The organism is Achromobacter sp. UBA4530 (assembly GCF_002388205.1).
Classification (GTDB): Bacteria; Pseudomonadota; Gammaproteobacteria; order Burkholderiales; family Burkholderiaceae_B; genus Achromobacter; species Achromobacter animicus.
Genome location: NZ_DGMA01000011.1, coordinates 111,883 through 167,839, shown reverse-complemented (window position 1 = coordinate 167,839; position 55,957 = coordinate 111,883). Strand labels below are relative to the sequence as shown.

General features: G+C 64.5%; 57 protein-coding genes (2 of these 57 running past the window's edge). 40 read left to right on the top strand and 17 right to left on the bottom strand.

The genetic code is table 11. The features are described from left to right. On the bottom strand, nt 1-337 hold the 5' end (the start) of the coding sequence (locus B2W22_RS12645; RefSeq protein WP_175124755.1) for a malate synthase G. 1,838 nt of this gene lie to the left of the window's left edge; only the first 337 of its 2,175 coding nucleotides appear in the window; it begins with the start codon at nt 335-337; the stop codon falls past the left edge of the window. Between the two features lie 238 nt (nt 338-575). On the opposite strand from B2W22_RS12645, the gene glcC reads away from it, so the two are divergent. After that, nucleotides 576-1,340, top strand: a complete 765-nt coding sequence (gene glcC / locus B2W22_RS12640; protein ID WP_175124754.1) for a transcriptional regulator GlcC — start codon at nt 576-578, stop codon at nt 1,338-1,340. A 54-nt stretch (nt 1,341-1,394) separates the two neighbouring features. Here glcC and B2W22_RS12635 read toward each other — a convergent pair whose 3' ends face one another. From B2W22_RS12635 to B2W22_RS12615, 5 genes are all read right to left on the bottom strand, one after another. Further along, nucleotides 1,395-2,513, bottom strand: coding sequence for a saccharopine dehydrogenase family protein (locus B2W22_RS12635; protein WP_175124753.1), 1,119 nt, complete (start codon nt 2,511-2,513; stop codon nt 1,395-1,397). Between the two features lie 203 nt (nt 2,514-2,716). Next, complete coding sequence (locus tag B2W22_RS12630; protein ID WP_286937956.1) at nt 2,717-3,112, bottom strand: DUF4148 domain-containing protein; 396 nt, start codon at nt 3,110-3,112, stop codon at nt 2,717-2,719. A gap of 399 nt (nt 3,113-3,511) precedes the next feature. Beyond that, the gene (locus B2W22_RS12625; RefSeq protein WP_175124751.1) at nt 3,512-3,916 is read right to left on the bottom strand and encodes a DUF1090 domain-containing protein; all 405 of its coding nucleotides are present in this window, start codon (nt 3,914-3,916) and stop codon (nt 3,512-3,514) included. A 212-nt stretch (nt 3,917-4,128) separates the two neighbouring features. Continuing rightward, nucleotides 4,129-5,055 (bottom strand): 4-hydroxybenzoate octaprenyltransferase, encoded by a 927-nt coding sequence (ubiA, locus tag B2W22_RS12620; RefSeq protein ID WP_175136903.1) that lies wholly within the window; start codon nt 5,053-5,055, stop codon nt 4,129-4,131. A 120-nt stretch (nt 5,056-5,175) separates the two neighbouring features. Then, nucleotides 5,176-6,372, bottom strand: coding sequence for a PLP-dependent aminotransferase family protein (locus B2W22_RS12615; RefSeq protein WP_286937955.1), 1,197 nt, complete (start codon nt 6,370-6,372; stop codon nt 5,176-5,178). Nucleotides 6,373-6,516: 144 nt separating this feature from the next. Here B2W22_RS12615 and B2W22_RS12610 point away from each other — a divergent pair, with 144 nt between their 5' ends. The 15 genes from B2W22_RS12610 (at nt 6,517) to rfbC (ending at nt 22,360) form a co-directional block, all read left to right on the top strand. Further along, the gene (locus B2W22_RS12610) at nt 6,517-7,002 is read left to right on the top strand and encodes a GAF domain-containing protein (protein ID WP_175124748.1); all 486 of its coding nucleotides are present in this window, start codon (nt 6,517-6,519) and stop codon (nt 7,000-7,002) included. A 328-nt stretch (nt 7,003-7,330) separates the two neighbouring features. After that, the gene (gene dapA / locus B2W22_RS12605) at nt 7,331-8,245 is read left to right on the top strand and encodes a 4-hydroxy-tetrahydrodipicolinate synthase (protein WP_286937953.1); all 915 of its coding nucleotides are present in this window, start codon (nt 7,331-7,333) and stop codon (nt 8,243-8,245) included. A 100-nt stretch (nt 8,246-8,345) separates the two neighbouring features. Further along, on the top strand, nt 8,346-9,131 hold the full coding sequence (locus B2W22_RS12600) for a sterol desaturase family protein (protein WP_286937952.1): 786 nt from the start codon (nt 8,346-8,348) through the stop codon (nt 9,129-9,131). After that, complete coding sequence (locus B2W22_RS12595) at nt 9,131-10,057, top strand: fatty acid desaturase (protein ID WP_246282819.1); 927 nt, start codon at nt 9,131-9,133, stop codon at nt 10,055-10,057. The genes B2W22_RS12600 and B2W22_RS12595 overlap by 1 nt, the downstream gene beginning before the upstream one ends. Nucleotides 10,058-10,093: 36 nt before the next feature. Next, a complete protein-coding gene (locus B2W22_RS12590; RefSeq protein WP_286937950.1) occupies nt 10,094-12,064 on the top strand; it encodes an iron-containing redox enzyme family protein in 1,971 nt (656 codons plus the stop codon). After that, nucleotides 12,061-12,957 carry a DUF6999 family protein gene (locus B2W22_RS12585; protein ID WP_175124744.1) on the top strand — a complete coding sequence of 299 codons (897 nt, stop codon included), beginning with the start codon at nt 12,061-12,063 and terminating at the stop codon, nt 12,955-12,957. Before B2W22_RS12590 ends, B2W22_RS12585 begins: the two co-directional genes overlap by 4 nt. A 124-nt stretch (nt 12,958-13,081) precedes the next feature. After that, entirely contained in the window at nt 13,082-14,365 is a 1,284-nt protein-coding gene (locus tag B2W22_RS12580) for a putative Na+/H+ antiporter (protein ID WP_218342519.1), read from the top strand. Between the two features lie 205 nt (nt 14,366-14,570). Next, on the top strand, nt 14,571-14,906 hold the full coding sequence (locus B2W22_RS12575; protein ID WP_218342520.1) for an FmdB family zinc ribbon protein: 336 nt from the start codon (nt 14,571-14,573) through the stop codon (nt 14,904-14,906). 17 nt (nt 14,907-14,923) lie between these two features. Then, entirely contained in the window at nt 14,924-15,589 is a 666-nt protein-coding gene (locus B2W22_RS12570) for a DUF502 domain-containing protein (protein WP_370632979.1), read from the top strand. A 36-nt stretch (nt 15,590-15,625) separates the two neighbouring features. Continuing rightward, nucleotides 15,626-17,413: an aspartate--tRNA ligase gene (aspS, locus tag B2W22_RS12565; protein ID WP_175124740.1), complete on the top strand. Its 1,788-nt coding sequence runs from the start codon at nt 15,626-15,628 to the stop codon at nt 17,411-17,413. Between the two features lie 307 nt (nt 17,414-17,720). Further along, a complete protein-coding gene (locus tag B2W22_RS12560) occupies nt 17,721-18,587 on the top strand; it encodes an endonuclease/exonuclease/phosphatase family protein (RefSeq protein WP_175124739.1) in 867 nt (288 codons plus the stop codon). After that, nucleotides 18,584-19,795: a cardiolipin synthase ClsB gene (clsB, locus tag B2W22_RS12555; protein WP_218342521.1), complete on the top strand. Its 1,212-nt coding sequence runs from the start codon at nt 18,584-18,586 to the stop codon at nt 19,793-19,795. The genes B2W22_RS12560 and clsB overlap by 4 nt, the downstream gene beginning before the upstream one ends. A gap of 71 nt (nt 19,796-19,866) precedes the next feature. Next, a complete protein-coding gene (gene rfbB, locus B2W22_RS12550) occupies nt 19,867-20,919 on the top strand; it encodes a dTDP-glucose 4,6-dehydratase (RefSeq protein ID WP_286937947.1) in 1,053 nt (350 codons plus the stop codon). Further along, nucleotides 20,916-21,809 (top strand): glucose-1-phosphate thymidylyltransferase RfbA, encoded by an 894-nt coding sequence (gene rfbA / locus B2W22_RS12545; protein ID WP_286937945.1) that lies wholly within the window; start codon nt 20,916-20,918, stop codon nt 21,807-21,809. The genes rfbB and rfbA overlap by 4 nt, the downstream gene beginning before the upstream one ends. Beyond that, nucleotides 21,809-22,360, top strand: coding sequence for a dTDP-4-dehydrorhamnose 3,5-epimerase (gene rfbC, locus B2W22_RS12540; RefSeq protein WP_286937944.1), 552 nt, complete (start codon nt 21,809-21,811; stop codon nt 22,358-22,360). Before rfbA ends, rfbC begins: the two co-directional genes overlap by 1 nt. 6 nt (nt 22,361-22,366) lie before the next feature. On the opposite strand, the gene B2W22_RS12535 is transcribed toward rfbC, so the two are convergent. From B2W22_RS12535 to B2W22_RS12525, 3 genes are read right to left on the bottom strand one after another with little or no spacing between them, the layout of a single operon-like run. Further along, nucleotides 22,367-23,242: a DMT family transporter gene (locus tag B2W22_RS12535; protein ID WP_286937943.1), complete on the bottom strand. Its 876-nt coding sequence runs from the start codon at nt 23,240-23,242 to the stop codon at nt 22,367-22,369. Between the two features lie 13 nt (nt 23,243-23,255). Continuing rightward, nucleotides 23,256-24,680: an MFS transporter gene (locus B2W22_RS12530; protein ID WP_414631958.1), complete on the bottom strand. Its 1,425-nt coding sequence runs from the start codon at nt 24,678-24,680 to the stop codon at nt 23,256-23,258. Between the two features lie 33 nt (nt 24,681-24,713). Next, nucleotides 24,714-25,283 (bottom strand): SRPBCC family protein, encoded by a 570-nt coding sequence (locus tag B2W22_RS12525; protein ID WP_286937939.1) that lies wholly within the window; start codon nt 25,281-25,283, stop codon nt 24,714-24,716. Nucleotides 25,284-25,882: 599 nt separating this feature from the next. Here B2W22_RS12525 and B2W22_RS12520 point away from each other — a divergent pair. The 10 genes from B2W22_RS12520 to galE all read left to right on the top strand — a co-directional run bounded on the left by B2W22_RS12520 (nt 25,883) and on the right by galE (nt 37,287). Beyond that, complete coding sequence (locus B2W22_RS12520; RefSeq protein ID WP_286937937.1) at nt 25,883-27,010, top strand: MraY family glycosyltransferase; 1,128 nt, start codon at nt 25,883-25,885, stop codon at nt 27,008-27,010. Then, on the top strand, nt 27,007-28,131 hold the full coding sequence (locus B2W22_RS12515) for a glycosyltransferase (protein WP_286937935.1): 1,125 nt from the start codon (nt 27,007-27,009) through the stop codon (nt 28,129-28,131). Before B2W22_RS12520 ends, B2W22_RS12515 begins: the two co-directional genes overlap by 4 nt. Then, a complete protein-coding gene (locus tag B2W22_RS12510) occupies nt 28,121-28,903 on the top strand; it encodes a glycosyltransferase family 2 protein (protein ID WP_286937933.1) in 783 nt (260 codons plus the stop codon). The genes B2W22_RS12515 and B2W22_RS12510 overlap by 11 nt, the downstream gene beginning before the upstream one ends. Before the next feature lie 23 nt (nt 28,904-28,926). Next, nucleotides 28,927-29,754 carry an ABC transporter permease gene (locus B2W22_RS12505; RefSeq protein WP_286937931.1) on the top strand — a complete coding sequence of 276 codons (828 nt, stop codon included), beginning with the start codon at nt 28,927-28,929 and terminating at the stop codon, nt 29,752-29,754. Beyond that, complete coding sequence (locus tag B2W22_RS12500; RefSeq protein ID WP_286937929.1) at nt 29,744-31,045, top strand: ABC transporter ATP-binding protein; 1,302 nt, start codon at nt 29,744-29,746, stop codon at nt 31,043-31,045. Before B2W22_RS12505 ends, B2W22_RS12500 begins: the two co-directional genes overlap by 11 nt. Further along, nucleotides 31,042-32,628, top strand: a complete 1,587-nt coding sequence (locus B2W22_RS12495; RefSeq protein WP_286937918.1) for a glycosyltransferase — start codon at nt 31,042-31,044, stop codon at nt 32,626-32,628. Before B2W22_RS12500 ends, B2W22_RS12495 begins: the two co-directional genes overlap by 4 nt. Nucleotides 32,629-32,759: 131 nt before the next feature. Then, a complete protein-coding gene (locus B2W22_RS12490; RefSeq protein WP_286937915.1) occupies nt 32,760-33,947 on the top strand; it encodes a hypothetical protein in 1,188 nt (395 codons plus the stop codon). A 1-nt stretch (nt 33,948) separates the two neighbouring features. Continuing rightward, nucleotides 33,949-35,127, top strand: a complete 1,179-nt coding sequence (glf, locus tag B2W22_RS12485; RefSeq protein WP_286937914.1) for a UDP-galactopyranose mutase — start codon at nt 33,949-33,951, stop codon at nt 35,125-35,127. Further along, nucleotides 35,124-36,215 carry a glycosyltransferase family 2 protein gene (locus B2W22_RS12480; RefSeq protein WP_286937911.1) on the top strand — a complete coding sequence of 364 codons (1,092 nt, stop codon included), beginning with the start codon at nt 35,124-35,126 and terminating at the stop codon, nt 36,213-36,215. The genes glf and B2W22_RS12480 overlap by 4 nt, the downstream gene beginning before the upstream one ends. Nucleotides 36,216-36,237: 22 nt before the next feature. After that, entirely contained in the window at nt 36,238-37,287 is a 1,050-nt protein-coding gene (gene galE / locus B2W22_RS12475; protein WP_286937909.1) for a UDP-glucose 4-epimerase GalE, read from the top strand. Nucleotides 37,288-37,322: 35 nt separating this feature from the next. On the opposite strand, the gene wecB is transcribed toward galE, so the two are convergent. Next, nucleotides 37,323-38,456: a non-hydrolyzing UDP-N-acetylglucosamine 2-epimerase gene (wecB, locus tag B2W22_RS12470; RefSeq protein ID WP_286937907.1), complete on the bottom strand. Its 1,134-nt coding sequence runs from the start codon at nt 38,454-38,456 to the stop codon at nt 37,323-37,325. A 194-nt stretch (nt 38,457-38,650) separates the two neighbouring features. Between wecB and waaC the strand changes: the two genes are divergently transcribed. Together waaC and B2W22_RS12460 are read left to right on the top strand one after the other, a co-directional pair. Next, nucleotides 38,651-39,688 carry a lipopolysaccharide heptosyltransferase I gene (waaC, locus tag B2W22_RS12465; protein WP_191577567.1) on the top strand — a complete coding sequence of 346 codons (1,038 nt, stop codon included), beginning with the start codon at nt 38,651-38,653 and terminating at the stop codon, nt 39,686-39,688. Between the two features lies 1 nt (nt 39,689). Then, entirely contained in the window at nt 39,690-40,979 is a 1,290-nt protein-coding gene (locus tag B2W22_RS12460) for a 3-deoxy-D-manno-octulosonic acid transferase (protein WP_286937905.1), read from the top strand. Here B2W22_RS12460 and B2W22_RS12455 read toward each other — a convergent pair. From B2W22_RS12455 to B2W22_RS12445, 3 genes are read right to left on the bottom strand one after another with little or no spacing between them, the layout of a single operon-like run. Next, the gene (locus B2W22_RS12455) at nt 40,976-41,140 is read right to left on the bottom strand and encodes a hypothetical protein (protein ID WP_175124874.1); all 165 of its coding nucleotides are present in this window, start codon (nt 41,138-41,140) and stop codon (nt 40,976-40,978) included. The genes B2W22_RS12460 and B2W22_RS12455 overlap by 4 nt on opposite strands. Nucleotides 41,141-41,152: 12 nt before the next feature. After that, nucleotides 41,153-41,959 carry a type III pantothenate kinase gene (locus B2W22_RS12450; RefSeq protein ID WP_218342526.1) on the bottom strand — a complete coding sequence of 269 codons (807 nt, stop codon included), beginning with the start codon at nt 41,957-41,959 and terminating at the stop codon, nt 41,153-41,155. After that, entirely contained in the window at nt 41,956-42,807 is an 852-nt protein-coding gene (locus B2W22_RS12445; protein WP_175185894.1) for a biotin--[acetyl-CoA-carboxylase] ligase, read from the bottom strand. Before B2W22_RS12445 ends, B2W22_RS12450 begins: the two co-directional genes overlap by 4 nt. 94 nt (nt 42,808-42,901) lie before the next feature. Here B2W22_RS12445 and B2W22_RS12440 point away from each other — a divergent pair, with 94 nt between their 5' ends. The 10 genes from B2W22_RS12440 to B2W22_RS12395 all read left to right on the top strand — a co-directional run bounded on the left by B2W22_RS12440 (nt 42,902) and on the right by B2W22_RS12395 (nt 51,365). Further along, the gene (locus tag B2W22_RS12440) at nt 42,902-44,032 is read left to right on the top strand and encodes an MlaE family ABC transporter permease (protein WP_175185921.1); all 1,131 of its coding nucleotides are present in this window, start codon (nt 42,902-42,904) and stop codon (nt 44,030-44,032) included. Beyond that, complete coding sequence (locus B2W22_RS12435) at nt 44,032-44,871, top strand: ABC transporter ATP-binding protein (RefSeq protein ID WP_286937902.1); 840 nt, start codon at nt 44,032-44,034, stop codon at nt 44,869-44,871. Before B2W22_RS12440 ends, B2W22_RS12435 begins: the two co-directional genes overlap by 1 nt. Beyond that, nucleotides 44,858-45,805, top strand: coding sequence for an MlaD family protein (locus B2W22_RS12430; RefSeq protein WP_286937899.1), 948 nt, complete (start codon nt 44,858-44,860; stop codon nt 45,803-45,805). Before B2W22_RS12435 ends, B2W22_RS12430 begins: the two co-directional genes overlap by 14 nt. 5 nt (nt 45,806-45,810) lie before the next feature. Further along, nucleotides 45,811-46,419, top strand: coding sequence for an ABC-type transport auxiliary lipoprotein family protein (locus tag B2W22_RS12425; RefSeq protein WP_175185895.1), 609 nt, complete (start codon nt 45,811-45,813; stop codon nt 46,417-46,419). A gap of 102 nt (nt 46,420-46,521) precedes the next feature. Then, a complete protein-coding gene (locus B2W22_RS12420) occupies nt 46,522-47,175 on the top strand; it encodes an alpha/beta hydrolase (protein ID WP_286937896.1) in 654 nt (217 codons plus the stop codon). A 152-nt stretch (nt 47,176-47,327) separates the two neighbouring features. Next, the gene (locus B2W22_RS12415; RefSeq protein WP_175124881.1) at nt 47,328-48,590 is read left to right on the top strand and encodes a D-alanyl-D-alanine carboxypeptidase family protein; all 1,263 of its coding nucleotides are present in this window, start codon (nt 47,328-47,330) and stop codon (nt 48,588-48,590) included. Between the two features lie 133 nt (nt 48,591-48,723). Further along, nucleotides 48,724-49,590: a D-amino acid aminotransferase gene (locus B2W22_RS12410; RefSeq protein WP_286937894.1), complete on the top strand. Its 867-nt coding sequence runs from the start codon at nt 48,724-48,726 to the stop codon at nt 49,588-49,590. Between the two features lie 129 nt (nt 49,591-49,719). Beyond that, entirely contained in the window at nt 49,720-49,995 is a 276-nt protein-coding gene (locus B2W22_RS12405; protein WP_175124995.1) for a YbeD family protein, read from the top strand. A gap of 12 nt (nt 49,996-50,007) precedes the next feature. Then, on the top strand, nt 50,008-50,646 hold the full coding sequence (gene lipB, locus B2W22_RS12400; RefSeq protein WP_286937893.1) for a lipoyl(octanoyl) transferase LipB: 639 nt from the start codon (nt 50,008-50,010) through the stop codon (nt 50,644-50,646). Beyond that, the gene (locus tag B2W22_RS12395) at nt 50,643-51,365 is read left to right on the top strand and encodes a tetratricopeptide repeat protein (protein ID WP_286937891.1); all 723 of its coding nucleotides are present in this window, start codon (nt 50,643-50,645) and stop codon (nt 51,363-51,365) included. The genes lipB and B2W22_RS12395 overlap by 4 nt, the downstream gene beginning before the upstream one ends. Nucleotides 51,366-51,390: 25 nt before the next feature. Here B2W22_RS12395 and B2W22_RS12390 read toward each other — a convergent pair whose 3' ends face one another. Next, complete coding sequence (locus B2W22_RS12390) at nt 51,391-52,203, bottom strand: substrate-binding domain-containing protein (protein ID WP_286937889.1); 813 nt, start codon at nt 52,201-52,203, stop codon at nt 51,391-51,393. Nucleotides 52,204-52,381: 178 nt separating this feature from the next. Between B2W22_RS12390 and lipA the strand changes: the two genes are divergently transcribed. Continuing rightward, nucleotides 52,382-53,386, top strand: coding sequence for a lipoyl synthase (gene lipA, locus B2W22_RS12385; protein ID WP_175124886.1), 1,005 nt, complete (start codon nt 52,382-52,384; stop codon nt 53,384-53,386). Nucleotides 53,387-53,432: 46 nt separating this feature from the next. Here lipA and rfbD read toward each other — a convergent pair whose 3' ends face one another. Together rfbD and B2W22_RS12375 are read right to left on the bottom strand one after the other, a co-directional pair. Next, nucleotides 53,433-54,350, bottom strand: a complete 918-nt coding sequence (rfbD, locus tag B2W22_RS12380; RefSeq protein ID WP_286937888.1) for a dTDP-4-dehydrorhamnose reductase — start codon at nt 54,348-54,350, stop codon at nt 53,433-53,435. A 29-nt stretch (nt 54,351-54,379) separates the two neighbouring features. Beyond that, a complete protein-coding gene (locus B2W22_RS12375; RefSeq protein WP_286937886.1) occupies nt 54,380-54,934 on the bottom strand; it encodes a cob(I)yrinic acid a,c-diamide adenosyltransferase in 555 nt (184 codons plus the stop codon). Nucleotides 54,935-55,137: 203 nt separating this feature from the next. Here B2W22_RS12375 and B2W22_RS12370 point away from each other — a divergent pair, with 203 nt between their 5' ends. Continuing rightward, on the top strand, nt 55,138-55,443 hold the full coding sequence (locus tag B2W22_RS12370) for a copper-binding protein (RefSeq protein WP_175124908.1): 306 nt from the start codon (nt 55,138-55,140) through the stop codon (nt 55,441-55,443). An 83-nt stretch (nt 55,444-55,526) separates the two neighbouring features. On the opposite strand, the gene hslU is transcribed toward B2W22_RS12370, so the two are convergent. Further along, nucleotides 55,527-55,957, bottom strand: the final stretch of a protein-coding gene (gene hslU, locus B2W22_RS12365) for an ATP-dependent protease ATPase subunit HslU (protein WP_175124909.1). Its footprint extends 904 nt past the window's final position; the window shows 431 of its 1,335 coding nt (coding positions 905-1,335); its start codon lies beyond the right edge, outside the window — the gene reads right to left on this strand; the stop codon is at nt 55,527-55,529.

Genomic DNA, 55,957 nt, shown 5'->3' with positions numbered 1-55,957 from the left:
CCTGCTGCGAGATCTCGGTGTCCACGTTGTCGGTGGTGGCGCGCACGGTGGCAGGCTGCGGCAGCAGGTAGCCGATGCCTTCGAGGAACTTGCGGTAGGCGGCGGGATCCGTGATGGGACCGGGATGGGCGCGATGCCAGGCATCGAGTTCTGCCTGCAGGCGATCGCGTTCGGCGAGCAAGGCCCGGTTCTTCGGCGCCAGATCGTGCACCAGGGCCGCGAAGCCTTGCCAGAAGTCGTCGGCCTCCAGGCCGGAACCGGGCAGCGCTTCCTGTTCAATGAATTGACTGAGATTGGCCGCCACTTGCAGGCCGTGGTGCTGGATGCGTTGAGTCATGCGGTTCTCTGGCGTTGAGTCAGGCTGACCGGCGCGGCGCGCCGGGTGAGGGGTGCTGACATCATCGTCCGCGACCGCGCCGATGTCCATACGGAAACCCGCTGGTCATACCAGTTTGTGCGGTGCACCCCGGGCGGATCATCAATTTTTATGGTTTGATATCAGCCACTTACCAAGGCAAGGCCGATCCGCGAGAGCGCCGACGGCGCATGGTCATACCACTGGTCGCGGAGAATGCATGCACGCGGAAACTGAAGAAAAGCCCCGTCAGGTGGCCGATGAAGTCGCCGAACGGATCGAGCGTCTGATTCTGGACGGCGTCCTCAAGGCGGGCCAGGCCCTGCCGTCCGAGCGGCGCCTGACCGAAAAGCTGGGCGTATCGCGCACGGCGTTACGCGAGGGCCTGAAGCTGCTGCGCGCCCGCGAGATCATTCACACGGCGCAGGGCAAGGGCTCGTTCGTCGCGCGCATCTCGAACGTGGACGCCGGGCCGCTGATGCACCTGTTCAATTCGCAGCCGCGCACGCTGTATGACCTGCTTGAAGTGCGGTCGCTGCTGGAGGCCGAATCGGCGCGGCTGGCAGCCATCCGCGGGACCGAAGCGGATTTCATCATGATCCGGCGCCGGTATGACGAGATGGTGTCCGCGCAGGGCGTCGCCACTGACACCGCCACCCACGCGCATCTGGACCACGCCTTTCATCTGGCGATCTGCGAGGCCTCGCACAACCCTGTGCTGGTGCATACGCTGCAATCGCTGACGGATCTGCTGCTGGGATCGGTGTTCGCGTGCGTGAACAACCTGTACCACCGCGAGCCCGAGAAGCGCCAGATCGACCGCCAGCACACGCGGCTGTTCAATGCGGTGATCGGGCGCCAGCCAGAGCAGGCGCGCAAAGCCGCGGCCGATCATGTGGACAGCGTGCGCCAGAGCCTGTCGGATATCGAGCAGGAAGAGCAGCGCCTGGTGCGCGCGACGCTGCGTCTGGAAGGCTGGACGTAGCGCCGCGCGCTGGCAGCGACGATGCCGGCTGTGATGACGGCGGTGATGACGGCCTCAGCGATCGGCCACCGCGCACCCGGCCAGCGCCAGCGGTTTGCCCGCGTAAATGCGGCCGAATCGGTTGTTGAGCAATGCCTCAAGGCCAATCGCCTCTTGCCCCACGAAGCCCTGCTGCGGCAGAACGCCGTGCGCCACCAGATCCAGGGCCGCGCAAATGCCTGCGGCCGTGGACAACTGGATTGCGCTCAGGCGGTGGCCGTCGACTTCCGCGCCGAAGACACGAATCGGATACGACTCTTCTTCCAGACGGCCGTGGCGGTAGCCGGACGCCGATGCCTGGATCACGATTACGTCCTGTTCGGTAGTGGGAATGGCCGATTCGAAGATGTCCTTGAGCAGGTCGCGGCGGTCGCGCAGGCGCAGGTCATTGAGCAGCAGCTTCATGATGTTGCAATGGCCGGGATAGCGCACTGACTTGTAATCGACGTTGCGCGCGCGGCCCAGCAGCGTCGCGGGCAAGGTGCCCAGGCCGCCGGAGGTGTTGAAGGCTTCGTACTCCACGCCGTCCAGCGCAAAGGTTTCGTAGCCTTCCAGTGCGGGCACGCTGGACAGTTGGCCGTCCACGATCGCCTCGCACGGATTGCAGTATTCGTTGATCAGCCCTTCGGTGCTCCACGTCAGGTTGTAGCGCAGGCTGTTGGACGGATAGCGCGGCAGTGCGCCGACGCGCATGCGCAGATCGAGCAAGGTGTCGAAGCGGCGCGCCAGCGCGTTGCCGACGATGCCGATGAAGCCGGGCGCCAGACCGCATTGCGGCATCAGCACGCCGCCGGTGTCATGGGCCAGCGCCTGGATCGCGTGCGTGCTGGCCACGTCTTCGGTCAGGTCGAAATAATGTACGCCGGCCTTGGCGCACAAGCCCGCCACCGCAATCGCGCGATGAAAGGGCAACGCATTGACCACCGCGTAGGCGCCTTCGATGCAGCGGGCCACGCCGGCATCGTCGCTGACCTGGCGCGTCTCGCAGCCCAGTTCGGCAAGCACGGCCAGCCTGCTGGCGTCCTGGTCCGCGACGAGGACGGAATAATCGCCGCTGCGTTCCAGCATCAGCGCGATCGCAAAACCGATTTTTCCGGCGCCCAGCAGAACGATGGGCTTGGTGTGCGTGGACATGGTGCGGCTCCTGCAATGAGAGGGAAGGGAAGTGGCCCCATCCTATGCGGGAGTGCTGTCGATTTGTAGCGGCTAAACCGTCGAATCGGCTTCAAGTCACGTCGATATGACCGTTGAAGTGGTCGAAGCGTCAAAGAAAAAGCCCTCTGGCTTGTGGCCAGAGGGCTGCCTGGTAGCGATTCACGGCCGGCGTGGCCCGTGGATCAGCTGCCCAGGTGGGGGGGATAGTCCAGGTTGCCGAAGGTCACCAGGCCTTCGGTCTTGGCTTGTGCCAGTTGCGATTCGACTTGGGCGCGGCTCAGCGACGTGGCGGAGGCCGAGACGGCGACGGGCGGGTAGTCCATGTTGCCGAAGGTCACTTGGCCGGCGTTCTTGGCCTGGGCCAGATCGGCTTGAACTTGCTGCGAGGTCAGGCTGGAGTGTTGAGCGATGGGGGCGGGGTAGCCTTCTTCGCCGAACGTGTATTGGCCCGAAACCTTGGCTTGTTGCAGCTCGGCTTGGACCTGAGCGCGGGTGGGGGCTTGGTCGGCTTCGGCGGCTTGAGCGCCGGCAGCCAGAACGGACATGGACAGCATCAGTGCGGTAGCAAGGGTTTTCATGGCAGACCTCCGAGTCTTGTGAGCTTGGGATTCGAGCCCCAGGCCTGACTGCCTGGGGCTCGCTTGCTGTGTCCCGATGAGAGGCATTCTGTGCCTAAACAACCCTGGGATAAACCCTTATTACCTGAAAACATCTTTCCAAAATCATGGCTAATCGGTTTGGATTGTCCATGTTGGCGCCATGGGTGGCGATATTTCCATTGCATGACGCGTCAGATATCCGGGCCTTGGAGGTCGGCTCGACGGTGAATGGGAGGGCGACTGGAGGAGTGGGCGCGCGGCCGGCTCGGGGCAGGCAGAGGCGGACATCGGAGGGGCGCGGCGAGGGGGCGGCCGCAGGAGAGTGGGAGATAAGCGGCGGCCAGCGCGCGCGACGCCCTGGCTCGCGGGCACGTCAGGTCAGCGGTTCAGGTCGGCCAACGCGTCGTTGTATTCGGCCTGCGCTTCTTCAAGCTTGCGTTGGGCCTTGTCGATCTTGTCCTGCTTGCCCTTGGCTTTCGCCTCTGTCAGCTCTTGCTGGCGTTCGGCCACCTTGGATTGCTTTTCGCGCACGTCGGCCTCGCGCTGCGATTGCAGGCGGCTGTCGGTGCAGCTTGCCTTGGCTTCGGACAGCGCCTTGCGCAGGCCCGCCTCGCGGCGCGAGTTGTTCTGCGCCTGCGCGGCGGCAATGTCGTTTTCGATGTGGCAGAACTTGGCCGCGCAACCGCGCAGCGGCGCGCAATCGGTGGCGGCTTGTGCGGGCAGCGTGGCGAAGAGGGCGCACACGGCGGCGGCGGTGGTCAGGGATTTGATCATTGCAGGCATGCGGTGACTCCGTGACGTGGGGCGGAAGGCCCATCATCGCCTGAGGCCGTCAATCCCGCAAATGCACGGCCTGAAAGTACCGCCCGAAAATACCGCTCGAAAGTGCCGCCCGGAAGTGCGGCCCAAAGGTGCGGCCCAAAAGCGCGGCTCGAAAGCGCGGGACGCGCAGACGTCGCCATGTCGCGCTTCCGCGCCGCTTCAACCGCGCCGCATCAGCGGATCAACGTGCCCGCCAATGCCGCGGCAACCAGCAATGCGCCCAGCCAAAGGTTGGCGCGGAACAGCATGAAATTGCGGTGCGGATGCTGGATGTCGAACACCTTCAACTGCCAGGCCAGATGCGCGGCCACAGCGACCATGCCGACCTGATAGGCCCACGACAGGCCGATGGCATAACCGCCCCAGGCCCACAGCAACACGGTGCCCAGATAGAACCCGCCGATCCAGAGCTTGCCCTGATCGCCGAAACGCATGGCGGTCGAGTGCAGGCCGACGCTGCGGTCGTCGCGCACGTCGACGTAGGCATAGATGCTGTCGTAGCCCACCTGCCACAGCACCGCGCCCAGCCACATGGCGATGGCGGCGAGCGGCACGTGGTTCTGCGTGTCCGACCAGGCCATCAGCATGCCCCAGTTGAAGCAGATGCCCAGCACGACCTGCGGCCAGTAAGTGACGCGCTTGCACAGCGGATAGATGAAGACGAAGGGCAGCACGGCCACGGCCAGCCAGCGGCTCATGTCGTTCAGAAAGAACAGCAGCGACCCGCACACCAGCAACTGGCCCAGCAGGAACCACACGGCGTTCTTCATCGACAACTGGCCGCTGGTCAGCGGACGGAAGCGCGTGCGCTCGACGTGCTTGTCGAAGTCGCGGTCGCACATGTCGTTGACGGTGCAGCCGATGCCGCGCATCAGCAGGGCGCCCAGCGAGAAGACGATAAGGCGTTGCAAGTCAGGCAGGCCGCCCGCGGCCTGGACCAGCGCGGCAATGGCCGGCAGCAGGGTCAGCCAGGTGCCGATGGGGCGATCCAGGCGGCACAGCCGCGCGTAGGGCCGCCACGACTTCGGCAGCCAGCGTTCGACCCAGTCGGTGAAGACGATGTCACTGAGATCGGCGGGGGATTGTTGCGAAGCGCTCACTGTCACGGTCACAAGTGGTCGGGAAAGCCGACAGCATAAAACAACGGCCGGGCATCGCGCCCGGCCGATCGGTCATCAAGGCATCCGCGCCGCCCCTTCAAGGGACGACGGCGGACGTTATCATTCCGCCTTCAGCAGCTTGCCCAGGATGGCGATGCCGGTGCGGATCTTGTCTTCCGGCACGGTGGCGAAACTGAGGCGCAGCGTATTGCGCATGCCTTCGCCGCTGTAGAACGGCGCGCCGGGCACGAAGGCCACGTTCTGCGCGATGGCCTTTTCGAGCAGCTTGGTGCTGTCGATGTGCTCGGGCAGCGTCAGCCAGATGAACATGCCGCCTTCCGGCTTGGTCCAGGTGACGGTGGATGGGAATTCCTTCTGGATGGCGTCCAGCATGCAGCTGCCCTGGGCGCGGTAGATCTCGCGCACGTTCGGCAGGTGCTCGGCCAGGAAGCCGTCCTTGACGATCTCGTACACGGCCATCTGGGTCAGCGTGGGCGTGTGCAGGTCGGTTGCCTGCTTGGCCTGCACCAGCTTGTTGATGAGCGCGCGGCCGCCAGCGATGTAGCCCAGGCGCAGGCCCGGGGCCAGCACCTTCGAGAACGTGCCCAGACGCACGACGTTCGCGCCGTATTCCTTGGCCAGCGCGATCAGGCCGGGCTGCGGCTCGCCGGCGTAGCGCAGTTCGCCGTAGGGATCGTCCTCGACGATGGTCAGGCCCAGTTCGGCGGCGCGCTTGACCAGCGCGATGCGGCGCTCCAGGTTGAGCGTGCGGCCGGTCGGGTTCTGGAAGTTGGGCAGGGCGTACAGGAAGCGGGCGCCGTCAGCCAGTTCGGGCGTGATGGCTTCGGGGATCAGGCCGCCTTCGTCGGTGGGCACCGGCACGAAGTTCGGCTGGTACAGGCTGAACGATTGCAGCGCGCCCAGGTAGCTGGGGTCTTCGACCAGCACCTTGCTGTCCTTGTCGATCAGCACCTTGCCCAGCAGATCCAGCGCCTGCTGCGAGCCGGACACGATCAGGACCTGGTCCGGGGCGATGTCGGCGCCGGCCGCGGTCAGGTCATCGGCGACCCATTTGCGCAGCGGCGCGTAGCCCTCGGTGGGACCATATTGCAGGGCCGCGCGGCCGTTGGTGGACAGGACCTTGTCGAATGCCGCACGCACCACTTCTACCGGGAAGCCGCCGGGCGCGGGCAGGCCGCCTGCGAACGAAATGACTTCGGGGCGCTCGGTTACCTTGAGAATCTCGCGGATGGCGGAGCTGGTGAGTTGCAGGGCGCGTTCCGAAAAGGAAAACGCAGGTTCGAGGGGCTTGTCCATGGAGTGCTTCTTGATCAAGAAGGGTGGGTCGGTTGATGCGTTTGACAACAAAGTATTGTCCCACACGGTAACAGCCCGGCCCTTTTATCGGGTGGAACCCCTAAAATCACCTGCATCGATAACCGCCAGTACAGTTACATTTTCATGTTCGAAGCCGCTCCCATCGTCGCCGATTCCAAGGCCGCCCTGTATGCCGAACTGACCATGCAGGCGCGCGCGCTGCTGGAAGGCGAACCCGACCGCATCGCCAACGCCGCCAACCTGAGCGCGCTGGCGTTCCAGGCACTGCCCGACCTGAATTGGGTGGGCTTTTATTTCTTCGACGGCACGGAACTGGTCCTGGGCCCGTTCCAGGGCAAGCCCGCGTGCGTGCGCATTCCGCTCAATCGCGGCGTGTGCGGCGCGGCCGCCAGCCAGCGTCAGACGCAGCTTGTGCCGGACGTGCATGCCTTTCCCGGCCACATCGCCTGCGACGCGGCCTCGCGATCCGAAATCGTGGTGCCGCTGGTGCACAAGGGCGAACTGATCGGCGTGTGGGACGTGGACAGCCCCGTGCCGGACCGGTTCGACGAAGACGACCGCAAGGGCATGGAAGCGCTGTGCGCGGTGTTCCTGGCGACCTTGGGCTGAACGCCAGCCCGCGTCCGCCTTGCCGCCGCGTTGACACCGCCGCGCCCGCCCGGTAGATTTCTGCATCCGCCGCATATCGCGTCCCGCTCATCCATGATTCATCAGGCCCACCAGACTGCTAGCCACCTCCGCGCCCTTGGCGTGGTGCTGGCTGCCGCCGGCCTGAAATCCAAAAAACAGCCGCTCATCTGACCGGAGCATGCTGTTCCGTCAGATGGGCGACGGAACAGCGGCCTCCTGGCGGCGCTTTGGCGCCTCCGCGCGCACCCCCTGACCTCCCGAGCACTTCTGTACGGTCCCCCAACGGTCCATACGAAGGAGTGTTCTCATGCAATCTCAACAATCTCTGTTCCAGGGCGTCTGGGTGCCGCTGGTCACGCCGTTTTCCGGCGGCCATGTCGACGGCGGGGCGCTGCGCCGCCTGGTGCGCCACTACGTGGCCGCGGGTGTGGACGGACTGGTCGTTTGCGGCAGCACGGGCGAGGCCGCGGCGCTGGACGATGCCGAACAGCTTGCCGTGCTGGATACGGTGCTGACCGAAGCGGGCGACCTGCCCATCATGATGGGGCTGGCGGGCAATCATCAGGGTCACGTGCTGCATCGGCTGACGGCGTTTGGCACGCGTCCCCTGGCCGGCATCCTGGCGCCTGCGCCGTACTACGTGCGGGCGGGCCAGGAAGGGGCCGCCACGTACTTTCGCTGCCTGGCCGATGCCTCGCGCTTTCCGCTGGTGCTCTACGACATTCCGTACCGGACCGGCACCACGCTGGAGACGCCCACGCTGCTGGCGCTGGCCGCGCATCCCAACATCTCCGCCATCAAGGATTGCGGCGGCTCGCTGGACAAGACGGTGGCGCTGATCAGCGATGGGCAGATGAATGTCCTGGCCGGCGAAGATCTGCAATCGCTGTCCGCGATGTGCCTGGGCGCCACCGGCATGATCGCCGCGGCCGCGCACGTGCGCCCCGATCTCTTCGTGGCGATGCACCGCGCGGTGCGGGCGCAGCGGCTGGACGAAGCCCGTTCGCTGTTCCATGCGCTGGCGCCGGTGATCCAACTGGTGTTCGGCGAGCCCAATCCCGGTCCGCTGAAGGCGGAGCTTGCGCGGCAGGGGCTGCTGTCGAACGAACTGCGCCTGCCCATGCTGCCGGCCAGTGAAGCCCTCGCGGCGCGATTGGGCGCCGCCGTGGACGCGCTGGACCGCCAGTTTCCGGCGCAAGGCGTCACCTTGCGCGCGGCGTGAGCGCTTTGTGGCGTCCGGATTCAATTGGTAATAAATCGCCTACCGGGAAGCTGACGGATTGCTTATGATGCGGCCATTCTTCAGGGTGAATAAAACCTTCATGGGCCAAGCTTTTGAAGCCTTGTCCGCCTGGCAGGTCATGCTGGCGGGGCTGCTCTTCTTCGGCAGCATCTACCTGGTCTTTGGCGCGGCCACCTGGTTGCTGACCCGGCACATCCTGCCGGCCCTGGGGCTGGGCCGGCCGCTCGATCCACGGCCGCTTGCGCCGGGCCAGTTGCGCCGCGAGCTGGCACAGTCAGGGCTGTCGATCCTGTTGTTCGGCACCGGCATGATCTTTCCGTGGGGCCTTCTGCAATTAGGGTGGGCGCGTCTGGACCCGGACGCGAGCTGGCAGCAGATCGTGCTGGAAATTTTGGCGCTGGTGGCCTGGAACGACGTGCATTTCTGGATCAACCACCGGCTGCTGCACACGCGGCTTCTGCGCCGCTTTCACCTGCCGCATCATCGCTCGGTCGTGACGACGCCGTTCTCGACGTACAGCTTTCATCCCATCGAGGCGCTGATGTTGGGCAACGTGATCCTGCTGCCCATGGTGGTGCACGATTTCAGCTTCTGGTCGTTGTTGTCGGTGCCGCTCTTTAGCCTGTTCTTCAATTGCATCGGTCACGCCAACTACGATTTCTTTCCCAAGGTCTCGTACGCGCACTGGTTCGCCGCCAGCCGCCGGCACCATCTGCACCACGCCTGCTACAACGGCAACTACGGCTTCCAGTTCACCTTCATGGATCGCCTGTTCCGCACGCGGCTGGGGGCGGAAGCCGCCGAGCGACAGCTGGAAGCCTATCGGCAGCGCGAGTCCGGCGCCGGCCTGCGAGGCTCCGCATAGTGGCGGCAAGGATCGGCCCGAATGGCCAGAGCGGCCCGCGGCGTGCGCTGCCCACGCTGCGCAACCGGCGGGATTGGCAGAGCCTGACCTATCTGGCTGCGCTGCCCCTGCTGGCGGCCTGGCAGTGGTTCAACGGGTTTTGGTGGCCGGCCTATGCGCTGATGCTGTTTCTGACCCTGGGCATCGGCGTCATCCATCACAACCACACGCACATCCGGATGTGGCGCGGCCGCTGGGCCAACCGCATCACCGACTTCTGGATCACGCTGCTGCAGGGCCATCCGACGTTCGTGTTCTATCCGGCCCATGTGGCCAATCATCACCGCTACAAGCATGGCGAGCGCGATGTGGCGCGCACGTACCGGTTTGGCGGCGACACCAACCATTTGTGGGGCTACGTCATCCATCCCGTGCAAGCGGCCTGGGTGCTGTATCCCCTGTTTTTCGCGTGGCTGGGCCGGCTGCGCAGACACTGGCCGGGCGCCTTTCGCTATTGCATGGCGCAGTACGGCGCGTGGCTGGGCCTGTGGGCCGGGCTGATCGCGGTGAACCCGGTCAAGGCGCTGGTGTTCGTGATCGTGCCGCAGCTGCACGGCCTGCATTGGCTGCTGGCCACCAATTATCTGCAGCACGCGCATGCGGACGGCGGACCGCGGCACGTTGCGGGCCTGAACTACGCGCGCAATTTCGAGGGGCTGGTCAATCCGCTGCTGTTCAACATCGGCCTGCACACCGCGCACCACGAGCATCCGCGCGCGCACTGGTCCGAACTGACCGGCCTGCATCGTGACTACTACCGCAGCCGCGTGCGTGCTGAATTGAACGAGCGCGGCCTCGTGCCCTATATGTTCCGCACCTTCGTGCTGGGCGCTTTCGTGCCGCGTTTTCGCAGCCGTTCCTGCATGGCGCCCGAGCACGTCCGCTAGCGCCGTACACCCCCATTTCCCAACCAGAGATCCGTCATGCCCATTGCGTTTCATCGTGTCTACCTGGAGAGCGCCGGCTATTTCATGCCGGGCGAGCCCGTGTCCAACGAAGCCATGGACGACTACATCGCGCCGCTGAACCGCATGTCCAGCCGGATCAAGAGCCGCATCCTGGCCGAGAACGGCATCAAGCAACGCTACTACGCGATCGATCGGGATGGCGCGACCGTGTTCTCGAATGCGCAGCTTGCAGCCAACGCGATTCGCGATTGCCTGCGGCGCCATGACACCGACCTGTCGGCCGTATCGATGCTGGCCAGCGGCTCGTCAGGCGGCGATGCGCTGATGCCGGGCTTTTCCAACATGATCCAGGGCGAGCTGGCCGCGCCGCCGATGGAGACGCTGTCAGTGCATGGCATCTGCGCGGCGGGCGTGTCGGCGATCCAGGCGGCCGCGCAAGGCGTCGAGTTGGGCGCGCATGCCAGCGCGCTGGCCGTGGCCAGCGAACTGCCGTCGCGCCTGTTCAAGCGCTCGCGCTTTGCCGCGCGCGGCTACGACGCCGACTTCGACGCGCATTTCCTGCGCTGGATGCTGTCGGACGGCGCCGGTGCGGTGCTGCTGGGCAATGGCCAGCGGCCGCTGCCCGGCGCGTCGCAGGGCGTGCGCTTGCGCTTGAAGTGGGTGCATCAGCGCTCGTTCTCCGGCGACTATCCGGTGTGCATGCAGCTTGGGCTGTCGGCCGACCGGAGCAAGGGGCATCTGGACTACCCGTCCTGGAACGAGGCCGAGGCCGATGGCGCGTTGTCGCTGCGCCAGGACATCCGCCTGTTGCCGCATCTGTTCGACATCGGCATCCACGAGTACGCCAAGCTGGTGCGCGACGGCTGGGTGGATCCGGACCAGGTCGATCACTTCCTGTGCCATTACTCATCGGAAAAATTCATCCCGGTCGTGGAAGACCTGATGGAGAAGGCCGGCCTGGTGATCCCGCGCGAGCGCTGGTTCAGCAACCTGGCGTGGCGCGGCAACACAGGCGCCGCCTCCATCATGATCATGCTGGCCGAGTTCCTGGAGACGCGGGAGGTCAAGCCGGGCGAACAGATCTTCTGCTACATCCCCGAATCCGGGCGCTTCATGGCGGCCTACATGCTGCTGGAAGCCGAAGCGGTGCACGCCCAGCCGGCGGTGGCCGCAGGCGTGTCGGGCGTCGCTACGCCGGGCGTCGTTACTCCTGGCGTCGCTACGCCGGGCGCCGCTGCGCGCGAAGACGCGGCGTCCGCCGACGCCGACGCTATCGCGCCGCCGCACGATCCCGACATGGCGCCGCAAGGCCTGGGCCAGCTTCTGACCGAACTCGCGGCGATCTGGCACGACTACCGCTCGCGCGTGTGGCGCACGCCGGTGATCCGCCGCCTGCGCAACCGCCAATTCCAGACCACGGATTACCTGACGTGGATGGAGAACTGGATTCCGCAGGTGCGCGAAGGCAGCAAGTGGATGCGCGAAGGCGCTGCGTCGCTGACCGAGCAATACGCGCCGCTGGCCGCGCTGATCGACATGCACGCGGGCGAAGAGCAGAACGACTTCCAGATCTTGTTCGACGACTACCGCACCGCGGGCGGCACGGTGGACAGCATCGACGCCCTGCGCCGCAATCCCGGCGGCGAGGCGCTCAATGCCTACCTGCACAGCCTGGCCGCCACGCGCGATCCGATCGGCCTTTTGGGCGCCATTTACATCATCGAAGGCACGGGGCAGCGCATCGTGCCGGCGCTGCTGCCGCTGCTCAAGGCCAGTCTGAAGCTGCCGCCCGACGCCTTCCGCTTCCTGGAATACCACGGTCACAACGATGAACACCATCTGGCGCGCTGGCTGTCGGCCGTGGAACTGGCGCTCGATTGCGACGAGGATGGCCGCGCCGAGCAGCGCATCGTCGACACCGCGCGCCGCACGGCGGCGCTTTACCTGATGCAGTTTCATCACGTGATGGAGGCGGACGCGGCATGAACAAGGAGCCTGAATTCCTTGCCCGGGAGCACGATCCGGCGGATCCCAGCCCCTGGCTCGCGTTGTACCTGGACCGCAGCACGCCGCTGCCGGACAAGGTCAAGAAGGCCTGGCTGACGGATTCCAGCTGCGCGTCGCGCCAATACCTGTTGCCGTTCCTGCGGCCGCTTGCGCGGGCCTTCATCATCCTGATCCAGATCGTCAAAACGTTCCTGCCGCGACGCTGGTCGCATTCCCGGGTGCTGCATCGCATTCTGGCGTGGGGCTTGAAACGGTTCGTGTCGCCCGAGGCCAACTGGCTGATCCTGCGGCATTTTCATCTGGGGGCGCAGGCGTTGGCGTTCATCGCGGCGAACTCGCCGGTGCCGATCACTACGACGCCGCTCGAGCCGATGACGATCGACGACCTGAAGGACGATCTGTTCGTCAAGCACGACCTGAATCTCTTCAACTTCGTCATCCGGCTGAACCAGGCGCTGCGGGATGCGGGCGTGGAGATGCACGCGCCGCAGACCGTGGACTTTTCCATGCTGCGCGACCCGCCGATCCGGCTGGAGGACATGCCGCAAGGCAAGCTGAACTTCCTGGACCTGCAAAGCGCCATCGAGCTGTTCACGCCGCTGTATCAACTGCTGCTGACCGACAACGACTTCTGGCGCGCGGCCAATTCGCTGCAGCTCGATGAGACCGTGGGCATCTATGCGGCCAAGCTGCTGGGCGCGCCGCAGCACCTGATCCTGGTCAACAACAGCCATCCGCTGGTGCCCATGTCTACGCTACGTGCAGGCTACCGGCTGGTGCTGCATGGCCTGTCCACCGAGATGCTGCACAGCCTGCTGATGGAGATGAAGGCGGCCCAGGCGGGCGCCGAACCGCCGGCCCCGATCGCGTAGAAAAGGCGGCAGGGATCAGTGTTGACCCTGCGTTACACCGGCCAGCCGCTGGGCTATATTGCGACGCTTGTCCGACAAGCCCGCCGGAACACCCCTCCGCCGGGCGTCATAGGAATTGCCGCAAATGCCCCAGACGCTAGAGGTCATCGCCACCATCCTGTTTGCCGTGGCGGTCCTCCACACCTTTTCGGTTCCCTTCTTTGCGCGCCTGGCGCATCGGGGCGGGCCGCACGCGGGCTTCTGGCATCTGTTTTCCGAGGTCGAGGCCGTCTTCGGCGTCTGGGCCTTCGCGCTGATCGTGACCATGGCCGCGCTGGCCGGTCCGTCGGCCGCCATCGACTACATGGACACGCGCAACTTTACGGAGCCGCTGTTCGTCTTTGTCATCATGGTGGTGGCGGCCAGCCGGCCGATTCTTGAGCTGGTTGGGCTGCTGGTCCGCATCGTGGCGCGGGCGCTGCCCATGCCGCGCGAGCTCTCGACCTTTTTCGTGGTGATGGCCCTGGTGCCGCTGGGCGGCTCGTTCATCACCGAACCCGCCGCGATGACGCTGGCCGCCATCCTGCTGCGCGACGCGTACTTTCGCAGCAGCGGCCGGGCCGGGTTCAAGTATCTGACGCTGGGCGTGCTGTTCGTGAACGTGTCCATCGGCGGCGTGCTGACGTCCTATGCCGCGCCGCCCGTCCTGATGGTGGCGGGCACGTTCGGCTGGGATTCGGCCTTCATGCTGCAGCACTTCGGCTGGCGCGCGGCGCTGGCAGTCTGCCTGAACGCGGGTCTGCTGACGTTCATCTGCCGCAAGGCGCTGCTCGAAGGCGCGGTGGGCACGCGCGGCGGCGTCGATGCGCCGGACGGCGCCGGCAAGCGCGCGCCGGTGCCCGCCATCGTGATCCTGGTGCACCTGGTGTTCCTGGTCGCCATCGTGCTGACCGCGCACCATCCGGCCATCTTCCTGGGCCTTTTGATGATGTTTATCGGTTTTTCCGAGGCGTACAAGCGGCACCAGGACCGCCTGATGATCAAGGAGGGCCTGATGGTCGGTTTCTTCCTGGCCGGTCTCGTGGTGCTGGGCGGATTGCAGAAGTGGTGGCTGCAAGGACTGCTTGGCGGGCTGGAGCCCTTCGTCCTGTTCTGGGGCGCGACGGCGCTGACGGCCATCACCGACAACGCGGCGCTCACCTATCTGGGGTCGCTCGTGGAAGGCACCAGCGAGGCCTGGCGCTACATGCTGGTGGCCGGCGCGGTCACGGGCGGCGGGTTGACGGTGATCGCCAACGCGCCCAATCCGGCCGGTTTCGCCATCCTGAAGAACCATTTCCCGGATGGCAGCATTTCGTCCGGGCGCCTGTTCCTGTGCGCCTTGGGACCGACCCTGGTGGCCGCCGTGATGTTCTTGCTTCCCGTGTAGGGGAAGGCCGCCCGCACCGGGCAGGCCGTGCCCCGGGCGCCGGCTTGCGGCCGGCAGGGTGGGGCGGACACCGACGCTTTATGAAAAACCGCTAAAATTCAAGACTTTCCCGTATTTTTCCGGCCTTGCCCAGCCGCCGAGCCTTGCGCCCGCGCGCGGCAGCAGGCGGAATTTGATATGCCGGGCTTGCGCCTGGGAGCCCTCGATGCCCATCTACGCCTATAAGTGCAGCGCCTGCGGCCATGCCAAAGACGTCTTGCAGAAGATTTCCGACGCGCCGCTTTCGGTTTGCCCCGAATGCGGCCAAAGCACGTTTTCCAAGCAGGTGACCGCGGCTGGATTCCAGCTCAAGGGCTCCGGCTGGTATGTCACGGACTTCCGTAACAACGGCAGCGGCAACAGCAGCAGCGGCGCCAACAGCAGCAGCCCGGGCGCCGCCCCGGCCTCCGCTGAAAGTGCCACGCCCGCCGCCGCGCCGGCTGCCGCGCCTGCCGCAGCCCCCGCCCCGGCGACGCCTGCTGCCGGCAGCGCCGCTTCCTAGAGCGCATCGCGATGCGGATGCGCGTCATCAAGAAGTACTTCATCACCGGGCTGCTGATCTGGGTTCCCCTGGTCATCACGGTGTGGGTACTGGGACTGCTGGTCGCCACCCTTGAAGGGTTCGTGCCCGGCTTCCTGTCGTCCGAATCGCTGTTCGGACTGGACATTCCCGGTTTCCGCTTCGCCCTCGTGATCGTGGTGGTGCTTCTGACGGGCGTCTTCGCCGCCAACCTGATCGGCCGCACCATGGTCGACCAGTGGGAAAGCCTGCTGGGCCGCATCCCGCTCGTGCGTTCCATCTACAACTCGGTCAAGCAGGTCAGCGATACCGTGCTTGCCCCCAACGGCCAGGCGTTTCGCCGCGCGGTGCTGGTGCAGTATCCGCGGGCAGGCGCCTGGACCATCGCTTTCGTCACCGGCACGCCCAGCGGTGAAGTGGCCGCCAGCCTGCCTGGCGACCACATCAGCCTGTACGTGCCGACGACCCCCAACCCCACATCCGGCTTTTTCCTGATGGTGCCTCGCGCCGAGGTCGTCGACCTTCAGATGAGCGTGGACGCGGCCTTGAAGTACATCGTTTCCATGGGCGTGGTCGCCCCGGTCCCGGGGGCAACGCCCGTGGTCCGGCCGGCTGCGCTCTCTCCGGCGCCGGGCGTGCAGGACGCACCCCGCGCCGATTCGTAACCCTTACACACCAAGCACAAAACGGAGTCATCCCGCATGCGTACCTGCTACACCGGCCAGGTTTGCCGTGACCATCTCGGCCAGACCGTCACCCTGTACGGCTGGGTGAACCGCCGCCGCGACCACGGCGGGGTCATCTTCATCGACCTGCGCGACCGCGCGGGCCTGGCGCAGATCGTGTTCGATCCGGACAACGCCGCCTTCGCCACCGCCGAGCGCCTGCGCAATGAATTCTGCGTCCGCGTCACCGGCCTGGTGCGCGAGCGTCCGGCCGGCACGGCCAACGCTGAACTGGCCTCCGGCGAAATCGAAGTGCTCTGCAAGGAAGTCGAGATCCTGAACGCGTCGGTCACGCCGCCGTTCCAGCTGGATGACGACAACCTGTCGGAAACCACCCGCCTGACGCACCGCGTGCTGGACCTGCGCCGTCCGCAGATGCAGCGCAACCTGATGCTGCGCTACCGCGTGTCCATCGAAACCCGCAAGTTCCTGGACGAGCTGGGCTTCATCGACATCGAAACGCCGATGCTGGCCAAGAGCACGCCGGAAGGCGCGCGCGACTACCTGGTGCCCTCGCGTGTCAACGCCGGCCACTTCTTCGCGCTGCCGCAATCGCCGCAGCTCTTCAAGCAGATGCTGATGGTCTCGGGCTTTGACCGCTACTACCAGATCACCAAGTGCTTCCGCGACGAAGACCTGCGCGCCGACCGTCAGCCGGAATTCACCCAGATCGATTGCGAAACCTCGTTCCTGAACGAATTCGAAATCCGTGAAATCTTCGAAAACCTGATCCGCCACGTGTTCAAGGTGGTGCAGGGCGTCGACCTGCCGTCGCCGTTCCCGATCATGCCGTGGACCGAAGCGATGCGCCGCTACGGCTCGGACAAGCCCGATCTGCGTGTGCAGCTCGAGTTCACCGATATCACCGACGTCATGCGCGACGTGGACTTCAAGGTGTTTGCCGCCGCCGCCACGGCGCCCGGCAGCCGCGTGGTCGCCCTGCGCGTGCCCGGTGGCGCCGAAATGTCGCGCAGCGAGATCGACGCCTACACCCAGTTCGTCGGCATCTACGGCGCCAAGGGCCTGGCCTACATCAAGGTCAACGAAGTGGCCAAGGGCCGCGACGGCCTGCAATCGCCCATCGTCAAGAACCTGCACGACGCTGCCCTGGCCGAACTGGTCAAGCGCACCGGCGCCCAGGACGGCGACATCATCTTCTTTGGCGCGGACCGCGAGAAGGTCGTCAACGACGCCATCGGCGCGCTGCGCGTGAAGATCGGCCACAGCGAGTTCGGCAAGAAGACGGGTCTGTTCACGGCCGGCTGGAAGCCGCTGTGGGTGGTCGACTTCCCGATGTTCGAATACGACGAGGAAGACGGCCGCTACACCGCTGCCCACCACCCGTTCACCAGCCCCAAGGACGGCCACGAAGACTTCCTGGAATCCGATCCCAGCAAGGCATTCGCCAAGGCCTACGACATGGTGCTGAACGGCTGGGAAATCGGCGGCGGCTCGGTCCGTATCCACCGCGAGGAAGTGCAGAGCAAGGTGTTCCGCGCGCTCAAGATCGGCGCCGAGGAAGCCCGCGAGAAGTTCGGCTACCTGCTGGACGCGCTGCAGTACGGCGCGCCTCCGCACGGCGGCATCGCCTTCGGCCTGGACCGCATCGTCACGATGATGACCGGCGCCGAATCGATCCGCGACGTGATCGCCTTCCCGAAGACGCAGCGCGCCCAGGACCTCCTGACGCAAGCGCCGTCGGAAGTCGACGAGAAGCAACTGCGCGAGCTGCACATCCGCCTGCGCAACGTCGAAAAGGCGTAAAGCCCCGGAGCGCCGTTGGCGCTCCCCCCCCGGCGGCCTTCTTCACGGGGGCCGCTGGCGGACCGGCAGCGCCGGATCCGCGGCGGTCTGCTTGAAGCACGATCCGCACTGGGCGCCACGCCCGAATCATGAGCAGGTTTCAAGTGTCTGATCAGTCAGTCTGGCGTGACCGCATGCCGCAAAGATGGGAATGCCCGGCTGAAATGGAGTAATCTGGCTAACGCCGCCAAACACGGCGGCGGCTGGCCAGAGGACCTACCGGGACCCGGCCGGTAGTTCCCAAGATTTGAAAGGCGCCATTGCTTCCATGTCGCTCATCCGAGTCGTCAGCTACAACATACACAAGGGCCGTTCGGCACTAGGCCGGCGCGACTCCCTGAATGAACTTCGCCTGGGCCTGTATGGCCTGCGCCCTGACCTGGTCTTCCTGCAGGAGGTCCAGGGCCGCAACGAGCAGAAGTCGCTGCTCGACGCTCAGCACGAGTCCCTGGCCGCGGCATTGCGGCTGGATGTGGCCTATGGCCGCAACGCCATCCGCCACGCCACCGACCACGGCAACGCGCTGCTGTCGCGTTATCCCATCCTCGACCACGAAAATCTCGACATCTCCGACCATCGCCTCGAGCAACGCGGGCTGCTGCATGCGCGCATCGACGTGGGCGATCGGGCGGTGCATTGCTTCGTGGTGCATCTAGGCCTCTTTGCCGGCAGCCGCAGCCGCCAGATCCTGGCGCTGACCGAGCGCATCAAGCGCATGGTGCCCGACGGCGAGCCCATCCTGATCGCCGGCGACTTCAACGACTGGAATGACCGGCTGGCTCCCATGTTCGTGCAGCAGCTTGGGCTGTACGAAGTGTTTTCGCACGCCCCGCGCAGCCATGGCGGCGACCTGCCGCGCCTGCGCGACTCGGTCAAGCGGCTGTCCAACGCCCTGCGCGGTTTGCCCAGCAGCGGCGTCTCGGTCATGGAGCGCAACAACCAGCTCGGCATGGACGGCAGCTCCCGGCTGCTGGCGCCGCCGCCGCGCACGTTTCCCGCCGTGTTCCCGTGGTTCCGCCTGGACCGCATCTACCAGCGCGGCTTTGCCGTGCGCAGCGCCCGGGTGCTGCGCGGCCGCGAGTGGGCCAAGCTGTCCGATCATTCGCCCTTGCTCGCGGAGCTGGAACTCCCGTGAAGGACGAGCAGGACAGGCTGGAGTGGGTGCAGGGCAACGATATCCGTCTGCTCCAGAACGGCGCCGACTTCTTTCCCGCGCTGTGCGCGGCGATCGACGCAGCCACGGTCAGCGTGCACCTGGAAACCTACATCTTCATGCTCGACCGCACCGGTACGAAGGTGCTGGAGTGCCTGTCGGCGGCCGCGCGCCGCGGCGTCAAGGTACGCGTGGTCCTGGATGGCTTTGGCAGCGCGTTGCACGGCGAGCGCGTGCGCGTTGCGCTGACCAATGCGGGCGCGCAGTGCCGCATCTTCCGGCCCGAGCCGCGCTGGTTCGCGCGCTTCGTGCCATCGCGCAGCCGCCTGCGGCGCCTGCATCGCAAGGTCACCATCATCGACGGCCGCATGGCCTTCATCGGCGGCATCAACGTCATCGACGACTACGATGACCTGGATCCCACCGACGGCCTGACCGGTCCGCGTTTCGACTTCGCCGTTCAGGTCGAAGGCCCGCTCGTCACGCAGGCAGCCCATGCGCAGGATCTCCTGTGGGTGCGCCTGAACTGGGCGCGCCTGCGGCGCCATCCGCGCGACTGGCATCGGTTGCAGCTGCTCAAGCCGCGCGATGTTCCTGCGCCGCCTGGCGGCATGCTGCGCGCCGCGCTGGTGCTGCGCGACAACCTGCGTTTCCGCAGGACATTCGAGCGTGCCTATCTGTTCGGCATCTCGCGCGCGCGGCGCGACATCCTGATCGCCAATGCCTACTTTTTTCCGGGCGTGCGTTTTCGCCGCGCGCTGGCCAAGGCCGCCGCCCGCGGCGTGCGCGTGCGGCTGCTGTTGCAGGGCAAGGTCGAATACCGGATGCAGTATCACGCCACGCGTTCGCTGTATGACAAGCTGCTGCGCGACGGCATCGAGATCTACGAGTACATGCCGAGCTACCTGCACGCGAAGGTCGCGGTGATCGACAACGTGGCGACGGTGGGGTCATCGAACCTCGACCCCTTCAGCCTGCTGCTGGCGCGCGAGGCCAATGTCGTGGTCGACAGCCAGCCGTTCGCCTGGGACCTGCAGGAGCGCTTGGAAACCGCCATCCGCGAAGGCGGACGCTTTATTCGGCCGCTGGATTACCAGCGCCGGGGTTTCGTGCGGCGGTGGGTCGATGCGGCGTCTTATGCGTTGCTGCGGATCGGCGTGGCGTTCACGGGCACGTCGGACAAGTACTGAACGCGGGTGCGCGGCGGCCGGGCAGTAAACTACGCGTTTTGGAGGGTTGCCCTCCGATCAGGCACAACGCAATGAGTATTCTCGTCACCGGGGGCGCCGGGTTCATCGGATCCAACTTCGTGCTGGATTGGCTGGCGCATGGCGATGAGGCGGTCGTCAACCTGGACAAGCTGACCTACGCCGGCAATCCCGCCAATCTCGCCGGTCTGGAACAAGATCCGCGCCATGTCCTTGTCGTGGCGGATATCTCCGACACGCATCGGATGACCGAGGTGCTGCATGCGCACCGTCCGCGGGCCATCGTCAATTTCGCGGCCGAAACGCACGTCGATCGCTCGATTGCCGGCGCCGGCAATTTCGTCCGGACGAACGTGGGCGGCGCTTTCGGGCTGCTGGAAGCCGCGCGTGCGTTCTGGAGCGGGCTGGACGGCGCCGAGCGCGATGCGTTCCGCTTCCTGCACGTCTCGACGGACGAGGTCTACGGTTCGCTGGCGCCCGCCGACCCAGGCTTCACCGAAGCCAGCCCCTATCAGCCGAACAACCCCTACGCCGCCAGCAAGGCGGGGGGTGACCACCTGGTGCGGGCCTGGGCGCAGACGTATGGATTGCCGGTGCTCATGACGCACTGCTCCAACAATTTCGGTCCCCGGCAGTTTCCCGAAAAGCTCATTCCCCTGATGATCCATCACGCCTTGGCGGGCAAGCCTTTGCCGGTGTATGGCGATGGCTTGCACGCGCGGGACTGGCTGTACGTCGCCGATCATTGCGACGGCCTGCGCCGGGTGCTCGAGAAGGGCCGGCCCGGCCAGACCTACAACCTGGGCGCGAGCAATGAACGCACCACGCTGGAAGTCGTCACGGCGGTTTGCGCCTTGCTGGATACCTTGCGCCCGCGGGCCGATGGCGGCGCATACCGGGACCTGATCGCGCTGGTCGCCGACAGGCCGGGTCATGATCGCCGCTACGCCATCGATTCGGGCAAGGCGCGGCAGGAGCTGGGCTGGCAGCCGGCCGAAACGTTTGCCTCGGGCCTGGAAAAGACGGTCCGGTGGTATCTGGATCATCCGCAATGGCTGCAGAAGGCGCCCACCCGGTCGCAGCCATTCGAAGGAGACATGCCATGACGGCAGCGGGCGCGCGCAAGGGCATCATTCTGGCGGGCGGGTCGGGAACGCGGCTGCACCCCGCGACCCTGGCGGTGAGCAAGCAGCTCATGCCTGTCTACGACAAGCCCATGATCTATTACCCGCTGTCCACGCTGATGCTGGCCGGCATACGCGAGATCCTGGTCATCTCGACGCCCGAGGACTTTCCGCGTTTTCAGCAGCTGCTGGGCGATGGCAGGCAGTGGGGACTGTCGCTGCAGTACGCGGTGCAGCCGGCGCCCGAAGGCCTGGCCCAGGCGTTCCTGATCGGGGCGGACTTCATCGGACAGTCGCCCTGCGCGCTGGTGCTGGGCGACAACCTGTTCTACGGGCATGACTTCCCCCAGCTGCTGGCTGGGGCGATGGCGCGGCAGACTGGCGCCACTGTCTTTGCCTACCATGTGCAGGACCCGCAACGCTACGGCGTCGTCGAGTTCGACGCACAGGGCAATGCGCTGCGTATCGAGGAAAAGCCGGCGTCGCCCAAGTCCAATTACGCAGTGACCGGGCTGTATTTCTACGACAACCGGGTCATCGAACTGGCGCGCCGGATTCGCCCGTCCGCGCGCGATGAGCTGGAAATCACCGATCTGAATCAGGCGTACCTCGACCTGGGCGCGCTCAACGTAGAAATCATGGGACGGGGCCATGCCTGGCTGGATACGGGCACGCACGACAGCCTGCTCGATGCATCGCAGTTCATTGCGACGCTCGAGCGCCGGCAGGGCCTGAAGGTCGCCTGCCCGGAAGAAATCGCGTTCCGCAAGCAGTGGATAGACGCGGCGCAACTGGAAGCGCTGGCGCGGCCGCTGATCAAGAGCGGCTACGGCCAATACCTGATGAACCTTCTCACTCAGGTGCCGCACTGATGCGCATCACGCCCTTGTCCCTGCCCGACGTCCTGCGCATTGATCCGGTGATGCATCATGACGCTCGCGGCTACTTCGTCGAGACCTATATTCAATCGGCCTTCGATGCGGCGGTTGGCCGTCCGGTCCCTTTTCTGCAGGACAACCAGTCGCATTCGCGGCGCCATGTCCTGCGCGGCTTGCACTATCAGACGCTGCAATCGCAAGGGAAGCTGGTGCGCGTCACCGAAGGTGAAATCTTCGACGTCGCGGTGGACATGCGCGAGGGATCGCCCACATTCGGCCAATGGACGAGCGAAATCCTGTCGTCGGAGAACCAGCGCCAGCTCTGGCTGCCGGAGGGCTTTGCGCACGGCTTCCTGGTGCTGTCCGACTACGCCAATGTGGTCTACAAGACGACGGTGCCGTACTTGCCGGCGCACCAGCATTGCGTGAGGTGGGATGATCCGGCGCTGGCGATTCCCTGGCCGGCGGCAGGCGAGCCGATCCTGTCGGATAAGGACCGTCAGGGCCTCGCCTTGGCGCAAGCACCCCGGGTCGTGTTGGGCTAGCCAGGGTCAGGTTCGGCGTTTCATCCCGACCAGTCCAAGCGCCAGCGCGGTGCCGACCAGAATGACCCCCGCGCCCGCGAGAATCGGCGCAGTGATGGCTTCGTCCAGGAACCAGGCGCCCCAGACGACCCCGAAGATCGGAACCAGAAACGTGACGCTGACCGCGCCGGTCGGGCCGACGTTCGCGATCAGCCGGAAGAACACGATGTACGCTGCGCCGGTGCACACCACGGCCAGCAGGACCGTCGCGCCCCAGGCTTCCCAGGAGACGGGCTGCGCTGGCCAGGTGACCAGGGCCGCCGGAAGCAGGACGAGAGCGGCCGACACCATGCTGCCCGTCGCGCTGGTCAACGGATCCACGCCCGTCAGGAAGCGCTTGGTCCAGTTCGCGGCGACGCCGTAGAAGACCGGCGCGGAGATGGCGGCAAGCACGGCAAAGCCGGTGCCGCCGGATTGAAAGTCGAGCTTGTCCCAGACCAGCACGACGATGCCGGACATGCCGATCAGCAGCCCCAGCGACCGGGTCCAGGGCAGCCGGTCTTTGAGCCATAGCCAGCCGATCACGGCGCCCCATACCGGCGTCACGGCGTTGGCGACCGACAGGAACCCTGCGCCCAGCGACTGGGCGGCGTATGCATAAAGCAGGAAGGGCAACGCCGCGTTCAGGGTGCCAACCACGAGAATGGCTTTCCAGCGGCGGGCTATCAATGGCAGCTTGTTGCGCCAGATCGCGGCGGGCAGAAGGAACAGCGCAGCAAGTCCCACGCGCAGCTCGATCAACGCGACGGGTCCGAACTCGGGCACGGCAACGCGCATGAAAAGAAACGAGCCGCCCCAGACGGCGGCAAGAATCATCAGGTCCAGCAGATCGCGGCGTTGCATGTTGAGCTTGGAATCAACCCTGGCTACGGCTCGTGACCAGGTTTCGCATCTTGACCCGGTGCGCCAGCAGCGCGCAGGTCAGGGACAGGACGATACACAGGATCAGCCCGGTCCGCACGCCGGAAAGCACCGTGCTGTGCGAAATCAGAATGCCGACCACGGCAGTGCCCAGCGCGCTGCCGATGGCGCGTGTGGTCTGCACCAGCGCCGAGGCCACGCCCACGTCGCGCCGCTCGCTCAGCATCTGCATGAAGAGCGTCAGGTTGGGCAACAGAAAGCCCAGCGCGCAGCCGTTGACGAAAAAGGCGGACAGGATCCACCAGGCCGACGTGCCCGGCGAAATCAGCAGCACCATGAGCGAACCTGCTGCCAGCAGGCCGCCGCCGAACACCATCAGCCGCTGCGGCTCGGTCTGCTTGGGGAACATCCGGCCGTTGATGATGCTGCCGACCGAGATCGCGGCCACCAGCGGCGTCAGCAGCAGGCCCGCCTGGCTGGGCGTGTAGCCCAGCACCTGCTGCAACAGCAGCGGACTGTAGAAGATCAGGATGAACATCACCGCGCCCACCATCATTGCCGCCACGTTCAAGAGGCGTGGGTCGCGGCCGGACAGGACGCGCAGCGGGAAGATCGGCGACTTCACCCGGCGTTCGGTCGGAATCAGGATGGCGATGGCGGCGGCGCCGACCAGCGCCAGCGTCAGGCCGAGCATGGGATGCGCGTGTTCGCCGCTGGCAAACGCCAGCTCCAGCGCGGCCAGCGGCGCACCCACCGCCAGCACGAGCAGGATGGCGCCCAGCCAGTCGATCTTGCGGCTGCCGTCGTGAATGGGCCGGATGCGCGGGAAATAACGGGCCAAGAGGAAGAAGGCGGCGGCGGCTGCGATCGGCGTGATGAAGAACGCCGCGCGCCACCCCAACGCCTGCGTGGCCGCCCCGCCCAGCACCGGGCCGATGCCGCTGGCCATGGCAAAGGCCGCGGACACCAGCGCCATCCATCTGACCCGCTGCTTGGCGTCGGGAAACAGATCCGCCGGCGCGGCGAATGCCGTGGCGATCATCATGCCGCCGCCCACCCCCTGCAGGGTGCGGAACACGATGAGTTGGGTCATGGATTGCGCCAGGCCACATGCGATGGAGCCCAGCGCGATGATCAGCACCGACACCAGCATTAAGGGCTTGCGGCCGAACATGTCGCCCAGCCGGCCGAAGATCAGGATGGAGGCCGCAGTGGCCAGCAGATAGCCCGTGCCGACCCAGGCGTAGAGCGCCATGCCGTTCAGCGCCTCGGCCACGCGCGGCAGGGTGGTGCTGATGATGGTGGAATCCAGGGCGGCAAGCACCACGGTGGCCGACACGCCCGCCATCGCCATCAGCAGGTCCCGTCTTGAACGTGTGGGATCGGTGGCTGGCTGCGGGGGCGTCGGCGGCGGATTCATGCCGTCAAGGATATCACCGGCACCCTAGGGTTATCACTTGTAAAACGTGTGATATCCCCAGAAAACCGCGATGACCAGCACGACCAGCATCCAGGACCAGCGTGAATTGGATAGACCTCGCGCCTCGGGTTCGGGAGGCGGGGGAGGGGGCGCGATACGCGGCTGTGTCGCCATGTGGTCGATGAAGGACGCGAAGAATTTCTCGATGATCTTCTCTCCGGCCTTCAGGAGAACGCCTTCCCCGCATTCGCCCAGCTTGCCGCCCGCCATGCCGGCCACCGTGTAGGCTACGCGGGTGCCCTGGTCCTTGGTGGTCAGGTTGATCTGCGCCGTGCCGATCGCCAGGCAGGCGGCCCGCCCCTTGCCTTCGAACACCAGCGTGCAGCTGTCGGGGGCGTTCATGTCGGAGAGCAGGATCTCGCCTTCGTAGTCGGTGTCGATGCCGGCGATCTTGGCGCGCAGCGTGACCGCATATTCGGTCGGGCTGCGCATGGCGACTTCGACACACCCGGGAATGCATTTCTGTAACACTCGCGGGTCGGTCAACGCATCCCATGTCTGGTGCTGCGTCGAAGGAATCCATTGGGCATCGGCAATGCGCATGGCTGTCTCCTTGTAGGGCTTATGAGTGCATTGTGGCCCTAGTGCCGGGAATTGACCACCTCACGCCTGTCCCGTCCGATGCGGACCTGAATCGCCGCGCTTGGGAACCGTGTCCTGTGACGTAACTGCAACAACGGATAAAGCGTTCTTATTCCTATTCAGGGGTATTTCCCTTTGTCGCGGCCCCTGCGGCTGGCCGCAAAACAGGCTTGGTGAATGCGCCGACGCATCGGTCACCTAATTTCTGAAGGATTTTTTGTCAAGGATCTACTCCTTATTACGCTGCCGCGCAACGGGGAAAGTGCGATAATTCGACGATTGTTCCGGACGGGGCAGGACGGGCGCTGGGCAGGTCGCGCGCAAGCCTAGGCGCTGAAGACGTCGACAGGGCATGCTCCGGCACCGGTTTTGTTTAGCCTTCCCTCATTGATCGCAGTAAAGTTTTTCCGCGGTTCTTATAGTGAAATAGCGAAATTTGCCCTATGGCTCGAATTAAGCGTGGTTGACAGCTAGGTTGCTCTGGCAAATCGTTCGAAAAACACCAGGGCGAGAAACTAGAATATTAAAACGATTATCTTGTAACGGCGCTTAAATAAAATATGCTTTATTTGCTTGTGGCGTTCATCGCGTCCCTGGTTTTCACGCTGCTAGTGCTGAGGTTTAACGCGCTTCACGGAAAATTCACCGCCGACCATGAAACCGACGGGGTGCAGAAATACCACGATAAGCCTGTGCCGCGGGTCGGAGGTGTTTCTCTGGTTTTTGCCATGGCGTGCATTTTCGTGCTGGCGACATTGCGCGAATCCTCGTTGAGCAATGAGCCGCTGACTTTGCTGGCCGTCGCGATGCCGGCGTTTCTTGGCGGCTTGGCCGAAGACATCACCAAGCGGGTAAGGGTGTTGCAGCGGTTGTCGCTGGCGATGCTGTCCGGTATGGCTGCGTATTACTTCCTTGGCGCCACGTTGACGCGCCTGGATATTATCGGGATAGATTGGCTGCTGCAGTTCGGTCCCATCTCGTTCATTGTCACCGCGGTGGCCATTGCGGGCGCGGCCAACGCCATCAATATTATCGACGGATACAATGGGCTGGCTGCGGTTGTGTCCGCGATGATATTTGCGGGGTTCGCCTACGTTTCCTATTATCTCGGCGACCGGCTGCTGCTCGTTACCTGTGTCGGAATGATCGGTGCGATTCTGGGCTTTTTGCTCTGGAATTATCCGCGCGGCTTGATCTTCCTGGGAGACGGGGGCGCCTATTTCATAGGGTTTATGATCGGCACCGTTTCCGTGCTGATGCTCGCCCGTCATCCCAACGTCTCGGCCTGGTTCCCCTTGCTTCTGTGCATTTATCCGGTGTTCGAGACCTTGTTCTCGATCTACCGCAAGAAATGGTTAAGAGGCGTTTCCCCGGGTGCACCCGACGGTGTGCATCTGCACATGCTCATCTACAAGCGCGTCGTGCGATGGGCCGTCGGATCCCGTGAATTGCGCCACCGCAACCAGCGCAACTCCATGACTTCGCCCTACCTGTGGTTGTTGTCATCCATGGCGGTGATTCCGGCGGTGCTGTTCTGGCAAATGCCTTACGTGCTGATGGCCTGCGCTGCGGCGTTTTCCATCACGTACGTGTTGCTATACCGCAAACTCGTGCTGTTTCGAATGCCGCGCTGGATGATTATCAAGAAGCGGGGCCGTCACGGTCCCGGCCGCTCTCCGCGCAAATGATATTTTTCATTCGTTCGTACATAGCCGACTTTGATGCCCGCATGGGGAAATACTTCGAAGCGCTGACCGAGGCCGGTATTCCGTTCAGTTTCATCGGGTGGAACAAGGATGGTCGGGCTGTATCGGCGCGGCCACGGTTCCATTATTTTGCCCGGCAGGCCAGATTGGGCGGAGGATGGCGCAACGCCGTCGCGTTGCTTTGGTGGAATGCCCACGTCTTCTGGCGCCTAGTGAAAGAGCGCAAGGCGGTGAGCTTGGTGCACGCGGTCGATCTGGATGCCGGATTCGCGGGCTGGTTGTTCTGCCGGCTGTTCAGACGCCCGCTGGTGCTGGATCTGTACGATAAGTACACCGCGGTGCGCAATATCAGGGGCAAGGCGGGTAAGGCTCTAGATGCTCTGGAGCGGATGGTCGCCCGCTCGGCGGCGTTGACCATCATCGCAAGCGCCGAGCGTTATGCGCAGCATGATCTGCAGCCAGGCGACGAGCGGGTGCTGGTTTTGGAAAATGTCCCGAACTCGGATCTACAGCCCGTTGCTCCCTGGGAGGCAAATAAGCCGTGGCGGATCGGCTACTTCGGGGTCCTGGAGTCGCAGCACCGCGGACTCGAGGACCTGCTCGCGGCTTGCACGGGCCGGTCGGACGTGCAGTTGCACGTTGCGGGATACGGTCGATTGGCGCCGGCTTTTTCAGCCGCGTCCGAGACCGCTTCGAACATCCACTACTACGGGGCCAAGGAAAGCGACGCGGGGTTGCGCCTGATGGCTACGATGGATATCGTCGTGGGCCTGTATTACCTGACCGTTCCGAATCACCGATATGCTTCCCCCAACAAATACTACGAGCATCTGATGCTTGGCCGTCCGCTGCTGACGACGACCGGCACCCCGCCGGGGGACAGAGTTGAACACGACGTGTCGGGCTGGGCCGTCGCCGAGGGCAGGCAATCGCTGGTCCAATGGCTCGACGGGCTATCGTCGCAGGCAGTGACCGAGCGGGGGCACCGAGCCGCGCAGTTGTGGGCGGAACGCTATGCCGCATATTATCGAACGCATTACCGGGGCGAGTACGTGAAGCGAGTGAGCCGGCTTTTCAAGGACGGACGACTCCATGAACGTTGAAGGCCGACCGCTCGTTTCGATCGTCATGCCCGCCTTCAATGCGCGGCGGTACATTGCCGAGGCGATCGGATCCGTTAAGAATCAGACCTATGGGGACTGGGAGCTGCTGGTCGTCGACGATGCTTCGACCGACGAGACGGCCGACATCGTCAGGACGTTCCAGCGCGAGGACCCGAGGATCCTGTACAGTCGCAACCCGGACAACCAGGGAGTCGTGCGCAGCCGGAACAACGCCCTGGATATGGCCCGCGGGCGGTATGTGGCGTTTCTGGATGCCGACGACGCGTGGGAGCGCTGCAAGTTGGAACGGCAGGTCTCATTCATGGAAGAGACCGGCGTCCCGATCTCCTATGGAGACTATCTCCGGGTCGACTACGACGGACATGTCGTCGGCAAGGTGGTTGCGCCGGAGATACTGCGGTACGACGATATGTTGAAGTCCAACTTTATCGGTAACCTGACCGGCATATTTCGCCGGTCGGAACTGGCCGGCCTGAGGTTCGAGGACATCAAGCATGAGGATTATCTGTTCTGGTTGAGGGCGCTTGCGCGTACCGGACCGGCCCGAGCCACGCCAGCTGGCGAACCGATTGCAAGATATCGCGTCAGCGCCAACTCCTTGTCCGCCAACAAGCTGAAGGCGGCCCGCTGGCAGTGGCGGATTTATCGATCGGGACTGGGCTTATCCGTTTTCCGCAGCATGGGTTTTTTCCTCTGCTATACGTGGTATGCCGTGGCAAAGCGTGGCATATGGCACAAACTTAATCGATGACCAATTTGTAGGAATTATTGCGCGTGTCTCAAAATTCAAAACACAGTGCATCTCCGCTGTCGCTGCTCAAAAGCCTGGCGAAGAATCGCCAGCTGACGTGGAATCTCATAAAGCGAGAAGTCGTCGGCCGGTATCGAGGTTCGGCCTTGGGCCTGTTGTGGTCGTTTTTCAACCCCGTGTTCATGCTGCTGGTTTATACCTTCGTATTCAGCGTGGTGTTCAAGGCGCGCTGGCCAGGGGGCTCTGAATCCAAGGCGGAATTCGCCCTGGTGCTTTTTGCCGGCCTGATCGTCTTCAACCTGTTCGCCGAATGCATAAATCGCGCCCCGTCGCTGATCCTGAGCAACGTCAATTACGTCAAGAAAGTCGTATTTCCCCTGGAAACCCTTCCATGTGTGTCGCTGGGGGCTGCGCTCTTTCATTTGCTGATCAGCCTGCTGGTTTGGGTGATTTTTTATTTGATCCTGTTCGGCGTTCCGCATTGGACCGTGGTGCTGTTCCCGTTGGTGGTATTGCCCTTGGCCATCATCATATTGGGGTTCAGCTGGTTCCTGGCCGCACTCGGTGTGTATTTGCGAGACGTCACGCAATTCATCGGAATCATCACCACCGTCCTGATGTTCCTGTCGCCCATCTTCTATGCGGCCGAGGCGATTCCGGAGCGATTCCGTCCGTTCCTTCACATAAGTCCGCTCACCCTCATTATTGAGCAAAGCCGGAATGTTCTGTTTTGGGGGAAGCCGATTGCATGGGATGTTTGGGCAATTTATATGGTGGTGGCGATGGTCGTTGCGGCTCTAGGATTTTCGTGGTTCCAAAAAACAAGGAAGGGGTTTGCCGATGTTCTCTGAGAAAGTTATTTCGGTAGAGAACGTCTCCAAGCGGTTCGAGATGTACTCGCAGCCGCGAGATCGTTTGCTGCAGTTCCTTTCGTTCGGCCGGCGCCAGTATTTCAAGGAATTCTGGGCGCTGCGGAACGTTTCGCTCGACGTTAAAAGGGGCGAAACAGTCGGCATTTTGGGCCGCAATGGCAGCGGCAAGAGCACATTGCTGCAGATCATTGCAGGCACGTTGGCGCCCACCACCGGCGAAGCCAGCGTCAACGGCAAGCTGGCGGCGCTGCTGGAATTGGGCTCGGGCTTCAATCCAGATTTCAGCGGCCGCGAGAACGTTTATCTCAATGGTTCGATCCTGGGCTTTTCCAAGGAGCAGATGGACGAGCGGATCGACGAAATCATCGCCTTTGCCGATATTGGGGAGCATCTGGAGCAGCCGGTAAAAACATATTCCAGCGGCATGTATGTGCGCCTGGCATTTGCGGTGCAGGCATGCGTCCAGCCCGACGTGCTGATCGTCGATGAAGCGCTGTCGGTTGGTGACGAGAAATTTCAGCGCAAATGTTTCGATTACATCGAACGTTTACGCGCGGGCGGCTGCGCCATTTTGATCGTTACCCATGCGACCTCCACCGTAGAAAAATTCTGCCAGCGGGCGGCTTTGCTGCACAAGGGCGAATTGCACGGGCTGGGGCCGGCCAAGGAAGTGGTCGACCAGTATCACGCGTTGCTTTACTCCGATGAGCGCACGTATCTGCGTTATCTAAATGCGAACGTGTCGTCGGGCGAAGCGTCGGTCGACGAGCAACGTACCGCCGCCGAACACGTTGCGACTGCGGGCACGGTGGAGCCGGGTCCGGACGACGACCCTGGTATGCGCGCGTTGATTCGCGGATGGCGAGCGCTGGACGAGGCCGGCGAGCAATGCGAAGCGTTCGAGATTGGACAGAAGGCCAGGATCGAAGTCGACGTGGAAGTGTTCGCGCCGATCTCGCTGATGCAGGCCGGATTGCTCATCCGCACGGTCGAGGGCGTATCCGCATTCGGGACCAGCACGCTGTATCACGATTCCAGCTACGCGGATGCCAAACCTGGCGATCGCCTGCGGGTCGTATTCGATCTTGAGCTGACGTTGTGCGAAGGCAATTATTTCGTCACCCTGGCGATCGCCGAAGAGGTGACCAAGGCGGGAATGGATTACCTCGACCGCAAAACCGACGTGATCATACTCAAGGTGAGCCATCGTCGTATCCGGGGGAGCGGGATCGCGGCGCTTGCGTCCAATGCCAGGGTGGAAAAGCTGTGAGCGTCGCTGTGCATTCTCTCCTTATCGTGACTGAGAGCTACGAAGTCGGCGGGCTGGAAACCTATATCGCGGGCCAGGTGCGGGCCATGGTTGCCCAAGGCTGGGCAGTGCATCTGGCTTGCGGGTCCGAGCCCGCCGCCGAATTCTTGCCGCCCGGCCTCTTCACGCTACGGTCGGGCTTGGCCCTCGGTCCCGATGCGACCGTCACCGATCTCGTGGCGACAGTGGAAGGGCTGCGTGCTCTCATTCGAGAGAAAGCCGTGACACACGTGCACGCGCATCCGTTCACGAGCCTTTTTCCAGCCATGCTTGCTGCGGCAATGGAGGGAGTCCCCTTCGTTCTTACGCTGCATGGCCCGACATCGTTGAGCTCCGGCTACGGACCCGTCAATGATTACCTGCTGGCGGCGCTGGTGTTGCCCTCGGCGAACGCCGTGCTCGCCGTTTCCGACGAGGTGGGCGATCTTGTGGCGCCCTATGTCGGGGAAGGAGCGCTGCGCATCCAACACAACGCCGTTGACGTAAACCGGTTCGGCCAGCCCGGCTCGCCGGTTCCCCAGGATGCGCCGTGGCTCGCCGTCAGCCGGCTGGACGCGGTCAAGATCCATGGCATACGGGCGTTCGTGAACGAGGCGCATGCGTTGGGCCTGGGGCGCGTCGATATCGTTGGCGACGGCCCCGGAAGGGCCACGCTGGAGGAATGGCTGGAGCAGGATGGGGTTGCCCACACCGTGCGGTTCCTGGGAATGAGGTCGGACGTGGAGAGCCTCATGCGCTCCAGCGCGGGCGTCGCGGGCATGGGCCGCGTATTGCTGGAGGGGGTGGCCTGCGGCAAGCCGGTGTGCATGGTCGGATACGACGGGGTCAAGGGGTTTGTCGATCCCGACCTGTTTCGGCGCGGCGCATATGCCAATTTCTCGGGCCGCAACTTGCCGAACGCGCCTGCCGAGGATCTGTTCAGCCAACGCGCGAAAGCGACGTCTCAACTGGCGGATTTGAGGAGCACCTTGCTTCAGTACCACTCGGAAGACGCCGTATGGTCCTCCTTCGCCAAGCAGATCTCTGCTTTTACTTACAGCGCGCAGCCTCTGGTTCGGGCAATATATAGCGTGATTCGTTCGCCGGAGGCCGCATCGCCGGCGGCCTATCTCACATCCGAGGACCTGTTCTATCGCCTGGGTCGCGTCGTCCATTCGGCGGCATATTTTTCGCCCCAGGCCGCCGCCTGCTACCGGTTTTACGAAGCGCGCATGAGTGCGCTCGCGATTGCGGGTACGCAACAGCAGCAGAAGCAGGAGCAGCAAGAGCAGAAGGCGCATCAAGACCGGCTCGCCGGTGCGCAGCAGGAGCTCAGTGCGATGTTCGCGCAGGCGGAGGAACGTAGTTCGGCAGCGATCGAACGAGTTTTGGAGCAAGTGCAGAGCTGTGATGCCGAGCGCAAACGGCAGGACGAGGAACTGGCCGAGGCCGTCAAGGCGCTGGAAAGCGCGGTTGTCGGCCTCGATACTCGTCTGAGGGAGCAAAAGACATTGGGGCAGCGTGTTTCGGGCGCCGCCAAAAACCTGCTGGGTCGCCATACCTGAATATCGAAAAAAAGTAATGCTCGCCGCCTTGAATTTCTATCCCTTTGCGTCCTCCCTGTTCCGTCTATAATGGACGGTTATCTTTATAAATCTATGGCCGGAAGAGGCTTAAAGCATAAGTTCGCTTCATAATGAAAAAACTCAACGGTTTTGCACCTTCCTGGTTTTTTGCGCCTTACATCGGTTCGGCTGATCTGGATTTTTTTAAGCGGATCAAGGACACGGATTTCTCGTATACGGTGGTGCAGGTGGCGCGCGATGCCCGCGACGACGGAATCATGGCTTTCGCGTCCGCACCCATCAAGCGGATCGAAATCAAGGACGCCGACCACACGCAGCCACGCACGCGCGAGGCCCGCTCGAAGTTTATCGAGGGCGTGGTGAATGCATTCGAACAGTCGGATGAGAAATATGATTTTATTATTTCCCATTCGAACGAGGTCGTGAGTCATGAGGCCGCAGCTGTAATCAAGAAAAAACATCCGGACCTGCCGTGGATTGCTTATTTTGGCGATCTGTTCGTTAAGAACCCGTATGTGAAGTACATTGCGGGTTATCCGATGGTTGAAGAAGATTGCGCCATCGAGCGGGCCACGCTGCGCGACGCCGACCTCGTTATCCTCAATAACGAATATCAGCGCGACCTGATGTTCACTGGCGATCTGGCTGCCCAGAAGGCGAAGGCCGTGGTGGTGCCTCATTGCTTCGATCAAAAGATGTACCCGGCCCCTAGGGATCGTGGCGACGAGAAGTTCGTTTTTTCGCACTTGGGCACGCTGTATCACGTCAAGCGCACCGCGGAGCCAGTATTGAAAGCGGTTGACCGGCTGCTGGAGATCTACCCCGAGTACAAGGGCCGTTTCGAAATCCGGTTCTATGGCGGCCATCCTTGCGAAAGCGACCGGGCCGCGCATGCGGCGATGCGACACCCTTCCCATGTCATTTTCCTGGGTCCGGTGGCTTATTCCGAAAGCTTGCGCCTGATGGGGGAGGCCGACGCGCTGCTTCTCATTGATGGCATGTTCACGAAGGCAGAGGATGGCCTGGAATGCAATCCCTTCTTTCCGGGCAAGCTCACCGACTACATGGGGGCGCATAAGCCAATCGCGTCGATCACGATGCCCAAGGGGCCGACGGCCGATATCATGGCGAAGGCCAAGAACTTGATCGCGGATGGCAGGTTGGACAGGATTGCCTATGTGCTGAAGCGGTACATCGACAAGAAAATCAGTCCTGACTATTCAGCATACGAAGAGTATTCCGTTCAGAGGGTTTCAGGCCTCATGGAAAACGCAATTCGTTCAGTTATAAAGGTGTGATATGAATCATTATGACGTAGTGATTGTCGGAACCGGTTTCGCCGGCTCCATCCTGGCGGAGCGCCTGGCCTCTCAAAACAACAAGCGTGTCCTGCTGATCGAGCAGCGGGACCACATCGCCGGTAATATGTATGACTATCGCGATGACCATGGCGTGATGGTTCACAAATATGGGCCGCATCTGTTCCGGACAAATAGTCCGCGTGTGCTTTCCTATATTTCGCAGTTCACCGATTGGGAACCCTACCAGCATCGGGTGCTTGCCCATGTGCAGGGTCAACTCGTTCCGGTTCCATTCAATCTGACCTCGCTCGAGAAGCTGCTGCCGGAGCAGGCTGCGGACCTGAAGGAACTGCTGGTTTCGGAATTCGGCATGGACGTGAAAGTGCCCGTGTCGGTGCTGCGCAAGCACAGTGACCAGCGCGTTCGAGATCTGGGCGAGTTCATCTTCCAGAATATTTATCTGAATTACACGACGAAGCAGTGGGGCGACAAGCCTGAAAATCTCGATTTCGAGACCATCACTGCCCGCGTGCCCGTGCATTTGTCCTATGACGACCGCTACTTCCAGGAAAGCCACCAGGCCTTGCCGAAGAAGGGCTACACCGCCATGTTCGCCAACATGATCTCGAACCCGAACATCGAGGTCCGTCTGAACACGAAGGCGAAGGACGTTCTGCGGTTCGACACGGAAACCGGCAAGATCCTGCTGGACGGCGTAGAGTTCTCCGGCGACGTGATCTATACCGGAGCGGTGGACGAGCTGTTTGATTATGTCTATGGCGAACTGCCGTACCGGTCGCTGCGGTTCGATCTCGAAACGCACGACATGGAGCTGTATCAGCCGACAGCGACGGTGAATTACCCCAATTCGGAGCAATTCACCCGCATCACGGAATACAAGCACCTGATGGGTCAGAAGCCGGAAAAAACCACCATCATGAAGGAGTATCCGCAGGAATATGACCGCAAGGTGCCCTCGAAGAGCATTCCTTACTATCCTATTCCGAAGGACACCAACGCCGAGCTGTATGCCCGCTATGTTGAGCTGGCCAATACATTCGCGAATCTGAAGCTGGTCGGACGTCTGGCGGAGTACCGCTACTACGACATGAACAACATCATCGAGCGTGCTCTGGACGTGTTCGACGCCGATTTCGACGAGAACAAGAAGAAATGAGGCCTAAAGTCAGTGTCGTGGTTCCGGTATATAACCTGGAATTCTATGTCGAACGGTGTCTGGCTTCCCTTGCAAACCAAAAATGCAAGGACATCGAAGTTCTGGTCGTCAATGACGGCGGGACGGATGACAGCCAGCTCATCATCGATGAATACGTAGCCAAGTGGCCGGGTATCTTCAAGTCGTTCATCAAAGAGAACGGCGGCCATGGCGCGGCCTGCAATTATGGAATTGATCGAGCAACCGGGGAATACATCATTATCGTCGACGGCGATGATTTCCTGGATGATGATGCGATTGAGTTCATGTACGAGAAGGCGCAAGAAACCGGGGCAGACCTGCTGATCGGTAATCTTCGTTATTACTTTACCGGCTACACGTCGCAGTTCAAGCCGATTCCGATCGATTCCGAACGCGAATTGACGGCATCGGATCGCGACTTGCTGTACCGCAACTGGGCAACGCCCTGCGGCCGGATCTACCATCGTTCGATATTCGAAGATCCGGACGTCAGACTTTTGCCGGGCATCATGTTCGCGGACGCGAATTTCGTACCCAAGAGCTACCTCGTCGCCAAGAAGATCTATTACGTCGACAAGGAACTCTATAACTACGACATCACGCGCCCGACGCAGTCGATGAAGCAAACCGACAAGCGCATCCTTAATATCGTGCCGGCGCTCAACGACATGCTTGCCTTCTATCGGAAGAAGGGCGCCTTTGAGGCTTACCGTAAGCAGCTGATGTGGTACGTCGCGATCCACTGCGTATCGTGGATTAACCGGGTAAAGACGCTCTCCGACTATCCGAAGCTCAAGGCGCTACGGGAAATCTTTGCAGTGGCGGACAAGAACTTCGGCTCGGATTGGTTGAAGACCGGGATCATCTGGGACATGTTCGGCAAGAAGGTGCATCGCGGCATCAAGGTCGCCAGGATGTTCAACTATGCGCCCATTGCCGCATACTGGCGCCTGGCGGGTCCCTGCGCCCGGCTGGATACCTGGTTCGAGAATCTACTGGGCTTGCCGTTGCGCGGCTACCGGCGGGTGAAACGTGCAGTCCGCAACCGCCTTGGCGTCATGCCGTGATGTTGGATTGAAACGAGCAGCGATGGAACATTCTATTTTGGTCGCCGGTGGCGCAGGCTATATCGGCACGCACACTCTCGTCAGCCTGATCCAAACGGGTTACCGGCCGGTGGTGTTCGACAATTTTTCCAATAGTGGCATTGTCGCTATTGAACGTGTCGAGAAGATTACAGGCGTGGCGGTGGAATGCATCGTTGGAGACATCCGGGACGCGAGCGCCCTGGACTCGGCTTTCCAGCAATGCGCCGACCGCGGCCAACCGGTCAGTTGCGTGCTTCATCTGGCGGCATTGAAGGCGGTAGGCGAGTCCAACAGCATGCCGTTGGCGTACTACGACAACAATGTGGCAGGCACGCTCGTGCTGTTGGAGGCAATGCGCCGCGCGGGTGTGGGCACCATCGTGTTCAGTTCTTCGGCCACTGTCTACGGAGAGCCGGAATTCCTGCCCTTCGTGGAAACGCATCGCATAGCGCCGACCAATCCCTATGGATGGACCAAGGCGATGGTTGAGCAGATTTTGCGAGACCTTTGCGCATCCGACCCCGCGATCAAGGCGATCTGCCTGCGCTATTTCAATCCGATCGGCGCGCATGAGTCGGGCTTGATCGGAGAGGATCCGCGGGGCGAACCCAATAATCTGTTCCCGTACATTACGCGCACGGCCGTTGGCCGGTCGGCGTGCCTGCGCATTTTTGGCGACGACTACGACACGCCCGATGGTACAGGCGTTCGGGACTATGTCCACGTCGCCGACTTGGCAGACGGGCACGTCAAGGCCATCGACTACGCGTTATCCTCGCGCAGCGGGCAGGGATTCGCAGCGTTCAACCTGGGCACGGGGCGCGGGACATCGGTTAAGGAATTGATCGGGGCGTTCGAACGCGAAAGCGGCGTTCCCGTGCCGCATCAAGTGACATCGCGCAGGGCGGGCGATATTGGTGAGGCGTGGGCAGATCCCGCGCTGGCAAACCAGGTCCTGGGCTGGGCCGCTCGACGGAGCGTCGACCAAATGTGCAGGGACGGCTGGAATTGGCAGAAAAACAACCCTGACGGCTATCCCGAAAAAGAATAACTCTTTCGGGAAGCCCGTCAGGGCGACACCTGCGGCTACACGGAGGGCTTTCCGGCTTGGCGCAGATGCTCCACGATGCGCCGGCTTGCCAGCCCGTCGCCATACGGGTTATGGGCGACGCTCATTTTCTTGTATTCGCCGGGCTGCAGCAGCAGCGTCGCGATTTGCGCGGTGATGGTGTCCGTATCCGTGCCGACCAGCCTAACGGTACCCGCCGTTACCGCTTCCGGGCGTTCGGTGGTGTCGCGCATGACCAGCACCGGCTTGCCCAGGGAAGGCGCCTCTTCCTGAATGCCGCCAGAATCCGTCAGGATGATGTGCGACCTGTCCATCAAGTACACAAACGGCAAGTAATCCATCGGTTCGACCAAAAAGACGTTTTTCAGCCCTTTCAGCAGGCGGTTGACCGGTTCGCGCACATTTGGATTCAGATGGACGGGATAGACGAAATCATGGTCCGGAAAGCGGGCAGCCGAGGCCGCGATCGCCTGGCATATTCTTTCGAATCCGGATCCGAAACTCTCACGGCGGTGCCCGGTGATGAGCACGAGGCGCCGGTCGTCGTTCAGGAAGGGAAGCTGCGCAGCGATTGAATTGCGCAATGCCTCGTCCACGGCCAGTTTCTGTTTTACCCACAGAAGCGCGTCGATGACGGTATTGCCTGTCACGACGATGTTATCGGCCGAAACTCCCTCGCGCAGTAGATTGTCGCGAGACGTCCCGGTCGGCGCAAAATGCAGATTCGCGAGCACGCCGGTCAATTTGCGATTGGCTTCTTCGGGCCAGGGTGAATATATGTTTCCGGTGCGCAGTCCGGCCTCCACGTGGCCCACGGGGATCCTGTGATAATACGCCGCCAGGGAAGTGGCAAACGTAGTCGCGGTATCGCCGTGAACCAGGACGTAATTGGGCTGGAACTGCCGGAATACCTCTTTCATGCCGAACAGGATGGCACTTGTGACGTCCGTCAGATCCTGACCTGGTTTCATGATATTCAGGTCAAAATCCGGCTGAATCTCGAATAGCCCGAGAACCTGATCCAGCATCTCCCGGTGCTGAGCAGTTACGCATACGCGCGCCTCGATGGACGGCTCTTGAGCGAGTGTGTGCACCAGAGGCGCCATTTTTATGGCTTCGGGACGAGTGCCAAATACCGTTAGGATTTTCATTGCGGGACGGATGCTTTGCCGACGGGCGGCAATAGTCGGTGAATGAGGATGCCAGTTTCGCGGCAACTCGGATCGAGTGCGGCGCACCTCCTGGATTCTACCTTGCGTGGCCAAGCCGATGCGGGGCCGCGCTCTGCCCCTCGGGCCTTGATGTGTTGTACATTCGCTGCTTCAATCGCACGATCACCAGCTTGATGCCCACCCGCATTCTCATCGTTCGCACGTCCTCCCTGGGCGACCTCGTCCACATGCTGCCTGCGATCACGGATATCGCCCGGCACGTGCCGGACGCGCAGATCGACTGGGTCGTCGAGGAAGCCTTCGCCGAGATCCCGTCGTGGCATCCCGCCGTCAACGAAATCATCAAGGTCGCGCACCGGCGCTGGCGTAAGTCGTGGTGGTCTGCCCAAGTGCGCGCCGAGCGGCGCGCGCTGCGCGAGCGCCTGCGCGCCGTGCGCTACGACGTGGTCCTGGACATGCAGGCCTTGCTGAAATCGGCGTGGCTGGTGCGTCAGACGCAGGGCGTCAAACATGGGCTGGACTGGCGGTCCGCGCGCGAGCCGCTGGCCTCGCTGTTCTACAACGTGCGTCATCGCGTCGAATTCTGGCAGCCCGCGGTGATCCGCCAGCGCAAGCTGGCCGGGCTGACGTTCGGCTATCAGCACGCCGGCTTGCCCGATTTTGGCTTGCAGGCGTTCGCGCGCCAGGCGACCCAAGCGCCCGAGCCGGTCGTCGAAGTCGGCAGCGGCGGTCTGAACGCCGCCGAGCTGCCGCGGCTGCATCATGTGGACACTGACCGCGGCTATGCGGTGATCATGCCGTCGGCCAGCCGTGACGACAAACTGTGGCCCGAGGAAGACTGGCGCGTGGTGTTCCGCCGCCTGCGCGAGGCCGGCTGCACGCTGAAGCTGCTGGCCGGCAACGAACAGGAAGCCGAGCGCGCCCAACTGCTGGTGGCCGGCATGGAGGGGGCCGAGGTCATGCCCCGCATGGATCTGTCCGCCGTGGCCAAGTTGCTGGCCGGCGCCCGCCTGATGGTGGGCCTGGACAGCGGCCTGACGCACCTCTCAGCCGCGCTGGGCCGTCCCACGATCGGCATCTACCGGGCCTCGACGCCCGTGCGCACCCCCCTGGTCGGGTCCAACTACACCGCCAGCCTGGGCGACCGCGGCGCCTCGCCGTCTCGCGAGGCCGTCATGGCCTCGGTCGAGCAGGCGCTCGCCGCGCAGTGACATGAACCGCGGCGTCTACACGCTGGGGCTTCGGGCGCTCGCGCCGCTGATCTGGCTATGGATGGCCCGCCGCGCCAAGCGCGCCGGGGGCCGCTGGGAAATCTTCTCTCCCGAACGCTTTGGGCGCCCTGATCCGGCCACCGTGCTGCCGGACAACCCGGTCTGGATGCATGCCGTCAGCCTGGGCGAGACGCGAGCCGCGCTGCCGCTCTTGAACGCATTGCTGGCGCGCGGCCTGCCGGTGTTGCTCACGCACACGACGGCGACCGGCCGTGCGGAGGGCGAGCGCCTGTTCAAGGATGCCATCGCGAGGGGGCAACTGCGGCAGGTCTGGCTGCCCTACGATTTTCCGGGTGCGACCCGCCGCTTCCTGGCGGCGCACCGGCCGCGCTGCGGCCTCTTGATGGAACGCGAGATCTGGCCCAACCTGCTGGCCGCCGCGCGGCAGGCACGGGTGCCCATGGCGCTGGTCAGCGCGCGTTATTCCGCGTCGTCGCTGCGCCAGGCGCGCCGGATGGGCAGCGTGATGCGCGAGGCCCTGGCCGGGCTGGACATGGTGTTGGCGCAGACCGCGGAGGATGCGGGGCGGCTGGCCGAGGCGGGTGCGCCGGCGGCCGTCGTGACCGGCAACCTCAAGTTCGATCTGGTGCTGCCGCCCGCTCAGGTAGAGGCGGGACGCGCGTGGCGGGCACAGCTCGGGCGCCAAGTGGTTGCGGTCGCCAGCACGCGCGAGGGCGAGGACGCGCCGTTCATCGAGGCGATCAAACGTCAGGCCGCAGCGCCGGGCGCGCCGCTTTTTTTGTTGATCCCACGTCATCCCCAGCGCTTTGACGAAGCTGCGCGCCTGCTGTCGGACGCGAAAGTCGGTTTTGCGCGCCGTTCGGAAGGCACGCTTGCGCCACCGGGCGCCGCCGTGCTGCTTGGGGATTCGCTGGGCGAGATGGCGTTTTATTACGCAGCTTCGGATGTGGCGATCGTGGCGGGCAGCTTTGCGCCGCTGGGTGGCCAGAACCTGATCGAAGCCTGCGCGGCGGGCGTGCCCGTCATCGTCGGGCCGCACACGTTCAATTTCAAGCAGGCGGCGGAAGACGCCATCGAGGCTGGCGCCGCGCTGCGCGCCGAGGATCCGGCGCAGGCGGTGCACGCGGCAATCGCGCTGCTGCGGGACACGCCGCGCAGGCAGCTGGCGAGCAAGGCCGCGAGGGCTTGGTTCGACCAGCATGCGGGCGCCACCGGGCGGACGATGGATGCGTTGGGACCCTGGCTGGACGGAGCGGCGCCGGGCCGTTAAGGCGTTTTACGCGGCGCCAACGTCACCGCGCCCGGATTCAATTCCTGGCTGAATCGCCGCCCATCGCGGCCTTCGTCTTCGGGCCGGGCGCCCAGCCAGCCTTGTCCCAGCGCATAGACGCCCAGATTCGCCAACAGGATCAGGATAAAGAGCACGCGCATGCCGGACCTTCGTCAGGGAGTGGTGTTCAAGGTGGCGCGCGCCACGGCGGCCAATCCGTCCAGGACCGGGTGGTCCAGGTAAACGGGAACCGGCGTGGCGCCGAAGGCCCCGCCCGCGTCAGCCAGCAGCCGTTCGATTTCCTGGTGGACTTCGGGCCAGCCGCCGCCGGCCGCGTAGATCTGCGGGGTCTGGCCGTAGCGCTGGCGGCCCGCCAGCCATTGGCGCACGACCGCGCCGGCCTGCGCAGCGGCGATGCCGGAGGCGATGGCCTCGTGCGTGTCGGTGGGATAGGGCACGACCTGGCCGTTGGCGATGGGGAGGTTGGCCGTGCCGTGGGCAAGCGACGTGCGCATCATGGCCGGGCCGGGCAGGATCAGGCCGCCCGCAAAGACGTTGTCCGGTCCGACGGTGTCGATGGTGGTGGCGGTGCCGAAGCTGGCCAGCACGAACGGCGGGTGAGTGCCGGGCAGGCGCGACAGCACGCCGAGCAGCGAGGCCCAGCGGTCGGCGCCCAGCTGCGTGGGCGTGCGATAGCTGTTGACCAGGCCCAGCGTCGTTGCCTGCGAAGGCGACCAGTTGACGGTGCAGCCGTGCTTTTGCAGGATGGCCGCGATGGCGTCGCCGCGCGCCGCGCCAGCGACATTCACGCCCAGCGCGCGCCGCGGCGGCCGGGGCAGGGCGGCAAGCCAGTCATCCAGCGCGTTCAGGTCCAGGCCGTCGAAGGCGACGGCCGCGGGCTCGCGCGGCATGTCCGGATTGGTGGCGTCCAGCCAACCCACTTTGAGGCGGCTGTTGCCGGAGTCGATGAGAATAATCATGCTTGGCGTCGAATCGAAATTTCACCGACCGAGATCGGTGTGGCGCCCTCGGGCGTTTGCACCAGCAGGCGGCCTTGCTCGTCCACGCCACAGGCGGTGCCGCTTAAAAGAATAGCGCCCTTGTCCAGCACGTTCACCTTGCGGCCCGCGAGCGCGTCCACCTGGTCGAAGCGCTGTCGGAATGCGCCGAAGCCGTCGCGTTCCAGCGTGCGGACCGCCTCGTGCCACGCCGCGGCGCTGGCGCAGATCAGGTCTGCAGCCACGGCGGCGCGGTCTGCACCGGCCTGCACCTGCGTCCAGTCCGCAATCTCGCGGCCCAGCGCCAGCGACAGTTCGGCCGCATCGGCAAGATTGACGCCCATGCCGATCACCACGGTGTAGCCGGTGTCGCGGCCGCCCGGATTGCGGGTGGTCTCGACGAGGATGCCCGCCAGCTTGGCGTCGTGCCATTGAATGTCGTTGGGCCATTTCATGCACAGGCCATGCGAACCCGGCCCGGCGACGGTGCGCAGCGCTTCGCAGGCGGCCACGCCGGCAAGCGGCGATAGTGCCGCCAGCTGCATGGCGGGCAGGTGCACGTCAAAGGCGCACGAGAACATCAGCGTGGAGCCCGAGCGGTTCTGCCACGGGCGGCCCGCGCGGCCGCGGCCGGCATCCTGCTGATGCGTGCCCAAGAGCCAGGGCTTGCCCGCGCCGGCACCGGTGCGCGCGCGCGCCAGCAGGTCGGCATTGGTCGATCCGGTGCTGCCGGTCCAGGTGACGTCCTGGAAGGCGGGCAGGCGCTGCGCCAGCGTCCGGGCAAGCGTTTCCGGGGCGGGGAGGTCGATGGGGCAAACGGGGGCGGGCATGGCCGCGATTGTAGGGCACGCGGGCCGCGCTCGCGGCCGCAGCCCCCCTGCGTTTATGATTGGCGATACATTTTTGCATCCGCACCCCGACGACATGCCGCATTCCGCATTGCTTGCGACCGCCGCCGCGCCTTTCCGCCATGAAGGCGGGGTCTGCCACGTCGGCGGCGACTGGAGCGTCCTGGCGCTGGCCGAGTCGGGCGAAGTGGAACGCAGACGCGCGGCGCTCGCGCGGGCGGCCAAGGAAGGCGCGCGCTGGGACATGCACGCGATCCACCGGCTGGACACGATCGGCGCGCTGATCATCTGGCAGGCGTGGGGTGAAAAGCTGCCCGAGCGCGTGCGCTGGGGCGCGGGTCAGCAGGACGTCTTCAACGCGCTGGCGATGAACAAGGGCGAGACGCCCGCGCCCGCCGCCAAGCCCGAAACCTGGACATGGGTGCGCGCCACGGGCGGTGCGATCCTGCGGGCCGCCGAGAACGGCAAGGCGCTGCTCATCATGCTGGGCCAGCTGGTGCTGGACGTGGGCGCCATGCTGCGCCGGCCCTGGCTGGGCCCGTGGCGCGAGATTTCCGCGCAGGTGTACCGGACCGGCGCGCAGGCGCTGGGCATCACGGCGCTGGTGGGCTTTCTTATTGGTGTGGTGCTGTCCTACCTGTCGGCGCAGCAGCTTCAGATGTTTGGCGCCGACCGCTTCATCGTGCGTCTTCTGGGCGTGTCCATCGTGCGCGAGCTGGGCCCCGTCCTGGCGGCCATTCTGGTGGCCGGGCGTTCGGGGTCTGCGATCACGGCGCAGATCGGCGTGATGCGGGTCACACAGGAACTGGACGCCATGCTGGTCATGGGCATTTCGCACGGCCAGCGGCTGATCCTGCCGCGCGTGGTGGCGCTGGCGATCACGATGCCGCTGCTGGTGCTCTGGACCAGCGCGATGGCGCTGCTGGGCGGCATGCTGGCGGCGCAGGCGCAACTGGGCGTGTCCGCGCAGTGGTTCCTGCAGTCGCTGCCTGATGCGATCACGCTGACCAATTACTGGATCGGCATGCTGAAGGGCGTGACCTTCGGCATCCTGATCGCCCTCATCGCCTGCCATTTCGGCCTGCGCATCCAGCCCAACACCGAAAGCCTCGGCCGCGGCACCACTACGTCAGTGGTTACGTCGATCACGGGCGTGATTCTGCTGGATGCGGTGTACGCGGTCATCTTCAGTTCGGTGGGCATCTGATGAACAACGCCACCCAGAATCGGCTGTTCACTGAAGAGGGCGTGACCGTCGAGCCGGTCATTACCGTGCGCGGCCTGCGAACCGCGTTCGGCGACCATGTCGTGCACGACAATCTGGACCTGACGGTGTTTCCGGGCGAGATCCTGGTGCTGATCGGCGGTTCGGGCACGGGCAAGACGGTGCTGCTGCGGCAGATCATCGGACTGGACGTGCCGGCGGCGGGCACCGTGAAGGTGCTGGGTCACACGCTGTCGGAATTGACGGCGGGAGAGCGCCGGCGCCTGTCATACCGCTGGGGCATGCTGTTTCAGGCGGGGGCGCTGTTCTCGGCGCTGTCGGTGTTCGACAATGTGGCGCTGCCCTTGCGCGAATTGCGCACGGTGCCGGAAGACCTGGTGCGCGACGTCGTCATGTGCCGGTTGGCCATGGTGGGCCTGTCGTCGCGCGATGCGGACAAGCGCCCGTCGGACCTGTCGGGCGGCATGGTCAAGCGCGTGGCGCTGGCGCGCGCGCTGTCGCTGGACCCGGAATTGCTGTTCCTTGATGAGCCCACGGCCGGGCTCGATCCGCTGCGGTCCGACGAATTCGTGGACCTGGTGCGCAGCCTGCACCGGCAGCTTGGCTTTACCGTCGTCATGGTGACGCACGACCTGGACACGCTGCTGGCGCTGGCCACGCGCGTGGCCGTGCTGGCCGAGAAGCGGGTGATCATTTGCGACACGGTGCCTGAAGTCCTGAAGTTCGATCACCCGTTCATACATACATTCTTCCTGGGCGAGCGCGGTCTGCGCGCGCTGGGAGACCTGGCACCGAAGGGAATGCACCATGGAAAACCGTAGTCATGCGCTCATGGCCGGTATCTTCACGCTGGTCCTGCTGGCTGCCGCGACGCTGACGGCCATCTGGATCGGCCGCGACCGGACGCAACTGCAGCCATACGAAATCATCTCGGCCACGGCCGTCACCGGCCTGAACCCGCAATCGGCCGTGCGCTATCAGGGCGTGCCCGTGGGCCGCGTGCAGTCGCTGGCGCTCAATCCCGACAAGCCCGGGCAGGTGCGCATCCGCATCGGCGTGGCGCCCAACACGCCGATCACCGAATCGACGTGGGCGGAACTTGGCGTGCAGGGCGTGACCGGCATGGCCAACGTGGACCTGCGCGACGACGGCTCGTCGCTCAAGCGCCTGACGTCCACCGCCGAGCATCCGGCAGCCATTCCGCTGCGCCCGGGCTTTCTGGACCGCATCGAGAAGCGTGGCGACCAGTTGATCTCCAACGTCGAAGTCGCGACCGAACAGTTGAAGCGCGTGCTGAGCGAACAGAACGTGCAGGCGCTTACGGCCAGCCTGCAGAATGCCAACGACATTTCGCTGTCCCTGAAGGAAGCCAGCCGCGACCTCGCGCCCACGCTGGCCAAGCTGGGTCCGCTGATGGATTCGCTGAACAGCACCTCGCGCCAGGCCGATCGCGCCGCGCGCGAGATCGGCGACCTGGCCCAGCAGGCCCGCCAGTCGCTGGCGCGCCTGAATGCGCCGGACGGCCCGCTGGCGGTGGCCACGCGCAGCCTGAACGACATCGCCCTGGCCGCCGCGCGGCTGGATGGCGAGACCCTGCCGGCCTTCACCACCATGGCGAACGACGTCAGCACGGCCGCGCGTGGCGCCGCCATCACCCTGCGCCGTGTGGACAACACGCCGCAATCGTTCCTGTTCGGTCCCCCGCCCATCGCGCCGGGACCCGGCGAACCCGGTTTTGCCGGATTCCGGAGATAGACCTCATGAAGATGCGCAGCGCCATTCTGATTCTGACCCTGGCCATTGCCGGATGCGGCATCGGCCGCGTGGACGCGCCGCCCACGCTGTTCGACCTGGGGCTGGACGCGCGGCCCGTGCCGGCCTTGCCGGCCCGCGATCCGATCGCGCTGACGTTCCAATCGGCCCCCGGTCTGACCGACACTGGCATGATCTGGCGCGTGGGCGACAGCGCCGCGCCGCGTTCCTATGCCACGTACCGCTGGGCCGCGTCGCCCGCCGACCTCGTCCGGCAGCGCATCACCGACCGCCTGTCGCGCCAAGGCGCGGTGCTGAGTGACCGCGTCACGTTGCAGACGCCGCAGTTGCAGGTCTCGCTGGCGCAGTTCGAGCAGGTTTTCTCCGAAGACGGCCAGTCGAGCCAGGGACGCGTCCTGCTGCAGGCGGTGCTGCTGGATGGGCGCAACGTCGTGGACCAGAAGCGCATTCTGGTGGCCGCGCCCGCGCCCACGCAGGATGCCGAAGGGGGCGTCGCGGCGCTGCGCCAGGCCACCGACGAGGCGAGCGATCAGCTCGCGCAATGGCTTGCCGCCACCTTGCGGCCGCCCGCCGCAGCCGCCTCGCGCGGAAAGTAGCGTCAGCTCGCGCCGCTGCGCGCCGGTTGCGGTCAACCGGCATTTCGCCGGGCGGGCCGGGCGGTTAACATCGTTTCTTTTTTCCGCACGTTGAGTTCCGCCATGTCCGCACGCACTGAAACCCACGCTTTCACCGGCGCCGCCGGCCGCATCGATTGCGCCATCGACTGGCCCGCCGACACGCCGCGCGGCTGGGCGCTGGTGCTGCATCCGCATCCGCTGCAGGGCGGCGCGCGCGAAAACAAGGTGGTCACGACCCTGTCGCGCGCCTGCGTGCAGCACGGCCTGGTGGCGGTGCGCCCCAACTTCCGCGGCGTCGCCCAATCGGAAGGCACGTTCGACAAGTCCGTCGGCGAGACGCAGGACATGCTGGCCGTGGTCGCGCAGATGCGCGAACTGCACCCCGAACTGGCGCAGGCGCCGTGGGTGCTGGCGGGCTTTTCGTTCGGCACCGCCGTTGCCGCGCAAACCTACGCCGCGCTGGCCGATGCGGGCGAAGCCGTGCTGCCGTCGGCGCTGATGCTGATGGGCCCGGCCGTCAACCGCTTTCAGTCGCACGAAGTGCAGGTGCCCGACGACACGCTGCTGGTGCACGGCGAAGAAGACGAAGTGGTGCCGCTGTCCGAAGCCATGGACTGGGCGCGGCCGCGTTCGATTCCGGTGGTGGTGGTGCCGGGCGCCTCGCATTTCTTCCACGGCAAGCTGCTCGTGCTGCGCCAGCTGGTGCAGGCCCGTTTGAAGGTTGCGCTGGACTGATCCGGCCTCCTGGCAGTTCGCAGGTTGCATCAGGTTGCATGTTTTAGGCGCGCAGGGAACCCCACGCGGCCGGGATGGGTCTGATCGACTGCCTATAATTGTCAGCCACTTGCCCCGCGCCGGCGGGCGTCATTCCTGGACCCACGTTGCCGATGAAGAAATTGCCTCACTCCGCTCAATCCCCCGTTGTCTTTACCCGTCGCATCATTTCAGGCGCGGTGTTGTCAGCGATGCTGGCGGCCTCCCTGCCAGCTTGGGCGCAGCAGGCGCCAGCCGCACCCGCCGCCGCGCCGGCCGCGACGGCACCGGCTCCGTCGCCGACCGGCGCGGTGCCCGTCGGCGACGTCTCGGCCGTCCCGGCGCCCACCATCGCGGCCAAGGCCTGGATCGTCGTCGACGTGAACAGCGGCCAGACGCTGGCCGCTTCCAATCCCGACATGAAGGTCGAGCCGGCCTCGCTCACCAAGATCATGACGGCTTACGTCGTGTTCAACGCACTGGAAGAAAAGCGCCTGACGCTGGAGCAGACCGTGCCGGTGTCCGAGCACGCCTGGCGCACGGGCGGTTCGCGCATGTTCATCGAACCGCGCAAGCCGGTCACGGTGGACGAACTGAACCAGGGCATGATCGTGCAATCGGGCAACGACGCCTCGGTGGCCCTGGCCGAAGCCGTGGGCGGCAGCGAGTCCGCCTTTGCCGCGCTGATGAACCAGGAAGCCGATCGCCTGGGCATGAAGAACACGCACTTCATGAATGCCACGGGTCTGCCTGATCCGCAGCACATGACCTCCACGCGCGATCTGGCCACGCTGTCCGCGCACCTGATCACCGATCACCCGGACTTCTTCCACTACTACAAGCAGAAGAGCTACACCTACAACAAGATTACGCAGCCCAACCGCAACCGCCTGCTGTGGGCCGATCCGTCGGTGGACGGCATGAAGACCGGTCACACGGATTCGGCCGGCTACTGCCTAGTGTCGACGGCCGTGCGCGGTGATCGCCGCATCCTGGTGGTCGTGGTGGGCACCGACAGCGAAGCGACGCGCGCCGAAGAAAGCCTCAAGCTCCTGAACTGGAGCTTCCAGAACTTCGACACGGTCAAGCTGTTCGACAAGAGCCAGCCCGGCATCGACGCCCGCGTCTGGGAAGGCACCGCCGAAAACGTCAAGCTCGGTCCGCCCAACCCGGTGTCCATCGCCGTGCCGCGCGGCAAGGCGGGTGAATTGAAGCCGGTCGCGCAGCGCACCGATCCGCTCATCGCGCCGCTGGCCAAGGGCCAGCAGGTCGGCACGCTGCAATTCACGCTGGACGGCAAGGTGCTGCGCACCGAACCGCTGGTGGTGCAGGACGCCGTCGAACGTGCCGGCTTCTTTGGCCGCATGGTCGACACCGTCAAGCGCTGGTTCCAGTAAATCGGCGCCCCGCGGCCGCAGCCGCGGGTGTAAGCTAGCAGCGGGCGTTTCGTGCGCGAAACGCCCGTTTTGCATTCTTCGGGGGCGAGCCGCGCGGCTCGTCCCTGTTCCATTTCAAATTCAGGAGTGCCTCATGATTCCGGGCGTGCCGGGCGAAAGCCAGGTGTATCTCAACGGTGAATTCCTGCGCGTGGACGAGGCCAAGGTCTCCGTCCTGGACCGCGGCTTCATTTTCGGCGACGGCATCTACGAAGTCGTCCCCGTGTACCAAGGCAATGCGTTTCGCATGGCCGAACACCTCGACCGCCTTGATCGCAGCCTGGCTGCCTTGCGCATCGCGCCGCCGTTCGACCGCAGCGGGTGGATCGACCTGATCCAGCAGCTGCTCGACCGCTCCAACCTCGACACGTGCATCGTCTACCTGCAGGTGACGCGCGGCGTGGCCAAGCGCGACCATCCGTTCCCCATGCCGGCCGTCACGCCCACGGTGTTCGGCATGATCGCGCCCTGGTCCCCGCCGCCTGCCGCGCAGCGCGAACAAGGCCTGTCCGCCATCAGCATCCCCGACGAGCGCTGGCTGCACTGCGAGATCAAGTCCGTGTCCTTGCTGGGCAACGTGCTGGCCAAGCAGCAGGCCGTGGACGCCCACGTCGACGAGGTCCTGCAGTTCCGCGACGGCTACCTGACGGAAGGCGCGTCCACCAATATCTGGGTGGTCTCCGGCGGCAAGCTGCTGGCCCCGCCCAAGAACAACCTGATCCTCGAAGGCATCCGCTACGGCCTGATGGGCGAACTGGCCGCCGAGGCCGGCATCCCGTTCGAGTCGCGCCGGATCTCGCAGGAAGAGGTAAAGCAGGCCGACGAACTGATGCTGTCGTCCGCCACCAAGGAAGTGCTGGCCATCGTCTCGCTGGACGGCAAACCCGTGGGTACGGGCAAGCCCGGCCCTGTTTTTGAGCAATTGCGTGCGGGTTATGATGCCCGCATCGCCGCGCTGTAGTCCTGGCGCGGGGCGGCCTGCCTGCAATGCATGCCGGCCGGCCGCCCGCCCCAACGGCGCCCGCCGGCACTTGCCGGCACGCCGCGTGCCCCCATATAAGAACATTCAGGGGCAACTCTTTTTAGGCACATCATGAACATTCCGCCCGAAGATTCTTTGATCGAATACCCCAGCGACTTTCCCATCAAGGTCATGGGCAAGCAGCATCCCGAGTTTGCGCAGACGCTGACCGAGGTCGTGCTGCAGTTCGATCCCGGGTTCGACGCCGCGACGGTGGAAATGCGCCCCAGCAAGGGCGGCAACTACCTCGGCCTGACCTTCACGGTGCGCGCCACCTCGCGCGAGCAGCTGGATGCGCTGTACCGGGCGCTGCATGGCCACCCCATGGTGTCCATCGTCCTGTAAGGCAAGACCGCTGTGATCAAGTGGCTCGCGCGACCGGCGGACTATCTGCCGGTCTGGCAGGACATGCAGGCGTACACCAGCCAGCGCGACGACAACACGCCGGATGAAATCTGGCTGTGCGAGCATCCGCCGATCTACACGCTGGGCCAGGCGGGCCTGCCGGAACACGTGCTCAATCCCGGCAACATTCCCATCGTGCATTGCGACCGCGGCGGCCAGGTGACTTATCACGGCCCCGGCCAGGTCATGGCCTACGCGCTGTTCGACCTGCGCCGCGCCGACATGTACGTGAAGGAATACGTGGCGCTGCTGGAATCGGCCGTCATCGACACGCTCGAGCAGTTGGGTGTGGACGGGGCCTGTCGCAAGCCCGGCGCGCCGGGCGTCTATGTGCCGCATCCCGAAGGCGGCGAGCTGGCCAAGATCGCCGCGCTGGGCATCAAGATCCGCAACGGCCGCGCGTACCATGGCGTGTCGCTGAACGTCGAGATGGATCTGGCGCCGTTCCTGGGCATCAATCCCTGTGGCTACGAAGGCTTGCGCACCGTCGACATGGCGGCCTGTGGCGTGCGGCGCACGCCCACCGAGACGGGCGATGCGCTGGCGCAGAATCTCGCGCACGCCTGGCAATGCCGAAGGAACACAAATTGAAGACCTACACCGCGGCCGAGGTCGCCGCCACCACGCCCGAACAGCTTGCCCGTCTGCGCGAATCCGGACCGCCAGAGGAATACGCCGCATGGATCCGCGCCGCCGCCGACCTGGGGCTGACCGAGGCGCAGACCATCTACGGACAGATGCTGCTGGACGGCGTGGGCGTCGAGCGCCAGCCCGCGGAGGGACTGGCCTGGTTCAAGCGTGCCGCGCACGCTGATCACCCCATGGCCATCAACATGGTGGGACGCTGCTATGAAAACGGCTGGGGCGTGGCGGCCGACGATACGGTCGCGGCGTACTGGTTCCGCCGCGCCGCCGACACGGGTCTGGATTGGGGGCTGTACAACTACGCGCACATGCTGCGCACGGGCCGGGGCGGCGTGACGCAGAACCAGGCCGCGGCGTTGGCCCTGTACCAGCAGGCCGCGCAGGCCGGCCACGTGAAGTCGATCGGCGTCGTGGGCCGTTATCACGAGGCCGGCGACGTGGTCCCGCAAGACCTGGAACGCGCGTTTGACTGCTACCAGCGCTGCGCTGAGGGCGGCGACTTCCGCGGCATGTTCCACCTGGGTCGGATGCTGCTGTTGCAAGGCAAGAAAGAGGAAGCCGTGCAATGGCTGGTCCGCGTCCCGGAAACCGCGACGCCCGCATTTTTGAAGGAAGCCAACGGCATGCTGCAGGACTGCGGCTTTCCGGCGCTGTACGAAGCGTAGAGCAGCTTCACGCGCCTTACGCGCCTCAGGTGCTCAGGCGCGCATCGAACACCACTTCCAACATGTCGTGCTGCCCGGCGCCTCGTTCGCCGTCCAGCCGGTCCAGCAACAGCTGACCGGCCCGCCGGCCCAGCTCGGCGGCGTCCACGCCCAGCGTGGTCAGGCCCTGCACCCACTGCACCGCGCTCCCGTCGTCCGAGAACCCCAACACCGCCAGATCCTGCGGTACCTGCAGATCGCGGTTGTGCGCCTCCGACACGGCGGCGGCCGCCAGCAGGTCGGACGTGCAGAACACCGCATCGAAGATCGTATTGGTGGCCAACAGGCGCAGGAACGCCATGCGGCCGTCGTTCATGTGCTGGACTTCCGGTTGGACGATGTCCGCAACCAGTTCCAGTCCCAACGCGGCCGCGCTGCTGATGAAGCCCTCGCGGCGGGCACGCTCCCACGGCGTGTCGGCGCTGATGCAGGCGACGCGCGGATGGCGCTTTTCGGCCAGATGCCGGGCCGCCATGCGGCCGGCTTCGGCGTTGTCGATGGCGACCGCGCTGTCCAGCGTCTGCGGGCAGGCGATCCAGGTTTCGACGATGGGGACCTCCAGCGCGCTGAGCGCGGTGCGCAGGGTGGGCGTGTCCACGGGACCAATCACCAGGGCCGCCGCCGGTCGCAGCCCGTCCAGCAGGGCGAGGCCGGCGGGCTCGTGCCAGGGGCCGACGGACAGGTAGTAACCCGCTGACGCGACGCGTTCACTGCAGGCCTGCAAAGCGCGGGCGGTCGGGCCGGCATCGAGACGGGCGGCAATCACGGCGATTGGGGCGGGCAAGGGCAGGGAAGGCATGGCAAAGGCTGGAAATACGTCAGGCCAGACGATAACCCAGGGCTGATGGGGGCGCCGGACATACTGCAGCGGTTCCCCGGGCCGCCGGACGTTCCCGCATCGGATCGGGCCGCGAAGGGTAAAATGCCTGTTTTCTCCCAGACCCGGCCGTTCTGCGCGCCGGTCACGAAGGTGTCCCATGTCCACGCTCGCCGAGTCTCCTGTGCCCTCGAACGAATCCGCCGCCGCGCCCGCGGAAGCGGTCTACGACCCGACGCAAAAGCAGAAATCGCAGGCCAAGACGGCGCGCATTCCCATCAAGATCATTCCGGCCGAGCGCCTGAAGAAGCCTGAATGGATCCGCGTGAAGGCCGCCGCGCCCGGTTCACGCTTCTACGACATCAAGCGCATCCTGCGCGAACACAACCTGCACACGGTCTGTGAAGAGGCCTCGTGCCCGAACATCGGCGAGTGCTTCGGCAAGGGCACGGCCACGTTCATGATCATGGGCGACAAGTGCACGCGCCGCTGCCCGTTCTGTGACGTGGGCCACGGCCGGCCCGACCCGCTGGACACCAAAGAGCCCGAAAACCTGGCGCGCACCATCGCCGCCATGAAGCTGTCCTACGTGGTGATCACCTCGGTCGACCGCGACGACCTGCGCGATGGCGGCGCCGGCCACTTCGTGGACTGCATCACGCATATCCGCGAACTGTCGCCCACCACCCGCATCGAGGTGCTGGTCCCCGACTTCCGCGGCCGCCTGGACCGCGCGCTGACCATCCTGAACGCGGGTCCCCCGGACGTCATGAACCACAACCTGGAAACCGTGCCGCGCCTGTACAAGCAGGCACGTCCGGGTTCGGACTACATGCACTCGCTGAAGCTGCTGGCCGAGTTCAAGAAGCTGCACCCGGAAGTGCCCACCAAGTCCGGCCTGATGCTGGGCCTGGGCGAGACCGACGAGGAAATCCTGCAGGTGATGCGGGATATGCGCGACCACAATGTCGATATGCTGACGATTGGCCAATATCTGCAGCCCTCGGAACACCACCTGCCGGTGCTGCGGTATGTGCATCCGGACACGTTCGCGATGTTCGAGCGTGAGGCGTATGCGATGGGGTTCTCGCACGCGGCGGTGGGGGCGATGGTGCGGTCGTCGTACCACGCGGACGAACAGGCGCATGCGGCTGGGGTGAATTGATCGCCTGAGCGGTTCGGGCGTGGCGCGCTGTGTCGCGACTTGCCCGCTACGCCTTCGAGAAAAAGTCCGCCGCGCCGCCGTAGGCAACCAGCTCATCCAGACTCTGGTCCACATACGTGGTCCAGGCCGCCGGCGCAAAGTCGGCCGCCACTGTCAGCGCCGTTGTATCCAGCCGTGAATTGCGCGGCCGGGCGGCAGGGGCCGCGTAATCCACCGACGTCACGGCCGTAATCCGGGCCGGTTCAAGGTTCAGGTTGATGCCTCGCGCAATGGCGCCTGCCACGAGATATTGCGCATAGTGATGCCAATTGGTCGAGCCCGCCGCGGCGACGTGATACAGGCCCGCAGGCAGCGCTTGCTGGCGATGGCGCGCGATGCACAGCGCGGTGGTCTGCGCGACCAGGGACGCGGGCGTCGGCGTGCCGTGCTGGTCCGCAACGACATTCAAGGTTTCACGGGTCCGGGCCAGATTCAAGATCGTCCGGAAGAAGTTGCGCCCGTGCAGCGAATGGATCCAGCTGCAGCGCAACACGAAAGCCTCGCACCCGCTTGCGGCAATGGCGCGCTCGCCTGCGAGTTTAGTGGCGCCGTACACGTTGATGGGATTCGGCGCATCGGCTTCGGTATAGGGCCGCGCGAGGGCGCCGTCAAAGACGTAATCGGTGGAGTAATGAATGAGCAGGGCGCCGCTGGCCGCGGCATGCTGCGCCAGTGTCGCGACCGCCAACGCGTTCACCGCTGCGGCCGCGTCGGGTTCGTGCTCGGCCTGGTCGACCGCCGTCCAGGCGGCTGCGTTGACGATGATGTCCGGTCGTTTCGCGTTCAGCGTCGCGATGACGGCCACGTGATCACGCAGATCGAGCGCGTCCCGGCCCAGCGCCGTGACATCGCCCACCGCCGGCAATACGGCCTGCAGCGCACGGCCCATCTGGCCGTCCTTGCCGAGCAACAGGATGTTTGCCATGGGGGCTGGCTCGCGATGACTTGCGTGGGCTAGCGGCGCGCCTGCGCGCCGGCCCAGAACGTGTCCTGCTGACCCAGTTGGCGGTTGATGTAACGCGCCAGCACGAACATCAGATCCGACAACCGGTTCAAGTACTGCCGGATCGGCGCATTTACGCTTTCCACTCCCGCCAGCGCGACCACCGCGCGCTCGGCACGCCGGGCTACCGTGCGCGCCATGTGCGCCACTGCTGCCGGCCGCGAGCCGCCGGGCAGGATGAACTCGCGCAGCGGCGGCAGCGCCGCGTTGTAGTGCGCGAGCCGCGCATCCAGATAAGCAACCTGCTCTTGGGTGATCGCGGCATGGCCGGGGATGCAAAGCTCCGCGCCCATGTCGAAGAGGTCGTGCTGGATGGTGAGCAGGTCGGCGGACACGTCGTCCGGCAGGGTTTCAGTGAGCAACAGGCCGATGACGCTGTTCAGTTCGTCCACATCGCCCAGGGCGGCGATGCGCGGGGCGTCCTTGGGGATTCGGGATCCGTCCCCGAGCCCGGTGGTGCCATCGTCGCCGGTGCGGGTGGCAATGACGGATAAGCGGTTGGCCATGTTTTTTGATTGAGTGAGAAGAGTTGGAGGCTTGCTTCCGACGGTAAGCGCAGCCCGCAAGCAGGGCCGCTCCGCAAACAACCGTCAGGATTGTTGCGCACTCGCGGCGGAATGGTTGCATTCGCGCAGTATCCTAGCACTGTAAAAAGCGGCAGGAGCGCCTTAGGCGCCCCGGCCGCTTGGATCGCATAGGGAGGTTACATATGGGTTTTAACCGCAAGTACGCAACGCCCATGGCGGTTGCCACCGCAATGGCTGTCGTGTCGCTGGCGACGCCAGTCGCTTTCGCGCAGCAGGCCGATGCCACGGGCGAGGTGCGGCGCGTGGACGCCGCGGCGGGCAAGGTCACGATCAAGCACGATGCCATCAAGGCGCTGGACCTGCCGGCGATGTCGCTGGTCTACCAGGCCGATCCGGCGTTGCTGGCCAATATCAAGGCGGGCGACAAGGTGCGGTTTACCGCTACGCGCAAGGATGGCAAGTACGTGGTGACGGCGATCACGAACTGACGCTGTCCCAAAGAAAAAACCCCGCCGCAAAGCGTTGCGGCGGGGTTTTTTGCATCTGCGGCGGGTCGCTGGTGCCCGGAGCGTCAGAGCACGTAGCGGGCCAGGTCCTGGCTGCTGGCAGCTTCGGCCAGTTGCGAGTTGACGTAGGCGGCGTCGATCTTGACGTGCTTGTCCTGGCTGGACGTGGCGTCAAAGGAAAGCTCGTCCAGCAGCTTTTCCATCACCGTGTACAGACGGCGGGCGCCGATGTTCTCGGTGGTTTCGTTGACCTCGAAGGCCAGTTCCGCCAGGCGGCGTACGCCTTCGTCGGTGAACTCGAGCTCGACGTCCTCGGTCGCCATCAGCGCCGTGTACTGCTTGGTCAGCGACGCATCCGTGTCGGACAGGATGCGCACGAAATCCTGGGCGGTGAGGGATTCGAGTTCGACGCGGATCGGGAAGCGGCCTTGGAGTTCGGGGATCAGGTCCGACGGACGCGACAGGTGGAAGGCGCCCGACGCGATGAACAGGATGT

Excerpts from the sequence above, each read along its gene's own strand:
- B2W22_RS12575 (WP_218342520.1), top strand. The coding sequence starts at position 14,571 with ATGCCCATCTACGCCTATAAGTGCAGCGCCTGCGGCCATGCCAAAGAC.
- B2W22_RS12515 (WP_286937935.1), top strand. The coding sequence starts at position 27,007 with ATGATATTTTTCATTCGTTCGTACATAGCCGACTTTGATGCCCGCATG.
- rfbA (WP_286937945.1), top strand. The coding sequence starts at position 20,916 with ATGACGGCAGCGGGCGCGCGCAAGGGCATCATTCTGGCGGGCGGGTCG.
- glf (WP_286937914.1), top strand. The coding sequence starts at position 33,949 with ATGAATCATTATGACGTAGTGATTGTCGGAACCGGTTTCGCCGGCTCC.
- B2W22_RS12520 (WP_286937937.1), top strand. The coding sequence starts at position 25,883 with ATGCTTTATTTGCTTGTGGCGTTCATCGCGTCCCTGGTTTTCACGCTG.
- B2W22_RS12585 (WP_175124744.1), top strand. The coding sequence starts at position 12,061 with ATGAACAAGGAGCCTGAATTCCTTGCCCGGGAGCACGATCCGGCGGAT.
- B2W22_RS12630 (WP_286937956.1), bottom strand. The coding sequence starts at position 3,112 with ATGAAAACCCTTGCTACCGCACTGATGCTGTCCATGTCCGTTCTGGCT.
- B2W22_RS12625 (WP_175124751.1), bottom strand. The coding sequence starts at position 3,916 with ATGCCTGCAATGATCAAATCCCTGACCACCGCCGCCGCCGTGTGCGCC.
- B2W22_RS12560 (WP_175124739.1), top strand. The coding sequence starts at position 17,721 with ATGTCGCTCATCCGAGTCGTCAGCTACAACATACACAAGGGCCGTTCG.
- lipA (WP_175124886.1), top strand. The coding sequence starts at position 52,382 with ATGTCCACGCTCGCCGAGTCTCCTGTGCCCTCGAACGAATCCGCCGCC.
- B2W22_RS12610 (WP_175124748.1), top strand. The coding sequence starts at position 6,517 with ATGTTCGAAGCCGCTCCCATCGTCGCCGATTCCAAGGCCGCCCTGTAT.
- rfbC (WP_286937944.1), top strand. The coding sequence starts at position 21,809 with ATGCGCATCACGCCCTTGTCCCTGCCCGACGTCCTGCGCATTGATCCG.
- B2W22_RS12460 (WP_286937905.1), top strand. The coding sequence starts at position 39,690 with ATGAACCGCGGCGTCTACACGCTGGGGCTTCGGGCGCTCGCGCCGCTG.
- glcC (WP_175124754.1), top strand. The coding sequence starts at position 576 with ATGCACGCGGAAACTGAAGAAAAGCCCCGTCAGGTGGCCGATGAAGTC.
- B2W22_RS12370 (WP_175124908.1), top strand. The coding sequence starts at position 55,138 with ATGGGTTTTAACCGCAAGTACGCAACGCCCATGGCGGTTGCCACCGCA.
- B2W22_RS12615 (WP_286937955.1), bottom strand. The coding sequence starts at position 6,372 with ATGGACAAGCCCCTCGAACCTGCGTTTTCCTTTTCGGAACGCGCCCTG.
- B2W22_RS12480 (WP_286937911.1), top strand. The coding sequence starts at position 35,124 with ATGAGGCCTAAAGTCAGTGTCGTGGTTCCGGTATATAACCTGGAATTC.
- B2W22_RS12535 (WP_286937943.1), bottom strand. The coding sequence starts at position 23,242 with ATGCAACGCCGCGATCTGCTGGACCTGATGATTCTTGCCGCCGTCTGG.
- B2W22_RS12510 (WP_286937933.1), top strand. The coding sequence starts at position 28,121 with ATGAACGTTGAAGGCCGACCGCTCGTTTCGATCGTCATGCCCGCCTTC.
- B2W22_RS12570 (WP_370632979.1), top strand. The coding sequence starts at position 14,924 with ATGCGCGTCATCAAGAAGTACTTCATCACCGGGCTGCTGATCTGGGTT.
- B2W22_RS12635 (WP_175124753.1), bottom strand. The coding sequence starts at position 2,513 with ATGTCCACGCACACCAAGCCCATCGTTCTGCTGGGCGCCGGAAAAATC.
- rfbD (WP_286937888.1), bottom strand. The coding sequence starts at position 54,350 with ATGGCAAACATCCTGTTGCTCGGCAAGGACGGCCAGATGGGCCGTGCG.
- waaC (WP_191577567.1), top strand. The coding sequence starts at position 38,651 with ATGCCCACCCGCATTCTCATCGTTCGCACGTCCTCCCTGGGCGACCTC.
- B2W22_RS12445 (WP_175185894.1), bottom strand. The coding sequence starts at position 42,807 with ATGCCCGCCCCCGTTTGCCCCATCGACCTCCCCGCCCCGGAAACGCTT.
- B2W22_RS12430 (WP_286937899.1), top strand. The coding sequence starts at position 44,858 with ATGGAAAACCGTAGTCATGCGCTCATGGCCGGTATCTTCACGCTGGTC.
- B2W22_RS12580 (WP_218342519.1), top strand. The coding sequence starts at position 13,082 with ATGCCCCAGACGCTAGAGGTCATCGCCACCATCCTGTTTGCCGTGGCG.
- dapA (WP_286937953.1), top strand. The coding sequence starts at position 7,331 with ATGCAATCTCAACAATCTCTGTTCCAGGGCGTCTGGGTGCCGCTGGTC.
- B2W22_RS12415 (WP_175124881.1), top strand. The coding sequence starts at position 47,328 with ATGAAGAAATTGCCTCACTCCGCTCAATCCCCCGTTGTCTTTACCCGT.
- B2W22_RS12410 (WP_286937894.1), top strand. The coding sequence starts at position 48,724 with ATGATTCCGGGCGTGCCGGGCGAAAGCCAGGTGTATCTCAACGGTGAA.
- B2W22_RS12390 (WP_286937889.1), bottom strand. The coding sequence starts at position 52,203 with ATGCCTTCCCTGCCCTTGCCCGCCCCAATCGCCGTGATTGCCGCCCGT.
- B2W22_RS12525 (WP_286937939.1), bottom strand. The coding sequence starts at position 25,283 with ATGCGCATTGCCGATGCCCAATGGATTCCTTCGACGCAGCACCAGACA.
- B2W22_RS12425 (WP_175185895.1), top strand. The coding sequence starts at position 45,811 with ATGAAGATGCGCAGCGCCATTCTGATTCTGACCCTGGCCATTGCCGGA.
- B2W22_RS12490 (WP_286937915.1), top strand. The coding sequence starts at position 32,760 with ATGAAAAAACTCAACGGTTTTGCACCTTCCTGGTTTTTTGCGCCTTAC.
- galE (WP_286937909.1), top strand. The coding sequence starts at position 36,238 with ATGGAACATTCTATTTTGGTCGCCGGTGGCGCAGGCTATATCGGCACG.
- B2W22_RS12435 (WP_286937902.1), top strand. The coding sequence starts at position 44,032 with ATGAACAACGCCACCCAGAATCGGCTGTTCACTGAAGAGGGCGTGACC.
- B2W22_RS12375 (WP_286937886.1), bottom strand. The coding sequence starts at position 54,934 with ATGGCCAACCGCTTATCCGTCATTGCCACCCGCACCGGCGACGATGGC.
- B2W22_RS12450 (WP_218342526.1), bottom strand. The coding sequence starts at position 41,959 with ATGATTATTCTCATCGACTCCGGCAACAGCCGCCTCAAAGTGGGTTGG.
- rfbB (WP_286937947.1), top strand. The coding sequence starts at position 19,867 with ATGAGTATTCTCGTCACCGGGGGCGCCGGGTTCATCGGATCCAACTTC.
- aspS (WP_175124740.1), top strand. The coding sequence starts at position 15,626 with ATGCGTACCTGCTACACCGGCCAGGTTTGCCGTGACCATCTCGGCCAG.
- B2W22_RS12455 (WP_175124874.1), bottom strand. The coding sequence starts at position 41,140 with ATGCGCGTGCTCTTTATCCTGATCCTGTTGGCGAATCTGGGCGTCTAT.
- B2W22_RS12500 (WP_286937929.1), top strand. The coding sequence starts at position 29,744 with ATGTTCTCTGAGAAAGTTATTTCGGTAGAGAACGTCTCCAAGCGGTTC.
- wecB (WP_286937907.1), bottom strand. The coding sequence starts at position 38,456 with ATGAAAATCCTAACGGTATTTGGCACTCGTCCCGAAGCCATAAAAATG.
- B2W22_RS12590 (WP_286937950.1), top strand. The coding sequence starts at position 10,094 with ATGCCCATTGCGTTTCATCGTGTCTACCTGGAGAGCGCCGGCTATTTC.
- B2W22_RS12420 (WP_286937896.1), top strand. The coding sequence starts at position 46,522 with ATGTCCGCACGCACTGAAACCCACGCTTTCACCGGCGCCGCCGGCCGC.
- B2W22_RS12440 (WP_175185921.1), top strand. The coding sequence starts at position 42,902 with ATGCCGCATTCCGCATTGCTTGCGACCGCCGCCGCGCCTTTCCGCCAT.
- B2W22_RS12600 (WP_286937952.1), top strand. The coding sequence starts at position 8,346 with ATGGGCCAAGCTTTTGAAGCCTTGTCCGCCTGGCAGGTCATGCTGGCG.
- B2W22_RS12530 (WP_414631958.1), bottom strand. The coding sequence starts at position 24,680 with ATGAATCCGCCGCCGACGCCCCCGCAGCCAGCCACCGATCCCACACGT.